Source organism: Acidobacteriota bacterium, assembly GCA_016715115.1.
In the GTDB taxonomy this organism is placed as follows: domain Bacteria; phylum Acidobacteriota; class Blastocatellia; order Pyrinomonadales; family Pyrinomonadaceae; genus JAFDVJ01.
Window position 1 is genome coordinate 1,614,805 of sequence record JADKBM010000016.1, and the last position, 57,671, is coordinate 1,672,475.

The 57,671-nt window shown below is 54.3% G+C and carries 54 protein-coding genes, 1 tRNA gene and 2 pseudogenes (2 of these 57 only partly in view); 44 read left to right on the forward strand and 13 right to left on the reverse strand.

Features of this window, described 5'->3' with window-relative positions:
* The 14 genes from IPN69_24820 to IPN69_24885 form a co-directional block, all read left to right on the forward strand.
* Window positions 1–293 carry the final stretch of a sigma-54-dependent Fis family transcriptional regulator gene (locus IPN69_24820; protein MBK8813935.1) on the forward strand. The gene continues 1,117 nt to the left of window position 1, outside the view, so only the last 293 of its 1,410 coding nucleotides appear in the window; its start codon lies beyond the left edge, outside the window; its stop codon occupies window positions 291–293.
* A gap of 306 nt (window positions 294–599) precedes the next feature.
* The gene (locus IPN69_24825) at window positions 600–4,340 is read left to right on the forward strand and encodes a TonB-dependent receptor (GenBank protein ID MBK8813936.1); all 3,741 of its coding nucleotides are present in this window, start codon (window positions 600–602) and stop codon (window positions 4,338–4,340) included.
* Between the two features lie 127 nt (window positions 4,341–4,467).
* Window positions 4,468–5,580, forward strand: coding sequence for a hypothetical protein (locus tag IPN69_24830; protein ID MBK8813937.1), 1,113 nt, complete (start codon window positions 4,468–4,470; stop codon window positions 5,578–5,580).
* Window positions 5,577–6,614 (forward strand): DUF4129 domain-containing protein, encoded by a 1,038-nt coding sequence (locus IPN69_24835; protein ID MBK8813938.1) that lies wholly within the window; start codon window positions 5,577–5,579, stop codon window positions 6,612–6,614. The genes IPN69_24830 and IPN69_24835 overlap by 4 nt, the downstream gene beginning before the upstream one ends.
* A gap of 106 nt (window positions 6,615–6,720) precedes the next feature.
* Window positions 6,721–8,211: a DUF4350 domain-containing protein gene (locus IPN69_24840; protein MBK8813939.1), complete on the forward strand. Its 1,491-nt coding sequence runs from the start codon at window positions 6,721–6,723 to the stop codon at window positions 8,209–8,211.
* A gap of 59 nt (window positions 8,212–8,270) precedes the next feature.
* Entirely contained in the window at window positions 8,271–9,023 is a 753-nt protein-coding gene (locus IPN69_24845) for a sulfite exporter TauE/SafE family protein (GenBank protein MBK8813940.1), read from the forward strand.
* Window positions 9,024–9,107: 84 nt separating this feature from the next.
* Complete coding sequence (locus IPN69_24850) at window positions 9,108–10,061, forward strand: MoxR family ATPase (protein ID MBK8813941.1); 954 nt, start codon at window positions 9,108–9,110, stop codon at window positions 10,059–10,061.
* A gap of 166 nt (window positions 10,062–10,227) precedes the next feature.
* The gene (locus IPN69_24855; protein ID MBK8813942.1) at window positions 10,228–11,358 is read left to right on the forward strand and encodes a hypothetical protein; all 1,131 of its coding nucleotides are present in this window, start codon (window positions 10,228–10,230) and stop codon (window positions 11,356–11,358) included.
* 90 nt (window positions 11,359–11,448) lie between these two features.
* The gene (locus IPN69_24860; GenBank protein MBK8813943.1) at window positions 11,449–12,561 is read left to right on the forward strand and encodes a hypothetical protein; all 1,113 of its coding nucleotides are present in this window, start codon (window positions 11,449–11,451) and stop codon (window positions 12,559–12,561) included.
* A gap of 18 nt (window positions 12,562–12,579) precedes the next feature.
* Window positions 12,580–13,326: a ceramidase domain-containing protein gene (locus IPN69_24865; protein MBK8813944.1), complete on the forward strand. Its 747-nt coding sequence runs from the start codon at window positions 12,580–12,582 to the stop codon at window positions 13,324–13,326.
* A gap of 117 nt (window positions 13,327–13,443) precedes the next feature.
* Window positions 13,444–14,553 carry a tRNA 2-thiouridine(34) synthase MnmA gene (gene mnmA / locus IPN69_24870; protein ID MBK8813945.1) on the forward strand — a complete coding sequence of 370 codons (1,110 nt, stop codon included), beginning with the start codon at window positions 13,444–13,446 and terminating at the stop codon, window positions 14,551–14,553.
* A 19-nt stretch (window positions 14,554–14,572) separates the two neighbouring features.
* On the forward strand, window positions 14,573–14,761 hold the full coding sequence (locus tag IPN69_24875) for a hypothetical protein (protein MBK8813946.1): 189 nt from the start codon (window positions 14,573–14,575) through the stop codon (window positions 14,759–14,761).
* 97 nt (window positions 14,762–14,858) lie between these two features.
* On the forward strand, window positions 14,859–15,299 hold the full coding sequence (locus tag IPN69_24880) for a nuclear transport factor 2 family protein (protein MBK8813947.1): 441 nt from the start codon (window positions 14,859–14,861) through the stop codon (window positions 15,297–15,299).
* A 6-nt stretch (window positions 15,300–15,305) separates the two neighbouring features.
* Complete coding sequence (locus tag IPN69_24885; protein ID MBK8813948.1) at window positions 15,306–15,872, forward strand: 5-formyltetrahydrofolate cyclo-ligase; 567 nt, start codon at window positions 15,306–15,308, stop codon at window positions 15,870–15,872.
* Window positions 15,873–15,875: 3 nt separating this feature from the next.
* Here IPN69_24885 and mscL read toward each other — a convergent pair whose 3' ends face one another.
* From mscL to IPN69_24910, 5 genes are all read right to left on the reverse strand, one after another.
* The gene (gene mscL, locus IPN69_24890; GenBank protein MBK8813949.1) at window positions 15,876–16,298 is read right to left on the reverse strand and encodes a large conductance mechanosensitive channel protein MscL; all 423 of its coding nucleotides are present in this window, start codon (window positions 16,296–16,298) and stop codon (window positions 15,876–15,878) included.
* A gap of 236 nt (window positions 16,299–16,534) precedes the next feature.
* Complete coding sequence (gene pta / locus IPN69_24895; protein ID MBK8813950.1) at window positions 16,535–17,542, reverse strand: phosphate acetyltransferase; 1,008 nt, start codon at window positions 17,540–17,542, stop codon at window positions 16,535–16,537.
* A gap of 84 nt (window positions 17,543–17,626) precedes the next feature.
* A tRNA-Ser gene (locus IPN69_24900) sits at window positions 17,627–17,711 on the reverse strand.
* A complete protein-coding gene (locus tag IPN69_24905; protein ID MBK8813951.1) occupies window positions 17,677–18,129 on the reverse strand; it encodes a hypothetical protein in 453 nt (150 codons plus the stop codon). Before IPN69_24905 ends, IPN69_24900 begins: the two co-directional genes overlap by 35 nt.
* Before the next feature lie 183 nt (window positions 18,130–18,312).
* Window positions 18,313–18,837: a TlpA family protein disulfide reductase gene (locus IPN69_24910; protein ID MBK8813952.1), complete on the reverse strand. Its 525-nt coding sequence runs from the start codon at window positions 18,835–18,837 to the stop codon at window positions 18,313–18,315.
* Between the two features lie 124 nt (window positions 18,838–18,961).
* Between IPN69_24910 and recF the strand changes: the two genes are divergently transcribed.
* From recF to lon, 13 genes and pseudogenes are all read left to right on the forward strand, one after another.
* On the forward strand, window positions 18,962–20,068 hold the full coding sequence (gene recF, locus IPN69_24915) for a DNA replication and repair protein RecF (protein ID MBK8813953.1): 1,107 nt from the start codon (window positions 18,962–18,964) through the stop codon (window positions 20,066–20,068).
* Window positions 20,065–20,898, forward strand: coding sequence for a HEAT repeat domain-containing protein (locus tag IPN69_24920; GenBank protein ID MBK8813954.1), 834 nt, complete (start codon window positions 20,065–20,067; stop codon window positions 20,896–20,898). Before recF ends, IPN69_24920 begins: the two co-directional genes overlap by 4 nt.
* Window positions 20,899–21,069: 171 nt before the next feature.
* Complete coding sequence (locus IPN69_24925; protein ID MBK8813955.1) at window positions 21,070–21,621, forward strand: thioredoxin domain-containing protein; 552 nt, start codon at window positions 21,070–21,072, stop codon at window positions 21,619–21,621.
* Between the two features lie 390 nt (window positions 21,622–22,011).
* A pseudogene (locus tag IPN69_24930) lies at window positions 22,012–23,223 on the forward strand (DNA gyrase subunit B).
* 234 nt (window positions 23,224–23,457) lie between these two features.
* Window positions 23,458–26,370 (forward strand): annotated as a pseudogene (locus IPN69_24935) (helix-turn-helix domain-containing protein).
* Window positions 26,371–26,430: 60 nt separating this feature from the next.
* Complete coding sequence (locus IPN69_24940; protein MBK8813956.1) at window positions 26,431–27,291, forward strand: hypothetical protein; 861 nt, start codon at window positions 26,431–26,433, stop codon at window positions 27,289–27,291.
* A 160-nt stretch (window positions 27,292–27,451) separates the two neighbouring features.
* A complete protein-coding gene (locus IPN69_24945) occupies window positions 27,452–28,342 on the forward strand; it encodes a hypothetical protein (protein MBK8813957.1) in 891 nt (296 codons plus the stop codon).
* Window positions 28,343–28,669: 327 nt separating this feature from the next.
* Window positions 28,670–29,779: a quinolinate synthase NadA gene (gene nadA, locus IPN69_24950; GenBank protein MBK8813958.1), complete on the forward strand. Its 1,110-nt coding sequence runs from the start codon at window positions 28,670–28,672 to the stop codon at window positions 29,777–29,779.
* Window positions 29,780–30,110: 331 nt separating this feature from the next.
* Window positions 30,111–30,344, forward strand: a complete 234-nt coding sequence (locus tag IPN69_24955) for a ferredoxin (protein MBK8813959.1) — start codon at window positions 30,111–30,113, stop codon at window positions 30,342–30,344.
* 245 nt (window positions 30,345–30,589) lie between these two features.
* Window positions 30,590–31,063, forward strand: coding sequence for a CBS domain-containing protein (locus IPN69_24960; protein ID MBK8813960.1), 474 nt, complete (start codon window positions 30,590–30,592; stop codon window positions 31,061–31,063).
* 120 nt (window positions 31,064–31,183) lie between these two features.
* A complete protein-coding gene (locus tag IPN69_24965) occupies window positions 31,184–31,543 on the forward strand; it encodes an Hsp20/alpha crystallin family protein (GenBank protein MBK8813961.1) in 360 nt (119 codons plus the stop codon).
* Window positions 31,544–31,554: 11 nt separating this feature from the next.
* Window positions 31,555–32,226, forward strand: a complete 672-nt coding sequence (locus tag IPN69_24970) for a Uma2 family endonuclease (GenBank protein ID MBK8813962.1) — start codon at window positions 31,555–31,557, stop codon at window positions 32,224–32,226.
* 5 nt (window positions 32,227–32,231) lie between these two features.
* On the forward strand, window positions 32,232–34,619 hold the full coding sequence (lon, locus tag IPN69_24975; protein ID MBK8813963.1) for an endopeptidase La: 2,388 nt from the start codon (window positions 32,232–32,234) through the stop codon (window positions 34,617–34,619).
* Window positions 34,620–34,730: 111 nt separating this feature from the next.
* Here lon and IPN69_24980 read toward each other — a convergent pair whose 3' ends face one another.
* Complete coding sequence (locus IPN69_24980; GenBank protein ID MBK8813964.1) at window positions 34,731–35,081, reverse strand: hypothetical protein; 351 nt, start codon at window positions 35,079–35,081, stop codon at window positions 34,731–34,733.
* Between the two features lie 70 nt (window positions 35,082–35,151).
* Complete coding sequence (locus IPN69_24985; protein MBK8813965.1) at window positions 35,152–35,679, reverse strand: hypothetical protein; 528 nt, start codon at window positions 35,677–35,679, stop codon at window positions 35,152–35,154.
* Between the two features lie 509 nt (window positions 35,680–36,188).
* Here IPN69_24985 and IPN69_24990 point away from each other — a divergent pair.
* The 6 genes from IPN69_24990 (at window position 36,189) to IPN69_25015 (ending at window position 44,617) form a co-directional block, all read left to right on the forward strand.
* Complete coding sequence (locus tag IPN69_24990; GenBank protein MBK8813966.1) at window positions 36,189–37,235, forward strand: rod shape-determining protein; 1,047 nt, start codon at window positions 36,189–36,191, stop codon at window positions 37,233–37,235.
* Window positions 37,236–37,383: 148 nt separating this feature from the next.
* Window positions 37,384–38,241, forward strand: coding sequence for a rod shape-determining protein MreC (gene mreC / locus IPN69_24995; protein ID MBK8813967.1), 858 nt, complete (start codon window positions 37,384–37,386; stop codon window positions 38,239–38,241).
* Between the two features lie 12 nt (window positions 38,242–38,253).
* The gene (gene mreD / locus IPN69_25000; protein ID MBK8813968.1) at window positions 38,254–38,802 is read left to right on the forward strand and encodes a rod shape-determining protein MreD; all 549 of its coding nucleotides are present in this window, start codon (window positions 38,254–38,256) and stop codon (window positions 38,800–38,802) included.
* 82 nt (window positions 38,803–38,884) lie between these two features.
* On the forward strand, window positions 38,885–40,774 hold the full coding sequence (gene mrdA / locus IPN69_25005) for a penicillin-binding protein 2 (protein MBK8813969.1): 1,890 nt from the start codon (window positions 38,885–38,887) through the stop codon (window positions 40,772–40,774).
* A gap of 72 nt (window positions 40,775–40,846) precedes the next feature.
* Entirely contained in the window at window positions 40,847–41,968 is a 1,122-nt protein-coding gene (locus IPN69_25010) for a rod shape-determining protein RodA (GenBank protein ID MBK8813970.1), read from the forward strand.
* 81 nt (window positions 41,969–42,049) lie between these two features.
* Window positions 42,050–44,617 (forward strand): PBP1A family penicillin-binding protein, encoded by a 2,568-nt coding sequence (locus IPN69_25015; GenBank protein MBK8813971.1) that lies wholly within the window; start codon window positions 42,050–42,052, stop codon window positions 44,615–44,617.
* Window positions 44,618–44,828: 211 nt separating this feature from the next.
* Here the strand turns inward: IPN69_25015 and IPN69_25020 are convergent, their stop codons facing one another.
* The 3 genes from IPN69_25020 to lipB form a co-directional block, all read right to left on the reverse strand.
* The gene (locus IPN69_25020) at window positions 44,829–45,563 is read right to left on the reverse strand and encodes an esterase family protein (GenBank protein ID MBK8813972.1); all 735 of its coding nucleotides are present in this window, start codon (window positions 45,561–45,563) and stop codon (window positions 44,829–44,831) included.
* Between the two features lie 70 nt (window positions 45,564–45,633).
* Complete coding sequence (locus IPN69_25025) at window positions 45,634–46,248, reverse strand: hypothetical protein (GenBank protein ID MBK8813973.1); 615 nt, start codon at window positions 46,246–46,248, stop codon at window positions 45,634–45,636.
* Between the two features lie 216 nt (window positions 46,249–46,464).
* Entirely contained in the window at window positions 46,465–47,139 is a 675-nt protein-coding gene (gene lipB, locus IPN69_25030; GenBank protein MBK8813974.1) for a lipoyl(octanoyl) transferase LipB, read from the reverse strand.
* Between the two features lie 49 nt (window positions 47,140–47,188).
* Between lipB and IPN69_25035 the strand changes: the two genes are divergently transcribed.
* Complete coding sequence (locus IPN69_25035) at window positions 47,189–47,707, forward strand: hypothetical protein (GenBank protein ID MBK8813975.1); 519 nt, start codon at window positions 47,189–47,191, stop codon at window positions 47,705–47,707.
* On the opposite strand, the gene IPN69_25040 is transcribed toward IPN69_25035, so the two are convergent.
* Window positions 47,690–47,986 (reverse strand): hypothetical protein, encoded by a 297-nt coding sequence (locus IPN69_25040; GenBank protein ID MBK8813976.1) that lies wholly within the window; start codon window positions 47,984–47,986, stop codon window positions 47,690–47,692. The two genes, IPN69_25035 and IPN69_25040, sit on opposite strands and share 18 nt — an antisense overlap.
* Window positions 47,987–47,993: 7 nt before the next feature.
* Window positions 47,994–48,659, reverse strand: a complete 666-nt coding sequence (locus IPN69_25045) for a TlpA family protein disulfide reductase (GenBank protein MBK8813977.1) — start codon at window positions 48,657–48,659, stop codon at window positions 47,994–47,996.
* Window positions 48,660–48,781: 122 nt separating this feature from the next.
* On the opposite strand from IPN69_25045, the gene IPN69_25050 reads away from it, so the two are divergent.
* The gene (locus IPN69_25050; GenBank protein MBK8813978.1) at window positions 48,782–49,210 is read left to right on the forward strand and encodes a hypothetical protein; all 429 of its coding nucleotides are present in this window, start codon (window positions 48,782–48,784) and stop codon (window positions 49,208–49,210) included.
* Window positions 49,211–49,428: 218 nt separating this feature from the next.
* Entirely contained in the window at window positions 49,429–50,391 is a 963-nt protein-coding gene (locus IPN69_25055) for an NAD(P)H-quinone oxidoreductase (protein ID MBK8813979.1), read from the forward strand.
* Here the strand turns inward: IPN69_25055 and IPN69_25060 are convergent.
* Window positions 50,388–50,594: a hypothetical protein gene (locus tag IPN69_25060; protein ID MBK8813980.1), complete on the reverse strand. Its 207-nt coding sequence runs from the start codon at window positions 50,592–50,594 to the stop codon at window positions 50,388–50,390. The genes IPN69_25055 and IPN69_25060 overlap by 4 nt on opposite strands.
* Window positions 50,595–50,765: 171 nt before the next feature.
* Between IPN69_25060 and IPN69_25065 the strand changes: the two genes are divergently transcribed.
* The 8 genes from IPN69_25065 to IPN69_25100 all read left to right on the forward strand — a co-directional run.
* Complete coding sequence (locus IPN69_25065; GenBank protein ID MBK8813981.1) at window positions 50,766–51,839, forward strand: SDR family oxidoreductase; 1,074 nt, start codon at window positions 50,766–50,768, stop codon at window positions 51,837–51,839.
* Between the two features lie 73 nt (window positions 51,840–51,912).
* A complete protein-coding gene (locus IPN69_25070; GenBank protein ID MBK8813982.1) occupies window positions 51,913–53,058 on the forward strand; it encodes a VWA domain-containing protein in 1,146 nt (381 codons plus the stop codon).
* 110 nt (window positions 53,059–53,168) lie between these two features.
* A complete protein-coding gene (locus IPN69_25075) occupies window positions 53,169–53,537 on the forward strand; it encodes a hypothetical protein (protein MBK8813983.1) in 369 nt (122 codons plus the stop codon).
* Window positions 53,538–53,940: 403 nt separating this feature from the next.
* Complete coding sequence (locus IPN69_25080) at window positions 53,941–54,357, forward strand: transcriptional repressor (GenBank protein ID MBK8813984.1); 417 nt, start codon at window positions 53,941–53,943, stop codon at window positions 54,355–54,357.
* A 60-nt stretch (window positions 54,358–54,417) separates the two neighbouring features.
* On the forward strand, window positions 54,418–55,005 hold the full coding sequence (locus IPN69_25085) for a peroxiredoxin (GenBank protein MBK8813985.1): 588 nt from the start codon (window positions 54,418–54,420) through the stop codon (window positions 55,003–55,005).
* 96 nt (window positions 55,006–55,101) lie between these two features.
* Entirely contained in the window at window positions 55,102–55,578 is a 477-nt protein-coding gene (locus IPN69_25090; protein MBK8813986.1) for a TlpA family protein disulfide reductase, read from the forward strand.
* Between the two features lie 188 nt (window positions 55,579–55,766).
* Window positions 55,767–56,414 carry a phage portal protein gene (locus IPN69_25095; GenBank protein MBK8813987.1) on the forward strand — a complete coding sequence of 216 codons (648 nt, stop codon included), beginning with the start codon at window positions 55,767–55,769 and terminating at the stop codon, window positions 56,412–56,414.
* 674 nt (window positions 56,415–57,088) lie between these two features.
* Window positions 57,089–57,671, forward strand: partial view of a VCBS repeat-containing protein gene (locus IPN69_25100; GenBank protein ID MBK8813988.1) — the 5' portion only. Its footprint extends 446 nt past the window's final position; 583 of the gene's 1,029 nt are visible here — the first part of the coding sequence; it begins with the start codon at window positions 57,089–57,091; its stop codon lies off the right edge, out of view.

The following is a 57,671-nucleotide window of genomic DNA, read 5'->3' on the forward strand; positions in this document are numbered from 1 at the left end:
CCGTGGTGATCGCGCCGACCGATGAGATCACGATCGAGTGCCTGCGTCCTGAAGTTCGCGACCCGGACCTTGCGTTCGAGATGATGAAGGACACCGAAGGGTTTTCGGCCGATATCGATATCTCGCGCGGCGTGAATTTCTATGACGAGGTAAAGAAATTCGAGATCGATCTGATCCGGCGCGCACTTGAACAAACCGGCGGCCATCAATCACGCGCCGCGCGCCTTCTCGGACTGAATGCGACAACGCTCAATTCGAAGATCAAAACCTACAATATTCAGGCTCGGGCCTGATCATTTTATCTGCGTCGGAAATTCAATTTTTCATATTAAAATCCGAACTTAAAGATGGCTGCCCTTTTGGTCTTGCGGCTAAAACCAGCGTTTTATCGAGCAAACAAGGGGTTTCGGCCAAGTAATACAGTAATCAATTACTTTTTAGTAAAGATTCGCTCCTCGGACCTTCGTTTGGTACGCAGGTTGCATATATTTTAGCGGCTATCAATCTTGAAAGTGATCCGATGACGTCAGATTTCTCTGTAGATCTTGAGTTTTCGACAACGTCAGATTTTTTCTGGAAAATAAAATCAAGGAGTAGGTATGAAAAGGACATTTCTTTTAGTTATCACTTTCCTTACCCTTTCCGTCAGCATGTTCGCGCAGACGGTTACCGGCAGGCTTGTCGGAACCATCTCCGGACCGGACGGCGTCCTTCCGGGCGCGACGGTCGTTGTTACGGATGACAAGACGGGTAAAGAATACACGGTTACGACCGATTCACAGGGCGGATTTGTTGTCCCGCAGTTGAATTCGGGAACTTATACCGTCAAGACCACGGCGAACGGTTTTAAGACCAGCGTCGTCAAGAACGTTATCATCAACGTTGGCACGGACTACGGATTTGCGGCGACACTCGAAGTCGGCGACGTTTCCGCAACGGTTACGGTCACTTCGGGTGAAGATCTAGTTAACTCGACGAACGCCGAGCTTAACCGCACGATCAACGAGCGCCAGATCAAAGAGCTTCCGCTCAACGGACGCAATCCGCTGCAGCTGATTCTTCTTCAGGCCGGAGCCGCGTCGAATCCGAACCAGAATACGACCATCAACGGTTTCCGCACTTCGTCGACCAACATCATCCAGGACGGCGTCAACGTCCAGGACAACTTCATCCGCTCGAACGCGACGGACTTCAGTCCCGGCCGCGCTTCGGTGGGTAACGTCGAGCAGTTCACGATCACGACCCAGGCCGGCGCCGACCGAGGATTCGGCGGTCCGCAGATCGAACTCGTGACCCCGCGCGGTCAGAATTCGTTCCGCGGAGAACTGTTCATCTTCAACCGCAACTCCAAGTTCGCGGCAAACAACTTCTTCAACAACGCTGCCGGCAGTTTGACGGCCACGTCGCCGCGCGTTATCAGCGGCCTCGCGAGCGTCGGCGACCCGGTCGCTCCGCGCCCGTTCCTGAATCGTAACCAGTTCGGCGGCAGCGTCGGCGGACCGATTATCAAGAACAAGCTTTTCTTCTTCGGTTATTACGAAGGACTTCGCCTCCGCACGCAGGTCGCGAAGGTGACGACGACCTTGACGGCCGCCGCGAAACAAGGCCTCCTGACGTACATCGACAATGCCGGTGTGACGCGTCAGGTCAACCTGTTCACCCTTCCGAACACCGGCACCAACCCGCCGGTCGCGATCAACGGCACGGTCACCAGCCGCTTTCTTTCGAGACTGCCGGTCGGGAACACGACGGAAGCGGGCGACGGTCTGAACACCACCGGATATCGCTTCAATCAAAAGTCTGATACCGACCGCGACCAATTCACCGGCCGTATCGACTACCAATTGAACGATGCGAACAACGTCAACGGCGTCTTCGACTACTCGAAGGAAAATAACCTGCGGTCTGACATCGACGGTTCGTTCAACACGATCCCGGCGGTTGTGCAGCCAGCGATCAACAAGCGCGTCGCGCTTTCGTGGACGACCACTCCGTGGGCGACCTTCACGAACCAGATCCGCGGCGGAGTCTTGTTCAGCCGACCGGATTTCATCCGTGAAGAGGCGACCCCGACGCAGTTCGTCGTTCCGACGCTGATCACCAATCCGGAAGTCACGTTCCTGAACCAGGGACGCCAGACGGACAACTACAACCTGTCGAACACGTCGGACTACATCTGGAAGAATCACTCGTTCCGTTTCGGTGTTCAGTTCCAACGCGTCGGCATCAATGCCTATAACGATGCCGGTATCGTTTCTACGTACAACATCGGCACCAACGTCAACACCCCGGCAACGCCGGCGGTCGGAAACGCCGCTTACATCGGCGGTATCAGCGCCACTCAACGCAACACCGGCAACGCGCTCTACGCGCTGCTCGGCGGCATTATTTCGTCCGGCTCGCAGAGCTTCAACGTTGAAACGCAGACCTCGGGCTTCGTCCCGGGAGCGACTCAGCGACGCAAATTCGGTATGGACACGCTCGCCTTCTTCGGACAGGACAGTTGGCGCGTTCAACCGAACTTCACGCTCACGCTCGGACTTCGTTACGAGCGTCACGCCGGCCTCAAAACGAAAAACGGTCTCGCGTTCGAACCGATCATCGCCCCCGGCCGTGATCCGGTCGAAGCGATTCTCGATCCGACAGGCGCTTATCAGTTCGTTGGCGGCAACGCCGGTAAAGAAGGTCTCTTTTTCAAAGATGACAACAACAACTTCGCGCCGGTCGTCAACGCTTCGTATTCGCCGAGCTTCAAGAGCGGCTTCGGCAAATGGCTTTTCGGCGGCGAAGGCAAGAGCGTCTTCCGCGGCGGTTTCCGCTTCAGCTACGTCAACGACGAAGCGGTTCGCGCTCCGGACAACGCGTTGCTCGGCAACCAGGGCCTGAACTTCGGTGCCAGCGCCATCAACACTGCAACCGGCACGACGGCGCTTAACGACCGTCTCGGCGGCACGATCACGGCGGTCATCCCGCCGACGTTCCTCGCGAGCAGAACGTACGCGCAGAACAACACTGCCGCGTTCTCGAACTTCGGAACGGTTTTCGCCATCGATCCCAACATCCAGATCCCGCGCGTCGCCGAATGGAACTTCGGTTACCAGCGTGAATTTGGAAACTACGCTGTCGAAGTTCGTTACGTCGGAAGCTGGAGCGACAACCTGTGGCGTTCGATCGACTACAACCAGATCGACATTCGCGACAATGGCTTTGCCGCTGACTTCAATCGTGCCAGATCAAATCTGTTGATCTGCCGCACGACCGCAGGCTGCACCACCGGCGGAGCCTACAACGCCGCCGTCCCGGGCAGCCAGGTCCTAACCGTCTTCCCGAGTTTGGGAAGCGGCGGTTTGCTGACGAACTCGACGATCACGGCACAGCTCGATGCCGGTACGCCGGCCGATCTGGCGCTCGTGTACGTCCAGAACGCGTTGGCAGGTTCGGTTCGGTTCCTGCCGAACCCGGCCACGGGTGTCGCGAACGTGTTCCAGAACGGAGCGTTTTCGAAGTATCATTCGCTTCAGACGGAAGTTCGGCGTCGGTTCTCGAACGGACTGGAAATGCAGGCGAACTACTCGTTCGGCAAGACCATCACCGACGGACAGGGAACGGCGCAGACCCGTGTCGAAGCTTTCCTTGACAACCGCAATCGGGATCTCGATGTTTCGCGAGCTGACTTCGATCAGACGCACATCCTGAACCTGAACGTGATCTATCAACTGCCGTTCGGCAAAGGCAAGCAGTTCCTGAACAAGGGCGGCTGGCTTGACGTACTCGTCGGCGGCTGGCAGGCAACAAGCATCGTTCGCTGGGCGAGCGGTTCGCCGATCACCATCACGGATGCTCGCGGAACGCTTAATCGTGCGGGTCGTGCGGGTCGCCAGACGGCGCTTACGAGCCTGTCGAAGAGTGAGTTGAAGCAGCTTTTCGGTGTTTTCCGCACCGCGAACGGCATCTTCTTCATCAATCCGACGGCGATCGGCCGCAATGCTGACGGAACGGTCAACACCGCCGGCGGCGGAACCGGTCGCGGCGCTAACGGCTTCGGAACCCCGACGTTTACCGGTCAGGTCTTCTTTAACAACCTGCCGGGTCAGACGAGCGGTCTTGAACGAGCATTCCTGAACGGTCCTTCGACCTTCAACTGGGATGCTTCGCTGGTCAAGAACTTCTCGATCACCGAAACGATGCGTGTACAGATCAGAGCCGAGGCTTTCAACGTTCTGAACAACGTCAACTTCGTCCCGGCGCAGTTCCTCGACATCAACAGCACCAACTTTGGTCGCATTTCGTCGACGACTGCTCCGCGTGTAATGCAGTTTGGCGCGCGCTTCTTGTTCTAATTGACGACCGGCATCAAGAGAGCCAACTTCTCTTGACGCCGGATCACTTCTAGTCCGCCGGGTTTCGATCCGGCGGACTTTTTTGTTTGAAGCAACTTGAAAACGCGATATACTGAGGCCAATCTTAATGAACGGCTCTCTGTTGTCCACTTCCCAACTTTCTCTCAAACCACTCGGCGCGGGTGACCTCATCGACCGGGCGATTCGCCTGTACCGCAAGAACTTTTGGACCTTTCTTTGGATCGCGGCGCCGCCGATTCTCGCCGGAACTTTGATCTCAGTCGTTTGGACGGTGATCGGACGATCGCTTTTCACGCTCGACTCGGTCAACAATCCCGGCGAAACGTTCATTTACTACGTGTTCCTTTGGCTCGGGAATCTCTTCATCTGGATGATCGAGATCATTGCCGCGATGACGGTGATGGGCGGCGCGGCGCGGGTCTTCGTCAGGCATTTGCTGTTCGAGGAACCGATCACTTTTCGCGAGACCTACAAGACGGTGAAAGGCCGCATTCCGGGCTTGATCGCGGCTTCGACGATCATCACGGTCGTTCTTGGAATGTTCGGGTTGTTTCTTTTCTACGTCGCGCTCATTTTGGTCTTTCTGGCGATCGCCGTGACGTTCGCGGCTTTCAGTTTTTCACCTTTTCTGACGACGATCGTCTCGATTGCATTATCGATCGTCCTTATCGGTCTGACGCTTTGGGTCTTTTTTCTTCTCGCGTCGCGCTTCGCATATGTGCCGCAAGTGATGCTCGTTGAAGGCCAGCCGCTGATGTCGGCCATCGGCCGGAGCGCGTCGCTTGCAAGCGGAAACGTCAAACGGCTCGCCGGACTCGTGATCTTTACGCTGCTTGCGATCTACTCGGCGCTGGCGTTGTTGTACGTTCCGCTCGGCTGGTACGCGTGGGTAAACGGCGTCGAGATCTTGCGCTTTGCGGTCGATCCGGACGCGGTTCCGGCGTGGTACGAGATCGCCAATCAGTTCATCTGGCAAGCGAGTATGATCTTGCTTTTGCCGGTCTGGATGATCGGTCTGTGTTTGCTTTACGTTGATGAACGCGTCCGCCACGAAGGCTACGACATTGAATTGATGGCGGCCCGCCGGCTCGGCGAGATCCCGGCGGTTCCGGAGGATTTCGTGAATCCCCTGCAGCCGGCGCTCGCTCACGGCATTGTCACGAATCCGGAATACACGCCGGAAAGGAAATCGTCTTTTACGACTCTCGGTCTGAAATGAAGTTCGTCCTTTCATCGCTGGTCCTTTTGATCGCTGCCGCTTCGGCGTTCGGCGGGACGCTGACCGATTACAGGAACGCGATCGGCGATGCGCGAATCAAGATCGATAAACTTATCGTGATGGCCGAAGATGGCGTGGACGAAGTGTCTCTCCGCGGACATCAAGCCGAAATTCGGGATCTGTTTGCAAAGCCCGAATCCAAACTCAGGCGCATCGACTTTGACGGAACGAGCGTCGAGATCGACAACCGTTGGGTACTCGAAAAACTCGCGCAGATCGAACAGTCTCCGGCGAAGCGGATCGACGTTCTCAACGAGATCGACGAAAGACTCGCCGCGGTCGTTGGGAAGATCGGCGAGCTCGAGAGTTCCGTCGCCGGCGGCAATTCAAAAGACGCCGACAAACAGAAGCTCGCCGAAATCCTCAAGCGCATCGAGTTTCAGAAGCCTGAACCGCCGAAAGAAAGCTGGCTCGACCGCATCCGCAAGGCGATCGATCGCTGGCTCAACGACAATTTTCCGGAAATGCAGGTGCCCGAGGGCGCAAGTGAAGGAATGCGCTCGACGTCCCTCGTGCTGCAGATCCTGCTTTACGCGGTGATCATCGGCGCGGTCGGTTTTATGCTCTACAAGTTCGCGCCGTTTCTCGCCTCGAAGCTGCGCCGGTTCGAACGCGAGGAAAAGGAAGATCGAGTCATCCTCGGCGAACGCATCGCCGGAAATGAGGATGCCGGAACGCTCTTTGGCGAAGCCGAAAGGCTTGCGCGCGAAGGCAATCTGCGCGGCGCCGTCCGCAAAGGCTACGTCGCGCTGCTCTGCGATCTGAGCGATCGGAAGCTGATCGGACTCGCGCGTCACAAAACCAACCGAGACTATCTGCGCGACGTCCGGAAACACGCCCCGCTTCATCAGAATATGAACGGAATGACCAACAGCTTCGAGCGTCACTGGTACGGATTCGAGGAGGTCACGCCGGTCGAATGGGAGGAGTTCCGCAACGGATACAAGCGGACGATAGAAACGGCGAAACAGTAGCGTTGGGCAATGTTCTGAGTTCCGCCCTCAGGCGGTGACAGTCAATCGTCCGAACCTGCGATTCGAAGATCCGGCTGGCCGGCGAAACTCCGGGGCCACGCGAAATATGCGTCAACGACTTTTCATTCTTGTCGGATTGTTCATCCTGATCGCGGTGCTGATCGGGTTGAACGCCGCGTCGTATACGCAAAAAGAGAAGTTGCCCGACAGCGAAATGCTGCCGAATCGTTCGACTTTCAACGGCGGTGCGACCGGATCACGTGCGTTTTTCGATCTTCTCAACGAAACCGGCCGCAAGCCTGTGCGCTGGATCGAGCCGCCGGCTGAGCTGGACAACAGGAGTTCGCCATCGACGTTCGTCGTCATCGGGAGTTTGCGTCAGGAATACAGCGATAAGGAGATCGAGGATCTTCTCCGTTGGGTCTCGCAAGGCCGCCGGTTGGTGATAATTGACCGAAATCCACCCGTTTCGCTGGCGAAGACGACCGCAAATTACGAGATCACGCTTGAGGGTTTCGAAAAGCCGTTCTTTGACACCGATGCTTACAACCAGCCGGAAATGACTCTCGGCACGAAGGCCGCGAAGCCGTCGCAGCCGACCGTATACACGCGCGGCGTTAACGCCATTCAGCCGTCTCGTTTCGCGACCTCGATCGAGGTCAGGCGAATTGATAATCCGGAAGTTCAGGAAATGATGTACGGCCGCGGCAACGCTCCGGTCGATTTTGATCCGACGCCGCCGACTGATGACGAAGAAGACTTCAGCGGAATGCCGACGCCGAAACCGTTGAAGACCGTCAAAGACAAGCTCGGAGCACCGGCCGCAACAACGCCTGATCGGAGCAATCCTCAAAATGAAGACTACTCGGTTCAAACGGAAGATTCGACGACGACCGTCGCGCTGACCGCGCCGGTCGTGCATTTCGCCAATGACCGGAAGAACATCGTCGTCGACGTTCCGTTCGGTTCCGGACGGATAGTTTTTCTCAGTGACCCGTATATCGTTTCAAATGCCGGGATCAGCATCGCCGACAATGCTGCTTTGGCCGTGAATCTGGTCGGATCGGACGGAACGATCGCATTCGACGAGTATCATCAGGGCTACGGGTCGAACCGCAACCGTTTTTTCGAGTTCTTTGACGGTACGCCCGTGATCGCGATGTTCTTGCAGATCGCGCTACTGATCGGTCTTGTGTTCTTTTCCCAAAGCCGGCGTTTCGCGCGGCCAGTTCCTGAGCCCGAACCGAACCGGCTTTCGAAACTGGAGTACGTTTCGGCAATGGCCGAACTCCAGCAACGAACAAACGGTTATGACATTGCCGTCGAGAACATATACACGGATTTCCGGCGTCGCGTCGCGCGCCTTGTCGGCGTCGATAATTTTACGGCTAGCCGGAGGAACCTGGCGCTTCTGATCGTCGAACGCCTGCCGGATGAGAACGCCGACGAAGTTGAATCGGTGATGAAGCGCTGCGAGGATGTGATGCACGGCGACCGCACCGGAAAGAAAGAAGTTTTGAGACTGACCAAGCGCTTGCGCGAAATCGAAGAGAACCTGGGGCTGCAACGGAGGAAAAAGAATGCGGGTGAAAGGTAGCGGCTGGCGGGAGCTTGGGGCGTTCCTCCCGCACAAAGTCGGATACCGTCGTCAACTGAATGAGCACATTTGAGTTAATCACCTTGATCTTGCTCTTTTTCGCGACGAGCATCGTCGGCGTCGTCACGGGCAGCAATTCGCTCGTCACGGTGCCGGTGATGTTTCAGTTCGGCATCGATCCAAGGGTCGCGGTCGCGACGAATATGTTCGGACTGACGTTTATGAGCATCGGCGCGACGATTCCGTTTTTGCGGAGCGGTACGATCGAACGCAAAACCGTGACGCCGCTGATCCTGATCACGGTCGTCGCTTCGGCGATCGGAGCGGCACTTGTTTCGTTGATCGCGCCCGGCGGGCTGAAACTGATCGTTTCGATCGCGATGATCGTGGTCACGGTCTTTACTTTGCTGAACCGGAACGCCGGCGTCAAAAAGTTCGAAGCCTCATCGTCGCGGACCGCGTTGGTCTATGTTCTGACGTTTGCGCTCGGAGTTTATGGCGGTCTCTACAGCGGCGGCTATGTGACGATGCTGACGGCTGTTTTCGTTGGATTATTCGGAATGAAGTTCAGCGAATCGGTCGCCGCGACGAAGGTCATCAACGTCTTTTCATCGGCGATTGCCACCGCCGTTTTTATGTGGCAAGGTTTAGTAGATTACAGGCTCGGACTGATTCTCGGAGCCTCGATGTTCGCCGGCGCGTACATCGGCGCGCACACGGTCACGAAGATGAGCGACGTCTGGCTCAAACGGATCTTCGTCATCGTCGTTCTCGCGCTCGCGCTTAAGACGATTTTGGATTTTGGATTTTAGATTTTGGATTGATCGAGATCCAAGCTTACTTCCCGGCACAACTTTGCCCGGCAAATCCGAAATCCCAAATCCCAAATCCCAAATATGCTGACTTACACACCGCAAACCGTCGCTCATATCCTGAACGAACTCCGCAAGGTCATCGTCGGACAGGATGATCCGATCGAACAGATTCTCGTCGCGCTCCTGGCCGAGGGCCACGCGCTCGTCGAAGGCGTTCCGGGAACCGCGAAAACGCTCACGATCAAGACGCTTGCGCGGATCATCGGCGCACATTTTTCACGCATCCAGTTCACGCCGGACCTGATGCCGTCGGACGTTACCGGCACCAACGTTTTCAATATGCAGACGTCGCAATTCAGCCTGCGACACGGGCCGATCTTCACCGACATTCTGCTGGCCGACGAAATAAACCGCACCCCGCCGAAAACTCAGGCGGCGCTGCTCGAGGCGATGGAGGAACGCCAGGTGACGATCGACGGCGAACGATTCCAGCTTTCTCCTCTGTTTACCGTGCTCGCGACCGAGAATCCGATCGAGTATGAAGGAACATACCCGCTGCCCGAGGCGCAGCTTGATCGATTCCTGCTAAAGATAAACATCGATTATCCGCCGGTCGAGGCCGAACTCGAGATCGTCGCCCGCTGGGATCAGGGTTTCAACTCGCGCCGGCTCGAGGACGTGGATGTCGTGCCGCTTTCGGATGTCGCCGCGATTCAACATTGCCGCGCCGAGGTTCGCGCGATGCGCCTCGAACCCGGCGTGCAGAAATACATTGTCGACATCATCCGCAAGACCCGCAGTCACCCGACGATTCTTTATGGTGCGAGTCCGCGCGCGGCAGTCGCTCTGCTGCTTTGTTCAAAAGCACTGGCGGCGATCCGCGGTCGCGATTTCGTGACTCCGGATGACATTCGCGACGTCTCGGCTCCGGTTTTGCGCCATCGACTCGCGCTTCGCGCCGAAGCCGAACTCGACGGTGCGACGACCGATGCCGTGATCGCGGACATCATCAAAGGCGTTGAAGTTCCGCGATAGCGTTTGATTAGGACAACTGCTGAATTTGCAGTAAATTCTGAGTGTAATTACCTGGGAGCTTGGTTTGCCGGACAAGGAACATCGATGTGTCCGGAACAGATTCTCCAATGCCCCCTGGGCGATCCGAAATCCGAAATACCACGATTCCGAGGATTATAACGTTACGATGAACGATCTTTCGCGCCGTCATTTTCTGAAACAACTCGGAGCGTTGCCGGCTGTTTTTCTTGCGGCACGCGGCACTTTTGCCGGTTTTGAGACTCAGACCGAGACAACGCCGTTCGAGTTTCTCGTCGTCGGAGATTCGCTCGTCTGGGGACAGGGACTTGAGGAAAAGGACAAGTTTTACACGTTGACCAAGAATTGGCTCGAAACCGAGGCTTTCGGCGAACGGGTTCCCGTCAATTTGAAGGTCAAGGCGCACTCGGGAGCAACGTTGACTCCGCACGAAAACGAGCTGAAGGCGTTGCAAGCCGCCGGAAAGGACGAAACCAAATATTACAACTCGGAGATAAACGTTGGTTTTCCGAGCATCAAAACGCAACTCGATCTGGCCGCCAAAGAATACGCGGCGGCGAACACGCCAAACGAATCGATCCGACTGATTATGCTTTCGGGCGGTATAACCGACATTTCAGTCGCCGCTTTGCTTAATCCTTTCGGCGACAACGATCAGTTGCGCCGCGATATCGACAAGTATTGCTCCGGTTCGATGACCGAGGTTCTCGGACACGCGGCGACGCTCTTCCCCAACGCGCTGATCGCTGTAATCGGCTATTATCCGATGATCTCGCCAAAGACGCCGGCGCACGATCTGTTCAATTTCACGCTCGAAGCTTACGGGGTTCCGCGGCCGCTGAAGCCGGTCGTCAATAACCTGCTGACAAAGCAATTCTTCAAGATCATCAAGAAAAAGGCGATCAAGCGTTCGCGGATATGGATGGAACTCTCAGAAGCCAAACTGCGTGACTCCGTCGATAAACTCAACGCGCGGCAAACCGCGGCGCGGGCAGTTTACATCAACTCGCCGATCAATGAAGGAAACACCTTCGGAACCAATGACCTGCTGGTTTTCCGGATGCTCAAGAAAGGCCGTATAGAGGATCCGCAGTATGACGAGCGAAAAGAGTTTTGCGGACCGACTCTCAACGAACTCAAGAAATCCACGGGCCTCAAATATCCGATCCGTTTCTGCGATATGGCCGCCATCGGCCACCCGAATCCAGCCGGTTCGAGACTGTTCTCCGAATCGATCAAATCAGTTCTGGGTCCGCTGGTGAATGCCGGAAGAAAGTAGAAGTTCTTCAATATAGATTAACCTTTCAGCTTTTCTTATCGCTCACATCCTCCCCCGGCAGGGACTACAATCAACTTGGAGGATGTCGTCATGACCGCCTGTTCACGTCGCCTCTTTCTCAAACAGCTCGGAGCCGTCGCGGGTTTCACATTCACCGCCGGATCGATCGCACCGCTCTCGATCTTTGCCCAAAGCAATTCGGAATTCGAGGTCTTGGTCGGTGGCGACTCGTTCATCTGGGGTCAAGGACTACAGGAAAAAGACAAGTTCTACTCGCTGATCCGCGACTGGCTGGCGAACGATGTCTTCGGCGATTCGCAGCGCATCAATCTCACCGTCAAGGCGCACTCGGGCGCGCGCATTCGGTTGCACGACAAGCAGGTCGAAAAAATGAAAAGGGCCGGCCAGCCGACCGACAAGTTCTACTATCCCGAGGCCGATATCTCATTTCCGTCGATCACGACACAGATCGACACCGCATTGCGCGAGTACGCCGATCCGCGCAAAGTGAAACTCGTGATGCTGTCGGGCGGGATCACCGATCTCGTCGTCGGTAACGCGATCAATCCGTTTATGAAGAAGAGCAAATTCCTGCGGCTTGTTCATACTTATTGCCACGAGGAAATGGGGCGGCTCCTCGCGCACGTGACGGATGTTTTTCCCGAAGCGGTCGTTGCCGTATTCGCGTATTTCCCGATCGTTTCAACGAAGAGCGATATGAACAAGATCACGAAATACCTGATGAAGATGGTCAGGTTTCCGCACCAACTCCAATGGCTTTTGACCAACGGATTCAGCAAGCAGTTTATGAAGATCGTCCGCAAAGCGACTTCCGACCGGTCGCGTTTGTGGTTCAACGAATCAAACAAAGAACTGGCGGACGCGGTCGCGAAAACCAATGAACGGCTGGCGCGTCCGCGAGTCGTCTTCGTACCGTCTCCCGTGACGGAAGAGACTTGTTTTGCGACGCCGAACAGTCTCCTGTGGTCGCTCGACAAGGACAATCGGCCCGAGGACGACATATATGCAGAGCGCCTGGTGAAATGTCCGGAAGTCTTCAACGAGATCAAATACAAGCCGTTTGGGCCGCTTTCCGTCCGATTGTGCGAGCTCGCATCGGTCGCCCACGTGAACAAGGCGGGTTCGATCGCGTATGCGGAAGCGGCAAAGCCGATTCTGCGCCCGTTTTTCGCGGCCGGTTAATGTTGTAGAATGCTCGCGATGGAAGAAACGAAACCGCAACAACCTGGTTGGCGCGAGATGGTTCTGATCGCGATCATCGTTTTGTCTTTTGCCGCGATCTTCTTCATCCCGAAATTCGGCCAAGATCCGGCCTATCACGATTTCGCCGATCAACGTCCATTTCTCGGAATCCCGAACTTCCTTGACGTCGCGTCGAATTTAGCGTTTCTGATCGTCGGAATTCTTGGCCTGCGGGCTTGTTTCAGAACCCGCGCCGGGATCGAATGGACCGTTCTGTTCGTCGGCGTCGCTCTTGTCAGTGTCGGATCAGGCTGGTATCACTGGAATCCAAACAATGGGACGCTCGTTTGGGATCGTCTGCCGATGACCATCGGTTTTATGGGACTCTTCGTGGCGCTTCTGTCCGAACACGTCGGCGAGCGACTGCGTATGCTTTTGATACCGGCACTCTTGACTGGCGCGGCAAGCGTTTTTTATTGGTACCATTTCGACGATCTGCGTTTCTACGCCTGGGTCCAGGTCGTTCCGCTACTGACGGTTCCGCTCGTGCTGATCATCTTTCCGGGCCGTTTTTCACATCGCTGGCTGTTGCTGGTTGCGCTGGTTTTCTATGTCGCCGCGAAACTTACCGAAACGTGGGATGATCAGGTCTTCGCCGCGACCGGCTCGATCGTCAGCGGCCACACGATCAAGCACCTTCTATCGGCGATCGGGGTTCTCGCCATCTGGCAGATGATTCGTGAAAGACGAGCATCGCCAATGTAAATGCGTTTCCGGACCGCCGATCTCGCATTTTCGTTTCTCAGCGCGCCCGCGTTCGGTTCGCCCTACGGATTTCGGCTGCGTGCGCAATCCTGATTTCAATTTGTTATCATAAAATCTATGAAGATCGCGGTCGCAATGAGCGGCGGCGTCGATTCGTCGGCGGCCGCCGCGCTGTTGAAGGAACAGGGACACGAACTCGTCGGATTTACGATGCAGCTGTGGAATCAGCGTCGTCAGATCAACACCGACGAGAACGGCGAGCCTTTGCCGTCGCGATGCTGCTCGCTTGACGATGTTTACGACGCGCGGCGCGTGGCCGAAAGCCTCGGGTTTCCGTTCTACGTGCTGAACCTCGAAAAGGACTTCGAGCGCGACGTCGTCGAACCTTTCGTACAGAGTTATCTGAGCGGCCAAACGCCGATCCCCTGCGTCGCCTGCAACTCGCGCCTGAAATTCGCGTCGCTCGACAAGATGGCGCTCAGTCTCGGCTGCGAAAAGGTAGCGACCGGGCATTACGCGCGTGTCGAATACGATGAGGCGGCAAACCGCTACCGATTGTTTCGCGGAAAGAACCACTGGAAAGACCAGAGCTATTTCCTCTGGGAGCTCAATCAGGAACAGCTTTCTCGATCGCTGTTTCCGCTCGGCGAGATGTTGAAATCCGAGGTCCGCGACATCGCTCGGGAATCCAATCTTTATACGGCCGAAAAGCAGGAGTCGCAGGAGATCTGCTTCGTGCCGGACGGCAATTACTCCGGATTTATCGATCGATATCTCGAACACGAAGATCGGCGCGAAGAACTTCCGGCACCCGGCGACATCGTCAACACTCGAGGCGAGAAGATAGGCGAGCACACCGGCATTCACCGTTACACCATCGGTCAGCGTCGCGGACTCGGGATCGCGCACGAGAAACCGCTCTATGTCGTCCAGATCGAGCGTTTGAAGAATCAGATCATCGCCGGCGAAAAAGAAGAACTCGACGCGTACGAATTCATCGCAAAAGGCGTCAACTGGGTTGCGTTCGACACACCGTCGGCAGCAGTTCGCGCGCAGGTGAAGATCCGCTACCGCCACGAACCCGCGTCGGCGACGATTCACGCGCTTCCCGGCGACCGCGCAAGAATTGTTTTCGACGAACCACAGGCGGCGATAACTCCGGGCCAGGCGACGGTCTGGTACGACGGCGAAGAAACGGTCGGCGGCGGATGGATTGAAAAGAACTAGTTAAACGAGGAGAAAACAAATGGCACAAACAAAAAAGCGACCGAGCAAGGCCGCACGCGCGGCACAGAAGATTTTGGAAGACTCGAAGCTTCTCGCGACCTCAAAATCGATCATCGATACAAAGGCGGATCAGGAATTCAAGCCGGCGGAATCGTCGGTCAAAACGAGCGGAGCGATCAAACCGCGTCCGAATAAGAAACGCGGATAGGATTCTGACGGCGTCTTCGCGACCAAATAGGGGCAATGCCTCGCGTGTTTCTTGAATCGCAACAACTTTTTTCGTAATCATACGTAATCAAAACATTATGAAAAAACTGATCGTACTTTTCGTCTTGATTGGAATCGGCGGACTTTCATTTGGCTACAAAGCCTTCGCCGATGAGAAGGAGAAGGTTCGCGTACCGCTGGAGAGTTACATCAAGGGCCACGCGACCGGAAACCCCGATTTCATCCGGGCTGCATTTCATAAGGACGCTCGCATCAACGCCTTTCGCGATGGAAAGCTGCTTAACTTGAGCGCCGAGGAATTCGCAGTTCGTTTCAATGGCAAGGCTGCTGATGACGAAGCGAAACGCAAGCGTTCGATCGATACGATCGAGATCAGCGGAAATTCTGCAATCGCGCGAATCACGCTCGATTATCCGGCTGTGAAATTTACCGATTATATGTCGTTGCTCAAGATCGACGGCGAATGGAAGATCATCAATAAAACGTTCTACGCCGAGCCGAAGGAAGCGGGCAAATAGTTCGGAATGAACAAACGCGAACTTCGGAAGAGTCGACTTTCGAATCTGAAAGCGCTGAACTCGTCCAAACGAAGCAATCTATCCCACCGGATCGCCGGACGTTTCTTCGGTCATTTTCAATTGGACGAGATCAGATACCTTCACCTGTTTTTGTCGATTGAGGCCAAAAACGAGGTTGACACGCGACCCTTGATAGCCAGAATCCGGCGTGAGCACCCACGCATCTCGATCGCCGTTCCGCGCGTCAACGGCGATCGCCTCGATACACTCCTTTACGATTCCGACAGTACGCTGCGGTTGAGCAATTGGAACGTTCCGGAACCAATCGACGATCGATTTGTCGATCCAAGATCGATCGACCTCGTCATCGTTCCGCTACTTGCTTTCGATCTTCGCGGACACCGCGTCGGTTACGGAAAGGGTTTCTATGATCGATTCCTGACAGCTTGCCGCGACGATTGTGTGAAGGTCGGCATCAGTTTTTTTCCACCTGTGGAAAACATCGATGATGTAACTGAAAACGACGTCAGGCTTGATTTCTGCCTGACGCCGTTCGAGCTATTCGAATTCTGACGATTACTTCTTTTCTTTCAGCAGATCGCGGATCTCCGCAAGGAGCGCTTCCTGCGGAGGTTTCGGTGTATCGGCCGCGAGTTTCGCAAAGTAACCCATCGCCCATTTGGCGAGCAGGAACATTACGAATCCGACGATCACGAAATTGAGAACATCGCTGATCAGTTGACCGTATCGAAGCAACGGTTCGCCCTTTTTGACGGCGGCGTCGATCTGCTCGGCGGTAGCTCCGGCCGCGAGCTTGCCGCTGAGGTCAATGAACTTCGTTTTCAAGTCCGTTCCGCCGAAGATCGCGCCGATGACGGGCATAATGATCCCTTCGGTGAATGTCGAGACGATCCTGCCGAACGCCACGCCCATAATGACCGCGATTGCCAGATCGAGAATGTTTCCCCGACCGAGAAAAGCCTTAAATTCCTTCCACATAATCATTTCCTCTCTTTTGATTTCTAATTACGGGGCATGCGAGAAACTTAGAACATCTCGGCCGCAAGGTCAACATCTAAGAGGTTTTGGATGGTCTGTTGGAAAAGTCGACCAAAAACAAAGAAGTTTTTTTCTTGATTTAAGGCCACGAATGGCGAAAATGCTGGCCCCGAAAAACCGCGAAACGACACGAAACAAAAACAGATCGAAGTTCGTGTGATTCGTGATATTCGCTGCTAAACCAACTTCCGAGCCTGTGACTGCACCGCCGTGATCGCAACGGCATCGACGATGTCTTCGGCTTTGCAGCCGCGGGAAAGGTCGTTGCACGGGCGGTCGAGGCCTTGGAGAATCGGGCCGATCGCCGTTCCGCCGGTCAGGCGTTCGGTGAGTTTGTAAGCGATGTTTCCGGAATTAAGGTCTGGAAAGATCAAGACGTTCGCGCGACCGGCGACGGCAGAGCCTTCGGCCTTCGATTCGGCGACCGACGGCACGAGTGCCGCGTCGGCCTGAAGTTCGCCGTCGATCACGAGTTCCGGCATCCGCGCTTTGATCGTCTTTACGGCTTCGAGTATCTTGTCGAGCGATTTATGCTTCGCGCTTCCCTTCGTCGAAAATGAAAGCATCGCAACGCGCGGTTCGACGCCGAGAAGCGCCCGGCACGAATCGGCGGAAGCGACCGCGATCTCGGCAAGTTCCGCTGCGTCCGGGTCGATGACGACGCCGCAGTCGGCGTAGATCATCGCGCCATCCGCACCGAATCTCTTGTCCGGAACGACCATCAAAAAGAACGAAGATACGGTCCGAAATCCAGCGCGGACGCCGATGCATCTGAGCGCGGACGCGACCGTCTGGGCCGTCGTGTTTGTCGCACCCGCGACCGAACCGTCTGCTTTGCCGAGCCGGACGAGCAGATTGCCGTAGTAAAGCGGATCCTTGACGGCGGTTTCAGCCTCCTCGAGCGTCACGCCCTTGGCGCGACGGATCTCGTGATAGAGGTGCGCGATCTTCACACGTTCGTGCGCCTTTCGATGATCGACGATCTCAACCCCGGCGAGATTCGATCCCGTTTCGGCCGCCGTTTCGCGGATCTTTTCTTCGCTTCCGATCAGCGTGATCTTCGCGATCCGTTCGCGAACGCAGATCTCGGCGGCTTTGATTGTTCGCGCGTCCTCGCCTTCCGGCAAGATGATATGCTGAATGTCGGAAGCGGCTTTTGCGCGGATCTTTTCGAGAATCATAATTGCTGAAAAGCCACGCTTCACACGGATCACACGATCGACGCTGTTCGTGTTGTTTCGTGCAACTGCGTGGCTTCGGAAAAAGTGTGGCGGAGAGGACAGGAGTCGAACCTGCATGCCCTCACGGGCGACGGTTTTCAAGACCGCTGCACTACCATTATGCGACCTCTCCAAGTAACCTGGTGGCCTTCAATTCCCAACACGTCCTGTACGTAATGAAGCGCATTGCAAATTCGGCACAGGACATTATATTCACTCAGATCTATTTTGTCATTCATTCTCGCCCGATACAGCTGGCGATTTTGTGTAGTCTTCAGCGCCTGACGCCCGCCGCCATTGATATGGTTTATTTCAAGAATCGGGAACTCGTCACAACCACAATTTACGCACACCGTGCCGCCCAAGCGCTCCATTGCCTTTTCGCGCACTTTTCGATGTTGTTCACGCCATTTTCTACGCTCGTGCTCGATATCGTAGTTTGCACTATTTTTTCTCCGTCTACGCCAAGCTCTCATATATTGGCGCATGAACTCCCGTTGTTTCTCTTTTGGATCATTACGATGACCTTCCTTTTCCTTTTCATCGTTCATTTCTTGAGGCCCCCAGAATGTGATTTAGCGAAGCTTGTGAGTCAATTGGTCGAAACTTCGTTGGATTTAGATTTTAACGCGAACTTCTGGCGAAATGAACATGACGTGACAAATGGACGAAAAAAATCCGCGAGCGAAGTGAAACGGCTTCGCCCGCGGAAAGCATTGAGGAGGTCGGAATTCCTATTCGACTTTAGCCTGGCCCGTGGCCAACAAACGATTGACCTGAGAACTAACCGCGTTGGTCTTGTCCCAACCGCTCGCTTTCAGCTCGATCTCGCCGGTTTGATTGATGACAAAGTACGCCGGGAAGCCCATATTCAAGTTCCCCGCGCGATCGCGGTCGGCATATTTCAGGAGCACGCCGAAACTTCCCGGCATAAGATTGAAATTGAAGGGGCGATTTTTGACAAAACTCTCGACGAGCGTCGGATTGTCGGTCGTCAACCCAAGAAAGACAACGTCCTTTTCCTTGTAGTTTGCGGCGATCTGATTGAGTTTCGGAATCTCCGAAACGCAGATCGCGCATTTCGTCGACCAGAAAGTCATCACCACGACTTTGCCTCGCAGCGCTTCAAGTTCTACCGTCTGCCCGTCCAGGGTTGCGCCGCTGAAGTTCTCCGCCAACGGTTTGTTCTGCTGTGCAAAGATCCCCGCCGCCGCGGCCAGGATCAGACAAGAAACTTGTAAACTTCGGGTGAATTTCATTGCGACTATCGTGTTTGATATATGTTGAACATTGTTCAACTCTATTATTTATAAACTTCTAATCAAACACGATTCCTGAAAACGGGAAATAATCTTCATCCGTCGTTTATGTTAAGATTTGCCTATGTTGCTTGAATCGCTCGAAGCGCAGAACTTCCGCAACCTCAACGGGCGGATCGAATGCGGGAAGGGACTTAACATCATCTTCGGCGAAAACGGTCAAGGCAAAACGAACTGGCTCGAGGCTATTTACTTGCTGGCAACGGCCAAATCGTTCAGAACTCAAAAACTTACGGAATCGATCTGCTTCGGCGAAGAACTCGCCATCGTTCGGGGGGTCGTCAAGAAGAGTGCCGAAATCCGCCACAATTTGCAAGTCGCGCTTCAGGGAAACGCAAAGATCCTCTCCGTTAACGGCAAGAAAGAGACGATCCAACGCTATCTCGGCGAATTGCACGCAGTCGTCTTCAACTCCGACGAACTCGAGATCGTCCGCGGAACGCCCGAGGCACGCCGCAAGTTTCTGGACGGCGGAATCGTCTCGATCTTCCCGCCGTTCGTCCAGACCCTGACCGATTACAACCGCGTCATTCGCCAGAAGAACTCGCTGCTTCAAACCGCTCAGGACCGAGGCTACCCAGTTGAGAAGACCGGCGAGCTTCTCGAACCGTGGAACGAGCAGCTCGTCGCCCTCGCGACCCGCATCCACAAGGCGCGCGTGCGGTTTGTCGAACGGCTCAACGCCGTGCTCGAGAAAAAGCTGTTCGGCCGCGAGGAGATCTCGATCCGTTACGCATCGTCGCTTGAAGGCAAAGGCGATCTCAGCGATTACGCCGCGCTCATCGATGAACGCCTGAAACTCCGCGTTCAGGCCGAACTCGCGAGCGGCCACGCTCTCGTCGGCACCCACCGCGACGATCTTGAGGTCACGTTCGACGGACTCGATCTTCGGAAATTCGGTTCGAGCGGCCAGCAGCGAAGCGCGCTTTTGATCCTGCTTATCGCCACCGTTTCGGTTTATTTCGAACAAAATCAGGAATATCCGTTGTTCCTGCTCGACGATATCGACGCCGAACTCGACTATGGCCGGATCGGTCAATTGCTCGAATTCCTGAACGACAAAACACAGACTTTCGTGACGACGTCCAAAGACAGTTTTGTCGATCGATTCGGCGCGGGTTCGAAGGTTTTTCAAGTATCAGGAGGCGTTGCCAAGGATTTCCAAAGATGAATCTTTTCGAAATGTCGACAGCGGAACTTATCGAAAGCGCGCGATCGGAAGAAGATTTTGACGTTCGCTGGTCATACGTTGCACAACTTCATAACCGAGGAAATAGTGAGGTTTTCGACGCGGCGCGACGACTTATCGAAAGCTTCGATCCAAACGCGATCGAGTTGGCGGCGGACATTCTGGGACAACTTGGAGGTGAAGAAAAGCCGTATTGTGCTGAATCGGTTCAATTGTTGATCAAGGTCCTGGATTCGACATTAAGGGTCGCGCAGGCGGAGGATGAAATACTGGCCATGTCGGCAGCCCTAAATGCGTTAGGCCGAATGAATACGGCTGAATCGCGAGAGAAAGTCCTCGAATTCGTTAAACACCCAAGTGAAATCGTTCGCTTTAACGTAACCCATGGGCTTCTCTGCATTGACGATGACGAAGAAATCAAAGCACTTATAGAATTATCAGCTGATCCTGACGTCGACGTCCGAAATTGGGCGACGTTCGGCCTCGGTTCGATGACCGCGTTGGACAGTTCAGCGATTCGTGACGCTCTCTTTGCACGAATCAGTGAGCTTGGGAGCGAGACGCACGATGAAACTCGCGGCGAAGCGCTCGTCGGCCTTGCGCTCCGCCGCGACCCACGGGTCCTCGAGCCCCTCATCGAAGAATTACGAAGCGGCGAGGTCGGTACTCTAGCGATTGAAGCTGCGGCGGAACTTGGGGATCCGCGAATATGTGCGCCGTTGCGTTCGATCGAAACATGGTGGGACATAGATCGAGAATTGCTGCATACTGCCTTGGAGAATTGTTGTTCCCTGTCGTCGGAATGCGATTGATCGATTGCCCGCCTTTCTAGCTCGATCGGTGGTAAAATCAGAACTATGTTCCGGTTGAGAATTTTCGCATTTTGCATAATCCTGATGGGCTTGTTCTTCATTTCGGCTTCGGGTCAAGATGAAGTGCGGGGCGCCTTTCCGGAACGTCGGAAAGGCGGATCAAACCCGGAAGTGACGGTTGAGGTCTTTATCGATCTTCAGTGTCCGTCGTGCGCAACGTTTTTCACTTCGGAGTTGCTAACCGGAATTGAGCGGAGATTCGGTCAGCGAGTTGCCGTAATCTACCGAAATTGGCCATTGATGCAAATTCACCGAGATGCATTTCTTGCGGCCTGTGCCGTCGAGGCAGCTGGGCTCCAAGGAAAGTTCTGGGAGATGATTCAAGTTTTGCTTGGTCGCCAATCGGAATGGGTGCGGAGACGGAACTTAAGAAAAAGGGATGTTTTACCGATGTCAATGCTGGACCCGAAGCCAGAGTACAATGCGATGGTAGTCGAGAGATTTGTACTATATGCAAAGGACCTCGGGCTGGATGCGGATATGTTCCGGGACGATCTCAAAGGAAATTTCGTCAAGAACCGAGTAACCGCTGATGTTAGACGCGCGACCGAGCTCAGAATCTATTCGACGCCCACGGTGATAGTTAACGGAGAGATTCTGAGTTTTGAAGATCATCAGAATCTACCGGATTTCATCGAAAGGAAGTTGAAGAAACAAAGATAGCACCCGCGTACGACTTCGTGCCAATTTCAAAAAACCCCAAGCGGCTCGTAGCTCAGTTCGAAAGCGATCGCATCGGTCAATTGCTCGAATTCCTGAACGACAAAACGCAGACTTTCGTGACCACTTCCAAGGACAGTTTTATCGATCGGTTCGGCTCCGGCGCGAGCATTTTTGAGATCGAGAACGGGACCCCGAAAACTCGCTGACGATCAGATATTTATTGCCTTTTCCCGTTTTTTTTATTGACTCAAAAATGGTAAAATACCGTTTTTCGTTACTCAACCTTAATACTGACCAAGAGGTACAAACTTGACTACACCAAAATCAGAATACGGAGCTGATTCAATCACAGTTTTAGAAGGCCGCGACGCCGTCCGAAAGCGTCCGGCGATGTACATCGGCTCGACCAGCGAGATCGGGCTCCATCACCTTGTTTACGAGGTCGTCGATAACTCGGTCGACGAAGCGCTTGCCGGATATTGCGATACGATCGACGTTACCATTCACATCGACAATTCGATCACGGTCATCGATAACGGCCGCGGAATTCCGACGGACATTCACACGCAGGAAGGCCGGTCGGCGGCGGAGGTCGTCCTGACGATTCTTCACGCCGGAGGAAAGTTCGACTCAAACTCGTACAAAGTCTCCGGCGGACTTCACGGCGTCGGCGTCAGCTGCGTCAACTTTCTTTCCGAATGGCTGAAGCTCGAGATCTGGCGCGACGGCAAGACTCACGAGCAGGAATACAAGGTCGGAATTCCCGTGGCGCCGCTCGCAGAAACCGGAAAAACGTCGCGCCGGGGCACGAAGATCACGTTCCGACCCGACGGCGATATTTTCGAGACCACCGAATACAGCTTCGACAAGCTCTCCGAGCGCCTTCGCGAAAAGGCGTTCCTGAACAAGGGCATCCGCATCCACATCAAAGACGAGCGCGAAGTCCCAGAGAAGACCCACGAATTCTATTACAAGGGCGGAATCGCCGAATTCGTGAAGCATTTGAACAAGAACAAATCGCCGCTCCACGATGAACCGCTTTATTTTGAAATGATCTCGGACGAATTGTCGGTCGAGGTCTCGATGCAATACAACGACAGCTACGACGAAAAGATCTTCTCGTTCGCGAACAACATCAACACGGTCGACGGCGGAACGCATCTTTCCGGATTCCGCGGCGCGATCACTCGAACCATCAACGCCTACGCCGAGAGTTCGGGCCTGCTCAAGAATTCGAAAACAACGCTTTCCGGAGACGATGTCCGCGAAGGACTGGTCGCGGTGATCTCGGTCAAGATCCCGCAGCCGCAGTTCGAAGGACAGACGAAAGGCAAGCTCAACTCGCCGGTAAAAGGGCCGGTCGAGTCGTTCCTCAATGAAAAGCTCGGCGAGTTCTTCGAACAGAATCCGGTCGTTGCCAAAAAGATCGTCGGCAAAGCCGTCGATGCCGCCCGCGCCCGCGAAGCCGCGCGCAAGGCCCGCGAGATCGTCCGCAAATCCGCGCTCGGCACCTCGACGCTTCCCGGAAAACTCGCCGATTGTCAGGAAAAGGATCCTGCGCTTTCAGAGATTTACCTCGTCGAAGGCGACAGTGCCGGCGGTTGTTTTTCCGGCGACACGAAAGTGGCGCTTGTTGACGGGCGAAGGCTCAGTTTCCTCGAGTTGATCGAGGAACAAGAGTCGGGCAAACAGAACTACTGCTACACAATTCGCTCGAACGGAACCGTCGGCGTCGAAACTATCACGAATGTTAGACGAACGAAACAAAACGCCGAAGTTGTTAAGGTCACGCTTGATAACGGGGAGGAATTGATTTGTACGCCGGATCACAAATTCATGTTGCGCGATGGTACGTACAAGGAAGCATTAGAGTTATCGCCGGACGATTCACTTATGCCGCTTTATCGGCGTTTATCTGACACTAGTGAGAAGGGGATAACAATCAACGGATACGAAATGGTTTGGGATCCTCGGTCGAATTCGTGGTTTTTCACCCATCTGCTGTCTGATTGGTACAACAGATGGAAGGGCGTCTATCGAAAATCCGACGGCGAACATTGTCATCATGTCGATTTCAACAAATCAAATAACAACCCGAATAACTTGATTCGTTTATCAAAAGACGACCACCTTGAACTGCATCGGCGAAACGTTAAGGTAACGCTCCACCGTCCGGAAGTCATCGAGAAGTGCCGCGAACTGAAAACAACGCCTGGTTTTCGTTTGAAAATGAGTGAGCGGATGAAACAACCGGAAACCCGGGAAGTTTTGGCGAGACAGGCGCGAGAACAGTGGGCGGATGAATCATACAAACAATTCATGGCGGATAAATGGCGAGAGTTTTATTTGTCCGATGGAGAGTATCGGAAAGCGAACGCTGAACAGCTGAATCGCGCCCAGAAGGAGTATTGGTCAACGAAAGCAAATCGTGAAGCGCAGTCGACCAGAACCCGTGAGTTTTTCGAATTGAATCCTGAGCGAAAACAATGGCTGTCTGAACTTGCAAATGAGCAATGGAAAGATGAAAGCTTGCGCGATTGGAGAAGAGCCGAAACCTCTAAACAATGGACCGGAGAATTTCGGCAACGCAGAAAGGAAGCGCTCAACAGAACTTATTTCAACAAAACGATTGCTTTACTGAAACAGGTTGAAATTGACGCTGGAGTACTTGATGTAGCTGAATTTCAAAATCGCCGTCTTGCAATTCGAGACAAGTCAGTGTTGCGATTCGACAAGTTCTGTCAGCGATATTTTGACGGAGATGTCGCTCGCGCTCTGGAAGCTGTTTCCAATTACAATCATCGTGTTCTGAAGGTCGAGAAATTGAACGAAACGATTGACGTCTACGACCTCGAGGTGCCTATAACTCACAATTTTGCCCTTGCATCCGGTGTTTTCGTTCATAATTCGGCCAAACAAGGCCGCGACCGCAAAAACCAGGCCGTTTTGCCGCTCAAGGGAAAGATCCTGAACGTCGAAAAGGCGCGTTTCGACAAGATGCTCGGGCACGGAGAAATCAAGGCGCTGATCACGGCGCTCGGCACAGGAATCGGCAAAGAAGATTTCGATGTCGGAAAGCTTCGTTATCATAAAATTTGCTTGATGAGTGTTGCTTCGGACGAGCCGACAATCGTTCTGAACGAACGCGGCGAGACCGAATTCGTGAGGATCGGCGAATTTATCGACCGGTGCATCGATGGTACGCGCGACGCGGAAAACTATCAGGTTGCGGCGTTCGATCTTGAGACGAAAGATCTGGCGTTCCGTCCGCTAAAAGCTGTGATCCGCCACAAGCTCGACGAAGATCTCATCAAGATTCGAACCCGGTACAACCGAAGTGTGAAAGTTACGCGCGGACATAGTGTCTTTGTTTATGAAAACGGAGAAACAGTATTGAAGGCCGGCAACAAGATCGAGGTTGGTGATTACGTCGTCGCCACCAAGAAATTGCCGCGGCCGGTTTTCGAAGTGAATGAGATCGATTTGGTCGATCTGTTTTATGCATCGGGTCAAACCCAAAATCTGTATCTTGAAGGCGAATCAGTCCGCGATGTCGCCAAGAATCGGGTTTTGTCAAACGTTTTAAGGCCGGAACTCTGGAGCGAGCCGAGAATCGAACTCAGCGCGAACGAGTGGACCCGATTGTCACAGAGGCGTCAGGCGCTCGGCATATCGCAAAAACAGGTTGCGGAAATGACGGGAGTCAAACAGCCGATCACGATTTCGCATTGGGAACGCGCCATTAATCGCCCGATCCAGAGCCACTTCGAAAATTATCTCGAGGCGATCCGGTGGACCGACAAACTCGAATTTGACGTAGTTCCTTCGAGGTTGGAGTCATTTGCCGGCCACACGACCGTAACGAAGAACGCCAAGTGGCGCAAGATCAGCGATTACAAGTGCTTCAGCGAGTTTTCGAAAAATGAGATCAGGCAGTTGGACGACCACGTCAGGATTGTTCCCAAGGCCCACTCGAACAAGTCCTTCGGTCGATTTTTGCCGGTTACCAAGGAGTTTGCCTGGTTTCTCGGATGGTTCATCGCCGAAGGGACTCTGAGCAAGAATCAGGTAAGCCTCAATATCGGCTCTAAAGATCTAGCTTTTGTTGACGAGCTAACCGAATCGATCAGAGCCGTTTTTGGAGAAACTCCGCGTCTTTTCCAAAAAGGACACTCCATCAAGTTGTACTTTCAAAGCGTTCTCGCTTCGAAACTCCTCAAATCGCTGGGCGTTGCGGCGCGCGCTCACAAAAAACGTTTGCCCGACCTTGCCTTCAACCTATCCGAGGAATTGCAGCTTGTCTTGCTCGAGGGGTATTTTTTGGGCGACGGGACACTCTCCGGGAACCGCGTTTCAATGACTACGAACTCTGCGGACTTAAAGGACGGAATTCTGTACCTCCTAGGTCAGCTTGGACTATTCGGTTCGGTTAGTGATCTGCCCGCCGGTTCCAATGATTTTATCCAAACGAAACACGATTACTTCACGATCAACATCGGAGGAAAGTCTCAGCTCGAGAAATCCCGGGCAGTCTGGAAGCGACACGCCAACGCCGCGCGAGCCGACAGCCATATCGCAAAGCCGGCGCGAAAATCCTCCGATTTGATCGAAATCAGTGAGGACTTGATCGCCTTGAGAGTGCTGGAGACAAAGTCAGTTCCCAACGATGGCGAATATGTTTACGACTTTTCGGTTCGGGATGATGAGAACTTCGTGGCCGGCGTCGGCGGCTTGCTTTGTCACAACACTGACGCTGACGTTGACGGGTCGCATATCAGAACGCTTTTGCTCACGTTTTTCTACCGGCAAATGCCGGAACTCGTCGAAAAAGGACATATCTACATCGCCCAGCCGCCGTTGTACAAGGTCAAGAAAGGCAAGAAGGAAGAGTACATCAAGGACGAACCGCAGATGTTCCGGTATTTGATGCGAGTGGCGACCACCGACGTCCAGATCTCCGCCAACGGCAGGCCCGTCGAGGGGCGTGAACTCTCTAAGGCGCTCGAACAAACCGTCGAATTTCAAAACTATTCGGGCCGTTTCGTTCGCCGAATCGGCAACGATATGAAGCTCCTGAACGCGATTCTCGATGCTTTCGCCGGCCGTGACGGGATTTTGCTCCGCCAGAACATACGCCTGCGGAAGATTTTTCAGTCGGAAGAATTGATCGCTGAGATCGAAGGCAAGATCGCCGCCGCCGGGTATCGCACGGAACTGCTTTCGGACGAGGAACACGGGCTCGGGGAAATTCAAGTGACGATGCCGAACGGCACGAAGGTTGTCTTTGACTGGAACCTTGCGAGTTATGTCGAATTCCAAAAATCGATCGAATTCAAACGCGCGCTTGAACTGAACTTCTGCGGACCGTTCGTGCTCGGCGAAAACGGCAAGTCGGAGACGATCGAAACCCGCGAAGAATTGCTGGAAAAGGTTATGGCGCTCGCGAAAAAGGACCTTAACATCCAGCGCTACAAAGGTTTGGGCGAAATGAACCCGGAACAGCTTTGGGAAACGACGATGGATCCCGAAAAACGAACGTTGCTTCAGGTCCGTATCGAGGACGCGATCGAAACCGATGAGATCTTTACGATCCTGATGGGCGATCAGGTCGAGCCGCGCCGGCGTTTCATCGAACAGAACGCGCTCGATGTGAAAAACCTCGATGTTTAGGATTTCGACCTTCCGAATTATTGGGCTATCTGAGAACGCGCGGTTCAAGATAGCCCTTCCCTTTTTCAATTCCGTTGTCGTTAGCATCGGAACTCTATGTTAAGCTACCGACGTTTGGTTCTGCATTCCAGGTCAAATTCTTCAGGAGAAACGATTGAAAATGAGAATACTTCGGATACCTATGCCGTTTCAGATCTTGCTGATGCTTTCGGTGCTGACCTTCGGAGGCGCCTACTTGTTGCTTGGCCAGCAAGCTCCGTCAGAGGAGTCTGATTGGCCCTGGAAGGTCGTTACCGAGAGCAAGGTCTTCCTGAACGGCGCGCCTGTCGGAAAACTGAGCAACCTGTTGCCCCTGACAAAGAAGATCGGCGCTGTAGTCGGTCAAGGCCGGCGAATCGGCAAGTTCGATCAGTACGAATACCCGCAAGTATTGATCGTCGCCGATCCGGATACCTCTATCGCCCGAATCGCACAATTGGCCGATTCAATAGTTGAGGCGACAGGCGAACCGATTCTCGTCAAGAGATCATCGTTGGACAATCCATCGACCGGTCCGAAACCGAACCCTCTTGCGTTGGTCGTGACGACCGAAAACATTGACGCAAACAAAGCCAAGCGATTGGGGAATTTGCCGGATTCGGAACTCGGTTCGGTCGGCCATCGTGTCAATATCTTTCGCAAAAACAGTCCAGAAGAGCTGCGTCTCGCTCGAACCTACGAGTCCAGCATCGAGATCGGCAGTGATGGAAAGTACTTTCTGAATGAGCCGACAGCTAAACTCGAAGTCCGGTCGTCGACCAACGTCGGTTCAAGACTACTCACCAATACCGTTCAAATGCCGCCGGTCGCACCGCTGAAACAGCGAATTCTGCCTCGTGCTGAACTGCCGTCTGCCATCGCCAAACTGGTCAGCACTGCCAATTCGGAAAGTCAGGAGATCTTCATCATTGCCAGCGAGAAGGCAAGATACGACAGCCTCCTGCAGATTCTGGAAGGAATCGATACCGAGGCGAGGATCGTCGTTATGGTCCGCCTGATCGAAGCAAAGTGACGCGCCGAAAGCGCCTGGTTTTTCGCCATCCGACTTGCCGGAGGCCGTCTGAATTTGATCTTCAAACGGCCTTTCTTAATGGGGCTCTGCCGCAAAGTAAGGTAAATAGATCAGCATCGCCTGCCAGGCGCGTTTTTCAAACTCCCGATTCTCGAATTTCTGGAATCTTGGATTTCTCGGAATCCCAAATGACAAATCCGAAATCCCAAATAGTGATCGCTTTCAACGGCTGACCGCCGCCAACGCCCATCCAATCGCTTGATAAAGCACTTTCAACGTGTAATTATTTTTCCAAATCGAATTCCACAATTCGCATCTTACAAACTTATGTCAGCCGTAATTGAAGCACTACGACCGTTGGAAGAATATCTTGTGATGAACGACTTCGAGCTGGACGAACGAATCATCGCGGCGAAGCGCGAACTCGGTTCACGGGTCGTCATTCTCGGTCATCACTATCAGCGCGACGACGTCGTTCGATACGCCGATCTGACTGGCGATTCTTACCAATTGTCCGTAATGGCATCAAAAACTGACGCCGAATTCATCGTCTTCTGCGGCGTCCATTTTATGGCCGAATCGGCCGATATTCTCGGAAAGCCGGCGCAGCGCGTGATCCTGCCCGACCTCGGCGCGGGATGTTCGATGGCCGATATGGCGACGATCGATCAGGTCGAAGACGCTTGGGAACAACTCCGCGAGATCGGCGTTTTGAATTCGAAGGTCGCGCCGATCACATATATGAACTCGTCGGCCGCGATCAAGGCGTTTTGTGGACGCAACGAAGGCGTCGTCTGCACATCGTCGAACGCCGTTCCGCTTTTCGACATCTATCTGAAGGAATTCGACAAAATGTTCTTCTTCCCGGATCAGCATCTCGGACGGAACACCGGCAAGAAATTCGGAATCCCGCTCGACAAGATGGCGCTATGGGACCCGCATAAGGAACTCGGCGGCAACACCGAGGAGCAACTCCGCGAGGCGAAGCTCATCCTCTGGCGCGGACACTGTTCCGTACACGGAAGATTCAAGCCTTGGCACGTTGATCAGATTCGCGCCGAGGTTCCGGGCGTCAAGGTTCTCGTCCATCCGGAATGCGTGCACGAAGTAGTCGACAAAAGCGATCTAAACGGATCGACTTCGTACATCATCAAAACGGTCGAGGAATCACCCGCAGGTTCGAAATGGGCGATCGGAACGGAAGTCAATCTCGTTAGCCGGCTTGCGGACCGATTCCCCGACAAAGAGGTCCATCTGCTCGCGCCGGACCTCTGTATGTGCGCTACGATGTATCGGATCTCGCCGCAAAGCCTCGCGTGGTCGCTCGAGAATCTGATCGGCGGAAACGTCGTCAACGAGATCGTCGTCGATGACGAAACAAAACATTTCGCGAACATCGCGCTGGAGCGGATGATCGAGATGACGGAACGACGGTGAGAAGTGAGAAGTGAGAAGTGAGAACTGAGATGTGAAAAGTGAGAAGTGAGAACTGAGATGTGAGAAGTGAGATGTGAGAACTGGGAACTGAGATGTGAGAAGTCAGAACTGAGATGTGAGGACTGAAAAGGTAATTGTTGACCGCGGACTGCAGAACGTCGATCTCGGAAATGGACGGCTTACGGCTCACGGCTCACTGCTTACCGCTCACTGCTCACCGCTCACCGCTCACCGCTCACCGCTCACCGCTCACCGCTCACTGCTCACCGCTCACTGCTCACTGCTTACCGCTCACCGCTCACCGCTCACTGCTCACTGCTCACTTTAGACAATGGCTGAAATTAAAGACAAACTTCCCGAAAACGCGCGTGGAGCCTTTTACGTCGACTCGCAGTGTATCGATTGCGATGTCTGTCGCGACACCTCGCCGAAGAACTTCGCTCGCAATGACGAGAACGGCTATTCGTTCGTCATCAAACAGCCCGGGACAAAAGAAGAGATCGAACTCTGCGAAGAAGCCCGCGACGCCTGCCCCGTCGAAGCTATCGGCGATGACGGAAGTTGAAATAAGGATCGCGACTCGGAACCGATAGCGGTAGCGACCGAGAAATCACGGCGCGTTCAAGTTCCGAATACGCGTCCATTTTGCGAAGAACATGTTCATAAACAGCCAGCCCGGATGAACCGCCGGCGAAGTCCGCGATTCGATTCCCCGTCCGGGTGTTCCTGTCGCGACCCGCCGTTTTTCAAACCCGTGGAACACCGAAGTTTCTGCTTGCTTTATGCGCGAAACTCAAACAAAATAGCCCTATGAACGAAACCGATTCCGAACCAAAATCGCGCGTTCGCTGCAGCGAGATTATGACGAAAAGCGTTTCGACAGTGACGCCTGAAATGTCGCTTTACGAAGTCGCGAAACGTATGAAAGATGGTGATATCGGCGTCTTGCCGGTGATCGAGGGCGAAACCGGAAAACTGGTCGGTATCATTACCGACCGCGACATCGTCGTGCGTGTCGTCGCCGAGGGAAAACTGGTTCGCGAGACGCTTGTCGGCGAAGTTATGTCGCGCGATGTGTACACCGCCAAACCGGATGATTACGCCTTCGAAGCGATTCGCACGATGGGCGAAAAGCAGGTCCGTCGCATACCGATCGTCGATGACGCACGGATCTTGCACGGAATCGTCTCGATCGCTGACATTGCACTCGAGATGGAAGACGAAATCGAGATCGCCGAAACCCTTGAAGAAATCTCGAGCGGCAAAGCGTTTTGGAGCAAATGAACCGATTTTGGACTTCGGATTTCGGATTTCGGATTGCCAATCGTCCGAAACAAGAATCCTGGCTCGGCGGACAGAAGCCGCGGAAATTCCGAAATCACAAATCCCCATTCCCGAATCGAAATGGCTAAATCGATAAATCGATACTTTCAGTTTCTCGGCTCATCGAAAGAGGTCCGGACTTCCGGGCGGCTCTGGTATCCGGCTGCGGATGTTTATCAAACTCCGGACGGCTGGCTCGTTAAGGTCGAACTCGCCGGGGTTTCCGCGGAGGATCTTGAGATCGAGATCGAAGGCAACACACTCTACATCGCCGGCACGCGTCGCGACACATTTTGCGGCAAAGGCATCCATTACCAGCAAATGGAGATCACCTACAGCCGATTCGAAAAAAACCTCAATTTCCCCGCTTCGATCGAAGGCGCGAAGATCGAACACAACTTCGAGAACGGGCTTCTGATGATCTATTTGAAGAAGAAGTAAGGAGACATCGAATGCCTGAATTATTGGAAACAACTCATAGTTCGGTTACCCGGGGAATCGTTCGTCCGCCTGAAGACGTTTATTATCCTGACCAACGAGAAGACGATATGGGCGAAACAAGTGCTCACTATTTGTTGATTGCCGAACTGATGCAGATGCTCCGGATGCACCTCAAATCGCGTTCCGACGTTTTCCTCACGGCAAATATGAATGTTTATTTTGTCGAGGGTGACCCGCACAAGTGGGTCGCTCCCGATATCTTAATCGCGTTCGGAGTTCCGAATCGAGACCGCAATGTTTACAAATGTTGGGCCGAAGGCGTTTTTCCGCAGGTGGTCATTGAGGTCGCTTCCGAACGTACGTGGAAGTCCGATTTGAACGATAAACTCAAGTTGTACGAGAAATTAGGCGTTGAAGAGTATTACGTTTTGGATGGCGAATCAGGCAGACACACGGGCGTTCCAATTACCTTCTTGCGTCGGAAGGAAGAATTGCTGACCCCGATGGACGCATCCGATGGAACCGCGTTTTCTGATCTGCTGGGGCTTCGCATAGTCTTTTCCGAAGGACGATTTCGTTTGTTTGAGCCTGAATCGAATTGCTTTTTACGTACGCTTGATGACGCGGAGGCCGAACTCGACCGTCTCAAAAAGGAGATTGAAGAACTAAGATCGCGGAAGTAAATTGTATGGACCCGGAAAATCAAAACACGCAGCCACTTGGCGAACCGGCGAAACCGCAGCGATTCGAGATCCCGATCTTGCCGCTGCAGAATACGACCCTTTTTCCCGATACCGTTGTGCCGCTCGCGGTCGGCCGCGAACGCTCGACAAAGGCGGTCGAAGCATCTCTCGGCACCGAAGAAAAGTTGATCGCGTGCGTCACCGTCCGCGTCCCCGATGTCCAGGGCAGCGATGCGAAGCCGGCCGATCTTTACACGGTCGGCACGATCGTCAACATTAAGCGGATGATGCGCACCGACGATGTTTTGCAGTTGATAGTGCAGGGCGTCGAGCGCTTCAAGATCCTTAATTGGGTTCACGAAGAACCGTTTCTGCGGGCGCAGGTCGAGGTCCTGGAGGATCTTAAGATCGTCGATGACGAGTCGATCGAGGCTTTGAAACGAAATATTCAGGGAATGATCCAAGAGGCGCTGGCGATGCTCCCGAACGTTCCGCCGGAAGTCCGAATGGCCGTGATGTCGCAGACCAATCCGGTCCAGCTCGCCTATTTCCTCGCTTCGGTTCTCGACCTCGGGGTCGAAACCGAGCAGAAGATGATCGAGGCGAGCACGACCGACGAACTTCTCACGTTGACGCACGCGGCGCTCGCGCGCGAACTCGAGATAATGCAGATCCGATCGAAGATCGCAAACGAAGCGCAGGGTGAAATGGACAAAGCGCAACGAGATTATGTTCTGCGTCAGCAGCTGAAAGCCATCCAAAAAGAACTCGGTGACGATGAAACCGGCGAAAAAGCCGAAGCCGCTCAACTCCGCGAACGGCTCGAGACGGCCGATCTGCCCGACGAGATCCGGAAAGAGGCCGAGCGTGAACTGCGCCGAATGGAACAACTCCCGCAGGCCGCACCGGACTACCACGTCATCCGAACCTATCTCGAGTACATACTCGAACTTCCGTGGAAGAAATCGAGCGAGGAAAAACTCGACCTCAACGAGGCGAAGAAGATACTCGACGAAGATCACTACGGACTCGAAGACATCAAGGAACGCATTCTCGAATCGCTCGCCGTCGTCAAACTCCGGCCCGATTCGAAAAGTCCGATCATCCTCTTCGTCGGTCCGCCGGGAGTCGGAAAAACGAGTCTCGGCCGGTCGATCGCCCGCGCGATGGGCCGCGAGTTCGACCGCATATCGCTCGGCGGCGTGCGCGATGAATCGGAGCTTCGCGGACATCGGCGGACGTATGTCGGCTCGATGCCGGGACGCATCATACAGACGCTGCGGCGCGTCGGCGTCAACAATCCGGTGCTGATGCTCGACGAGATCGACAAGATGGGGAACGATTTTCGCGGCGATCCGGCGTCGGCGCTGCTCGAGATCCTCGATCCGGCGCAGAATCACACTTTCCGTGATCACTATTTGGATCTTCCGTTCGATCTTTCGAAGGTCTTCTTTATCGCGACCGCGAACCAACTTGCGCCGATTCCGATGCCGCTTCGGGACCGGATGGAGATCATCGGTCTTTCCGGATATTCAGACGCCGAGAAGCTGAATATCGCGAAGCAGTATCTCATCCCGCGGCAGGTTACCGAAAACGGGCTGACTCCCGAGCAGATCGAGATTTCCGACGATGCCGTCAACTTGATAACGATGCGCTACACGCGCGAAGCGGGCGTCCGACAGTTGGAGCGAACCGTCGGGAATCTGTCACGCAAGGTGGCGTTGAAGGTCGCTCAAGGGCATCTCGGTAAGGTTCTGATCACGGCCAACGAGGTCAAGGGCTATCTCGGCGCGCCGCGGTTCTACCCTGAAGAAGCGCGCAAGGATCTGTCGCCGGGAGTGGCGACCGGAATGGCCTGGACCGAAATGGGCGGCGAGGTACTGTTTATCGAAGCGACCGCGCTGCCGGGCGGCGGCGGGCTGACACTGACAGGGCAGCTCGGTGAAGTTATGAAGGAATCGGCGATGGCCGCGCGTTCGTATCTTTGGTCGCACGCCGCCGAACTCGGGATCGATCCGGCAAAGCTCAAAGAAGGCGGCTTGCATATCCACGTTCCGGCCGGTGCCATCCCGAAAGACGGTCCGAGTGCGGGTGTCACGATGGCCGCCGCGATGGCTTCGCTCTACACCGGACGAAAGGTCCGAAGCGACACGGCGATGACCGGCGAGATCACGCTCTCGGGACTCGTTTTTCCGGTCGGCGGGATAAAGGAAAAAGTGCTCGCCGCGCACCGCGCCGGGATCCGAAGGATCATCCTTCCGGCCCGCAACGAAGCCGACACCGAAGAGATCCCCGAAGACGTCAGGAAGGAACTCGAGATCATACCGGCCGTTAAGATCGGAGATGTGCTCCAGGCCGCCCTTGAACCGGTGCCGGAGGATCAGCATAACTGATCTTCGCGCCGGCTGTGTCAGCGGCGTGGTGAATTTAAGCCGTGCTTCGAAAAGGGCCGCGCGTCGCGTCAGCATTCCACCGAGCGAATTCCTCTTCATTGTTCAAGGAGCTTATCGAATCGAAACCGTCATCGTAAAACCGATCGCTTGGTTCGTCGGGTTGGAAAGCCCGAACTCATTGTCGCCCGAATAGGTTTCAAAGCTCGAACTCCCGGATTCGCCTTTTGGAGCTTCTTCGCTGAAGATCTTCAGATTTCGGTTGTTTACCGAAACACGCGCCGTTTGTCCGCTACGGGCGCCAACGACGAACGTTCGGTTAGACCTCGCCGGAATCGTGCCGGAAATGGTCGCCGAACTGCGGCCTTTCGCAAATCGAATACGAGTTTGCGCAAAAAGCTCAACACTCGTCATCAATGAAATCGTCGTCAGTAAGACAAAATGAACAAGAAGTTTCCTTAACATATGTTTTTCTCCTTAATGGCGGCGAAATGCCGCTTAATCAACTTTCCGCAAACTCAAATTCGAGACGTTTTCACATCCTTCCTGGAATAAACCTCGGCTGGAACGGAACGTGCCGCGGGCGACTGGCGATTCGGTCTTCATACTGTTTCAACAACCTTTCGCCTTCCTTTTTTATGTTTCTGTCGAGCCACATTTTGTACAGAAATGCCATAACGGCCAGTCCGACGACAGCCAATAATACAGGCACCGCAACGCTGATCACCTCGCAGATCGCGGCGACGGACATTCCGCCTGCGGCAACCGCGCGAGCGGCGTTGAGAATCGGCGTCACCTCAGAAATAAGGGCCGGTGAAGCACCCGCCGCCGCTAACGAACTCGCCACCTGAGAGGGGTTCAGGCTCTGGAGAATCGGAACGATATTCTCTTGGATCAGTGCCTCGGCCCGTTGAAGGAAAACCTGACCTTGCTGCAACAAACCTTCATTCACGTTGCCTTTCCCGTCCTGACTTCGATACGCCATTTCGAGAAAACGTCCGGCCTGTCTCTGCAATCCTTCAATTTGTCGGATAACTTCCGTCAATTCAAATACTTCTTCCATTTTCATTACCTCGTTCTGCGATTGATGCTTGTAACTTCCAATGAGATAAGCGTAGAAAATTGAAAAACTCAGCCAAAATAATCCCGCCCCAGGAAAGGCCGTTGATCGCGGCGAAGGGCAAGCGCGTAATCGAGTTTTCACGAAAGTTGCTGCGACCCAAAGTCATAAGCACGTGAGTCCTTTTTGAATCAGGTTGATTTCAGGTCTTTTTGCGACGTACTCGGAAGCAATGGAAAGAGGCCGTCGAAATTGCTTCAAAAAGAGCCGCATCGTCGGTCGAATGTTCGCCGGATGATGCTTATCGTTCGTTTTTTTGTCAGTTCTGAAAAAAATGTTCTTTTTGCAGTGTTTTCGTTGGAAAATTGATGTGATTTCGGTGTACGCTATTAAGTTAATGTTTGGGTCGAAAGTCTTCTCTTTATCATTAGTTCCCCTGGTTTTTTAGAGAGTGAACTCTTCATTTTCAAACGCGCATTTGGGTCACAATTTTTTGGAATTCGTAGTAAAAAATGGCATTTAAATCACTATTCAGTTTATTTTCAAGCGATCTCGCGATCGATCTCGGAACCGCGAATACGCTCGTCTATGCGAAGGGGCGCGGGATCGTCGTTTCGGAACCCTCGATAGTCGCGATCAATAAAGTCACTAACCAGGTAGAAGCGGTCGGCCGCGATGCGAAGGAGATGCTCGGCCGCACACCCGGAAACATCGTCGCGATCCGTCCGATGAAAGACGGCGTGATCGCCAACTTCGAGGTCACGGAGAAGATGCTCCAGCATTTCATCCGCAAGGCCCATAACGGCAAATCGTGGGTCCGCCCCCGCGTCGTCATCGGCATTCCGTCAGAGATCACGCAGGTCGAACGCCGAGCCGTCGAAGATTCGGCCTATCGCGCCAAGGCCTCTGAAGTCTATCTCGTCGAAGAAGCGATGGCCGCCGCGATCGGCGCCGGGCTTCCGATCACCGAACCGCACGGCAATATGGTCGTCGATATCGGCGGTGGAACGACCGATATTGCCGTCATTTCGCTCTCGGGAATCGTTTACTCGCGCGCCGTTCGCATCGCCGGGAACGAAATGGACGAGGCGATCACGCAGTATATCAAGCGCAAATACAATCTGCTGATCGGCGAACGCACCTCCGAAGCGATCAAGATCGCGCTCGGCAGCGCGTTCCCCCTCGACGAACCGCTCTCGATGGAAGTTCGCGGCCGTAATTTGATCGAGGGAATCCCCAAAACCATCACCATCACCGACGAAGAGATCCGCGAGGCGCTCTCGGATGCGGTCTCGACGATCATCAACGCCGTGCGCGTCGCGCTCGAGCGTACGCCGCCGGAACTTTCGGCGGACATTGTCGAACGCGGCATCGTCCTGACGGGCGGCGGCGCGCTGCTCAAGAATCTCGACAAACGACTGATGATCGAGACCGGACTCCCGGTCGTCCTTGCGGACGATCCGCTTTCGTCCGTCGTGCTCGGAACCGGCAAGATGTTATCGGATTTCGAACTCCTGAAACGCGTCAAATGGGACAATTCATTGATGACGGGAAGCTAAAAGAGAAAGCAGTTAGCCGTGAGCGGTGAGCAGTGAAGTGCGAGCCGCGAACTGCTCGCTGCAAACTGCCGACCGATTACTGCTAGCTGCGAACTGATCAATGGTTGAGCGAAGTCAAAAGGAAGTTTGGAGACTGACGCCATGGCTGATGATTGCCCTTTTGTTGGGCAATTTCGTGCTTATGGCGTACGACGCGCGGACATCGTCGGACGAGCGTGTGATCCGGGTCTGGATGCTCGCCATCGCCAATTTTGTACAGTCTCCGGTGACCACCGTTTCGGCTTCGGTCACAAACTACTTCCAATCGATCTCGACCCTGCGTTCGGCCCAGACCGAAAATGACACGCTCAAACAGCGCGTTCAGGAACTTGAGGTCCAGGTTCAGAGAAGCGAGGAACTATCGAAAGAAAACGATCGCCTCAAGGGCCTTCTCGACCTGAAGTCCGAATCCAAGTACAAGATCCTTCCGGCGCAGATCATCGGCCGCGATCCCTCGGCCTGGTTCGACCATTCGGTGATCAACCGCGGCAGCCTCGATGGCGTCAAGCTGAATATGCCGATCGTCAACAACGGTGGTTTGATCGGGCGCGTCGTCGCGGTCAGTCCGTTGACCGCGCGGATCAACCTTGTAACCAAAGACAAGTCGGGTCTCGGCGGCGTCATCGGCGAACTCGGAACGTCGAACGCGATCGGCGTCGTCAGCGGCAACGGCCAGCGTGAACTTCTTGAAATGGGTTATGTTCCGGGAACGATCGAGGTGCAGGTCGGCGAGATCGTTTACACGACAGGTCAGGACGGGATCTATCCGCCCGGTTTGAAGCTGGGCGAAGTCGTTGAAGTGCGTCCCGGTTCGGCCACCGTGCCGCAACAGATCTTTATCCGGCCCTCGGCGAGGTTGTACTCGATGGAAGAGGTCGCGGTTCTGCTTTATGAACCGCCGCAAAGGCCCGAATACGAAAAGACGCTGCCGAACGCGGCCGCCGAGGACAAGAAAAGGAAACCGTAAGCGTTCAGAATAATGGAGCAAGTTAAGATAATCATCGCCTTGATAATCGCCATTGCCCTGCAATGGACGCTTCGGAACGTCGCCGAACCGCTTACCTTCATCGACTTTCCGCTGATCATCGTGGTCTATGCAGCGCTTCAGCGAAACGCGTTCAATGCGCTGATCTTCGGAGCGCTTTCGGGCATCGCCGTCGATGCTCTCAGCGGCGGACTTCTGGGTGCCAACGGCTTCTCGAAAACCCTTGTCGCATATGTCGTCTCCGAGCTCGCCCGGCGCGTCTATCTGGACAACCTTTTGCTTCAGATTCCCGTCATAGCCGGTGCTTGTTTGCTTGACGACCTGGTCTATTATGGGCTCCACCGTGTGCTGGGTCAGGAGCCGACCGCGCCGGTAACTGTAACGATCGTTAATACGCTGATCGGAACGACGATCGCGGGAACGTTCGTGTATCTGTTGATGCGCGGTCTTTCGACCGATAAGATCCGGCGGCAAAAGCGCGAGTTGTTTGCTCCGCGCCGCCAGACCCGGCGCCGAAACCCAATCCGGCTCGGAAGAAGATGATATTGATTTCGGATTGGTGATTCCGGATTTCGGATTTTCAGTACCGAGATCGTCAATCACAAATCCAAAATCCCAAATCGAGATGAAGATCTACGATCACACGCAAAACTTAAGCATCAGAGTCGGCACGATCCAGATCATTGCGTTCGTGCTGCTGACGATACTCGGCGCGCGGCTTTATTACCTTCAGGTCGTGAAGGGCGAGTATTACGATGAAAAGGCCGAGAACCAGCGCATACGCCTGATTCCGATACCGGCACCGCGCGGGGCGATCTTCGACCGCAACGGCAAGATCCTTGTCGATTCGCGTCCGACCTATAACGTCACTCTCTCGAACGAACCGATCAAGAAGATCGACGTGACCGATCGCATCGACGATTATGCGCGCGGGCTGAACGTCGATCGGCAATACGTTGTCGAGCGTCTCAATTTGATCAAGAAACAAAACGACTTCGAGACGATGGTTCTCAAGGAAAATGCGACCATCGCGGACATAACCTGGGTCGAGGCGCACTCGCTCGAGTACCCGGAACTTCGCATCGAACTGCAGCCGCAACGCGTTTATCCGCTCAAGGAGACTCTCTCGCACGTGCTCGGATACGTCGGTGAGATCAGTCCGAAGCAGCTTGAAAAACCCGAATATCGCGAGAAGGGTTTCCGGCCCGGCACGATCATCGGCAAAGGCGGACTCGAACAGTATTACGACGATTTTCTGCGTGGAAAAGACGGTTATCGAAAAGTAATCGTCGATAGCCGCGGTCGCGTCCAGTCTGAGATCGAGACGATCCCGCCGCAGGCCGGACAGGATCTTATCACCACCATCGATCTCGATCTCCAGATTACGGCGGAGGAGAAACTGGCAGCGACGCCGACGAAACGTGGGACCATCATCGCTCTCGACCCGAACAACGGCGAACTCTTCGCGATGGCTTCGCTGCCGGCGTTCGATCCAAATGTTTTCGTTCAGGGCAGCGCGACGCCTGAGGGCCGAAAACAGATCGCCGCGTACTGGCAGGATGAAAAGCGGCCTCTTTACAATCGCGCGATCCAGGGCCGCTATCCGGCTGGATCAACCTGGAAGATCCCCGAATCGGTCGCCGGACTGCAGCAAGGCGCGATCACCGTCGCACATTCGAACTTGGTGTGCGGCGGCGGCATCACCATCGGAAACAAGTTCACCCGTTGTATGGGAAGCCACGGTTCGCCGCCTCTTGCCTTTGCGATCACCAAATCCTGTGACGGCTATTACTATCGGCTCGGTCTGAAATTGGGGATCGAGGGACTGATCAAAATGGTCGAGACTTTTGATTACGACAAGCGTTCAGGAGTTGATCTGCCGAACGAGAAGATCAGTCAGACGCCCAAGAGCTGGCGGGCGGCGATCGAGAAACGCGAGGGAAAATGGAGCGATATTCGAACGGTTTACGCCTCGATCGGACAGGACACCGTGGTCGTTACCCCGATCTCTATGCTGCGTGCGATCTCAAGCATCGGCGTCCAGGGGCGAATGTATGAACCGCACTTCCTGAAGGAGTTCAAGCCGATCGGCGCGATCGGCAACGAGGACGAACGCGGCTACATTCCGGAACGCCCCGGATTCGGCTTTCAGCATCCTGATCCGAAGTTGATTGAAATGACGAAGGAGCAGGAAGATCTCGTGGTCAAGGGTATGTGGGGCGTAGTCAACGGCGGCGGTACGGCAGCGGCGATCCGTATTCCGGGTTTCGAGATCGCCGGCAAGACCGGGACGGCGCAGGTCGCGTCGCTCGGCAAGGACGTCGGAGGAAACAAGGACCACGCGTGGTTTATTAGTTTCGCACCGGCTTACAAGCCGGAGATCGCCGTTTTGGCGCTGATCGAGAACGTCGGTTTCGGCGGAAGTTTCGCGGCACCGGCGGCGAAAGGGATTTACGAATCGTATCTTGCTAAGCGCGGCGGTGCGACGCCGACGCCGGAGGATGTGAAGAAGTAGCTTCGGGGTTTCGCCTATTCGGCAATTCGCCCGCGGTTGGCCGACCGAAGACGCACTCCTGCCAACGAAGTTATGGTTGCGATAATAGAAAAAAGAAGTTTGCGGGATTTTGACCTGCTGACGTCGGTGCTGGCGGTCGCGATCGTCTGTTTCGGCGTTTGGCAGATCTACAACGCGCAGCCGGAAATGAACCTTTGGTCAAAACAGATCATCGGACTCGGGATCGCTTTGGTCGCCTTCTTTTTCGTCGGATTTAGCGATTACCGAAGAATCATCGATGCCGCCCCTGTCTTTTATGGGATCGGGCTGTTCCTTTTGCTCTTGGTTTTGATTCCCGGACTCGGGGTCAAGATCAACGGCCAGACGGCCTGGCTCAGGCTTCCCGTGATCGGCCAGTTTCAGCCTTCGGAGTTCGTCAAGATCCCGGTCGTGCTGATGCTCGCGAAGTATTTCGGAGCGCGAAAATCCGGCAGTCTCAAGTTCAAGGAATTCCTGATCGGGTGCGCGATACTCGCGGCGCCGGTCGCGCTGATCCTGCTCGAACCGGACGCCGGACAGGCGATGACCTATTTTCCTTTGCTCGCCGTTGTCTTGTTCTTGTCCGGCATAAAGGTGCGCTATGTCGTGATCACGATCGTCGCCGCCGTCGTACTCGCTCCCGCGGCATACTGGGCAGGCGTCAAAACCGGGAAGATAAAGGGTTATCAGCAGGAGCGCATCAATGTCATCCTCGATCCGGAGAGCGCCGATCCGCGCGGTTACGCATATCACACGATCCAATCGATGATCACCGTCGGCAAGGGTGGTCTGACGGGAATCAAAGGCGAGACCGAAACATCACAGGCGAAGCTGAAATTTCTGCCCGAACCGCATTCCGATTTTATTTTCGCGGTAACCGCGGAGAACACCGGATTCGTCGGGTGCATTTCGTTATTGCTGGCGTATATGATTTTGCTGTCCCGACTCGTGTCGGGCGCGCGCGAAGCGCCTGACCGTTCCGGTATGCTCGTGATTATGGCGATCGCCGGCGGAATGACGTTTCAGATTTTTATGAATATCGGGATGGTTCTCGGATTTCTGCCGGTGATCGGCGTTCCGCTCCCGCTGATGAGCGCCGGACTTTCGGCGATCCTTTCGACTTTTATCGCGATCGGCTTTGTGATCAGCGTAAAAATGCGTAGATTCGTTAACTAGATTTAAGTTGATTTGCGAATTTCGATTTGCGATTGAATGATCAAAATCCCAAATCCGAAATCGGCAGTCCCAAATAGTTCTATGGCAAGAGAAAAGAAAATCGTTGAGAACGAGATCAAATCGGTCGAAACAAAACGACGCGGCTTCTGGAGGTTTTTCTGGTTTCCGGCGGCAGTAATCCTGGCGCTGGCGGCGGGCGGTTTGACCGGCATTCTCACGTCGTATTACCTGAATAACTCGCGTTATTCGGTCGAAGTCTCCGCGCTCGCGACGTATCGACCGCCGCAGGTGACGACGATCTATGCCGATGACGGTGAAACGGTTCTCGCCGAGTTCGCGATCGAAAAACGCATCCCGATCAAGGAGTCGGATATTCCTCAGAACGTCGAGGACGCGCTCATCGCGATCGAAGATTACCGCTTTTACAATCACATCGGAATCGACCCGTACCGCATCGGCGGCGCGATCATCAAAAACGTCACGTCGGGAAAGACCGAAGGCGCGTCGACGATCACGCAACAGCTCGCGAAGAATCTCTTTCTTTACAAGGATCAGACCTATACCCGCAAGATCAACGAATGGATGGTCGCGCTTCAGATCGAGCGCTTTTACACAAAGCGCCAGATCCTCGAGATGTATATGAACTACGTCTTTCTGGGCGCCGGTTCTTATGGGTTTGAGGCAGGTTCGCGAACCTATTTCGGCAAATCGCTCAAGGAACTGAGCCTTGAGGAAGCGGCGTTGCTGGCGGCTATCCCGAAGTCTCCCGAGTATTCACCGACCCGAAATTCCGCCAAGGCCAAAGAACGGCGCAACATCGTGCTTGATCAGATGATCAAGTATTTTCCGGAGCGTTACACTCAAGCCCAGATCGATGCCGCCAAAGCGAAAGATGTCGAGTTGGCGCCGACTGCGTATTACCAGAATCAACCGAAATCGACGGCCTGGGACTATCCGATCGAAGAAGTACGGAAGTATCTCGAAGAAAAGTACACGACGCGCGTCGCGCAGGGCGGCTTAAAGGTCTACACGACCATCAACGTCGAAGCTCAGAAGCTTGCGACCAAAGCGGTTCGCGAGGGACTGCGACGTTACGATCGGGGCCGCGGATGGAGATCGGAGTACGTCAACATTTTGGTTGACGAAAACGACGCCCCGCTGACCGACGAAAAGGAAATCGAACGTAAACTGACAAACTACAAACATCCGGACTGGTTCGGCGATGAGTTCGATGAGGGTGAGTACATCAAAGGACTTATTACAAAGATCGACCGAACACGCGATGAGGCGACGGTCCGCTTCGGAAAATATACGGCGACCGTCACTCGCTCCGAAATGGGTCGCGCCGGCAAAGGACCGAATGCGGAGTTCAAGCCCGGATATCTTGCAGAGTTTGAAGTCAAAGCGGTCGATAACGCGAAAAAATCGCTCAAGGTCGAACTAAACCAGATTCCGGAAGTTCAGGCGGCAATCGTGTCGCTCAACTCAAAAACCGGGGAAATAGTCGCTCTCGTCGGTGGCTACGACTTTCAGTCCAGCAAGTTCAACAACGCGACGCAGGGACTGCGTCAAACCGGTTCGGCTTACAAGCCTTTCATTTACACGGCGGCGGTTGAAAACGGAATGACGCCGGATTCGACCGTCAGCGGGGCTCCGATAAAACGCGGCGGTTGGTCGCCCGGAAACTATGACGGATCAAAGAGCCATCCGAACGTTCCGATGAAGATCGCGCTCGCAAAATCGTACAACATTGCGGCGGTCCACCTTCTCGACCAGGTCGGCATCCAGACCGGGGCGCAGATGGTACGCCGGTTCGGCATCACCAACCCGATGGCTCCGAGTTTGCCGTCCGCCCTCGGCGCATCCGAGGCGTCGCTGCTCGAAATGGTTTCGGCGTATTCGGCTTTCCCGAACAAAGGAATTCGGGTTCAACCGCATTTGATCCGAAAGGTATACAGCCGTGACGGAAGCTTGCTCGAAGAATGGGACAACAAGTCGTTCAAAGTGACCAGCGAATACGTTGCGCTGACGATGGTCGATATGATGCGCGGCGTGACGCGTGGCGGCGGAACCGCGCCGGGCGCCAACGCGTCGGGGCATCAGTTGGCGGGAAAAACCGGCACGGTCAACGATCAAACGGACGTTTGGTTCATCGGCTACACGCCGACATACGTTACCGGGGTGTGGATGGGAAACCCTGAACGAAAAGAGAATCTCGGTGCCGGAATGACGGGCGGACATGGTGCGTTGCCTTACTTTAACGCGTTTATGATCCCGTTTATGAAGGACAAGAAACGCGATTCTTTCCCGAATGTTCCGCCGATGCCTTCCGAGATCAAGCGCGAAGCGGAGCGTCTGAAACGAGACCAACAGGAAATGCTTGAACGCGCAGATATGGACGGCAAGAAACTCGGAGCGACAACCAGCACGAAACTCGGGAAGACGGGCGACGAAACGACCACATCGACGACCGATGGTTCAACGACGACCACCAAACCCGCGAACGGCGGCGAACCGAGCGGCAACGATCGTCCGCCCCGCCCCGTGAACACGCCTCGAGTCGAATCGCCGCGCCCAAGTCAGCCGACCCCGCGGCCCGACGTCCCCGAAGGCTCAAAACGTAAAGGCAAGAAAGGCGACGGGAAGTAGAAGGGAAAAGGCAAAAGGCAAAAGGCAAAAAAGGCGAAAGGGAAAAAGGCGAAAGGCAAAAGGCAAAAGGAAAAAGGGAAAGCAACGAATTGCCGGACAAGCCGATAGTGCTTTTTTCGTTGCCTTTTGCCTTTCGCCTTTTCCCTTTTTCCCTTTGCCTTTTGCCTTTCGCCTTTTTCCCTTTTCCCTATGCCTTTTGCCTTTTTTCCCTTTATCCGACAAAGCGGCCGAGGAAGTGCGGCAGCATCTTGCGCCACCAGACCCAATCGTGGGCGACATCGTGACCCCAGACCTCGAGAAGATGCGGAATTCCTTTTGAGGACAAGATGCGCGAAAGATCGCGGCTGCGGTCGGGGGCTTCGTAATTCCCCTGTCCGGTCACGATAACTATCGAATCAGCTTGCCGGAGGCGCGGCAGATGGTAGTTGTCGTTCAGGTTCTTCAAATACATCATCGGGTTGTTGAAGTAAACGTTGTCGTCGTAATACTTCTCCAGATAATTGTGGATGTCATAACTTCCGCTCATCGCGATCGTACCGCGGTAAAGATCGGAATGTTTGAAATAAGTGTTCGCCGCGAGATATGCGCCGAGGCTTGCTCCGGTCGTCAGAGGACGCGCGTCCGGGCCGCATTCGTTGCGGATCAGCGGCAGAACCTCTTCGGTCAGATACCGGTCGTAACGCGAGAGCATCTCGACCTTCCAACCTGGATGCGATTCGCGATTGAGGAGACTGTACTTGTTGACCGAATTGATCGAGTAGGCGCGGATCAGACCGTTGTCGATAAAATACTTGATCGCGTCGATCAGATAAAATCGTTCGTATTCAAGATAGTCCGCCGCGGCCGTCGGGAACATCAAAAGCGGTTGTCCCGCGTGCCCGTACGACACGAGCGGCATATCCATTCCAAGATTGTGGCTGAACCACGAAGTTGTTTCACGTCTCATTAAGATTGCTCCAATAGTTATTTACGTTACGAGTTCAAAACGTCGAGATTAAAAGAAAAACGCGTCAAACTCAAGGAGAACGCTTCGATGACTTGTTTGCCGCGAGCAACTCGGAGGCGACTCGCCCAAGTTCGCGGTCCTCCTTGAACGCCTCGAACTTTGCAAAAGTCCCGGCTGTTGTTCCAGGTTCAAGCATTACGTCTGCCCCTGCGATCATCCGCGTGACGGCGCTTCGGACATACTTCGGCTGCTTGGAAAAGTATCTCAGGAACGGTTCCGTAGAGTTCCGCGCTTCTTCGACAAAGAATTTCGTCAGCGACTCCGCCACGAGTCCCTTGGAATCGGGCGCGGCTTCGAAAAGAACCGGCAGCAATTCCTTAATTCCGCTTTTGACGAGCGCAGCCAGCAATTCGAGCGCCCGGAATTTCAGCGCTCCATCCTTTGATCTGGCAGCGCGAAGCAGATACTCCTGATTTGCTTCGGCGTCAACTTTAAGCGTGACCAGAAAATACGCGGCTTTCAAACGCAATAGCTCGTCTGCGCGTTCCCCGCCGAAATTCATATCGCCTTCGCGGATGCCCTGTTCCTTGATCTCTCTGACGACCTCGGCGACGCGCTCAGTCGGCAGCTTTTTGAGTTCTTTCAGGTTTTCGTCGCCCTCGCCGAGGCCGCTTTCGATAAACATCTCGCGTATCGCAAAATCGGACGGGTCCGCTTGTTCTTCGAGGTTGTTGATCGATCGATCCGAGATAGCATCGTTAACGGACGAGCAGGACACGCCGATCGCGATCGCAAAAGCGACTAAAAGAACAAGAATTGGGCGCATATTTTGATTCATTCCGAGAACTGTATCCGTAAGCCGACGGCGTTTAAGCCCAAGCGCGGCCCTAATCGCTTCGCCCTACACTATTTTGCTTGTCATCGTTGGCGAGGTCAGCGAGTCGAATTCAAAAACCTGACAAAAATGCTCGACGATCCGATCCTCGACCTCCGGGAGCGCAACCTCGCGCCCCAACAGTCTCTCCATCGAAGTCACCGGCTCGCCCTCGCAGGCGATTATCCAGTTGAAGTAGCTGAGATCGGTATTCACATTCAGCGCGAAACCGTGCGTCGTAACCCAGCGTTTGAGATGGACGCCGATCGCCGCGACCTTGCCCTCTTTCGTGTGGACGCCCGTCAATCCTTCGATCCGAAAGCCCTCAATGCCATAATCGGCGAGCGTCCGAAGCAGCACTTCTTCGAGGTTTCGGACATACAAGTGAACGTCTTCGTTCAACGAGCTGAGATTGATGATCGGATATCCGACAAGCTGACCGAGACCGTGATACGTTACTTTGCCGCCGCGGTTGATCTCGAAAACCTCGGCACCGATCACCTTCAAGATCTCTGGGCTTGCGAGCACCCCGTTTTCTTTCGCGCGGCGGCCGATCGTAAAAACGTGTGGATGCTCAAGCAAGAGAAGATAATCCCGCGAACGGTCGGCGATGACCTTCGACTCAAGCTCTCGCTGCAATTCGAGCGCCTCCGCGTAAGCGAATCGACCAAGACGGCGAACCTCTAAAACCCTTTTCGGCATCTTTCTTATGATAGAATTTTGGGAGCAAAAACTCTATCCGGTTAAGAATATGAAAATTAAGACTTTGTTCGCAGTTTTGTGCGTCGTCTCGGCGCTGACGATTTCCGTTTCGGCCCAAAGAAAAAAAACGACGCCGACGCCGACCAAGAAACCGGCCGTTACGGTGACGAACGCGCTTGAGATAAAACAGAGTGCGGAAAAGGTCGCGACGCAGCTGAAGAATGTCACCAGTTTCATATACAAGCTCGGCGGCATCGCGACCGGACTCGAAGACGCTGAAAAGGAAGCCCGGGCAGGCAAGCTTTCAAAGGCGGCGGTCGACAGAAACAACGATTTCAAGCAGGCAGTCGTGATCAGCATCCGCAACCTCAAGGCCGGCCTCGCCGCACTCGAGATCGAATTCCGCACAAAGAATTCGATCAAACCGTATCTTGCTCAGATCAACGGCGTCACCGATCTCGCGACACAGTCGGAGGATCTCGCGTCGGCCGGACAGTTTACGAATTCGGGGAGAAGTCTCATCTTGGTCATTGAGAAACTCGCCGACACGCTAGTCGCGATGCCATAGGGAATTTCGGAGTTGGGATTTCGGATTTGGGATTTGGGATTTCGGATTTGGGATTTGGGATTTGGGATTTGGGATTTGGGATTTGGAATATTTGGAATCTGGAATCCGGAATCCGGCATCTGGAATCTGGAATCTGGAATCTGGAATCTGGAATCCGGAAATTGGAATCCGGAATCTGGAATCTGGAATCTGGAATCTGGAATCTGGAATCTGGAATCTGGAATCAGTCTTGTCCCAAACGTTTGATTGCAAGCCCGGATCGGCCGGAAACGATAGCATAAATCAACTACATCACCGGCTTCTTCAAAACGGTCGCGTTCGGATCGCAGACTTCGGCAGGTTTCTTTGTCGCCGCTTCGTTCGTCTTTTCCACTTTCGGCATACCTAGTTTTTCACGTATGAACGCTTCAGCTTCGGTTTCGATCAGTTCGCCGGCGGCCACCTTGAGTTTTCTCGCGATCGTGTCGCCGTCCTTGATCAGATCCGCGGGAATCAGAAAGACGTTGAAGGGCGAGCCCCAGTTGCGATTGTCGCCGACCTTTTTGCGGTATTCGTAATGCGTGGTCTTCATCTTCGATTCGCGCGAGTCCGATTCGTAAACGACCGGAAATGTCAGCTTTTTGAAAGCGATGTCGCCTTTGACCGCTTCGACCGTATCGTATTCGCCAACGCCGATGACCTCGAAACCGTCCGCTTTGTATTTTTCGTAGAGGCGCTGGACGATCGGGGCTTCGAATCGCCAATTGCCGCACCACGGAGCGAAATAGACGACGAGGACCAGCTTTTTCCCGGCGACGAACTTACGCAGATCGATCTCGCCGCCGCCGTCGATCTTCTTGAACGTCCAGTTTTTGTATTCGAATTCCTTCTCGACGATCGGCGTCTGTTCGCCCTGCGCGTGCGCGAAAACGGAAGTCATCAGAACAATTGCGGTAAAAAGAAAAGTTTTCATCGGTCGGAACTCCATTTACAAAAGACTAATCGGTCAGATGCCGAAAAACAAGTGTTTTATGCCCGTCTTCTCGACGTTTTCCTGTGTCGTTGTTTTGGTCTATAATTTTTGGGGTCAAAGTTATGAGCAATCAATCAAGTGTTTCCGATATTTTCCGCCGCGCACTGGAGATCAGAAAGTCGAATCCGGATGGATCGATCAAAGACCTAAAGGCGCGTATCGTCAGCGAATTCAGCGGCCAGCCGTTCCCTTCGCCGGCCTTCTTGACGATTCCCGAACTCGACAACATCGCGCCGGAAGAAGACTGGACTGCGGGGTTGCCGGTGGTTCTGCGCGGAATCCAGACCGAGGACTGGAACGAGGTCGCGCACGGCATAATCATCAGCCTCGAACAGGTCGAGAATTATCCGAAGCAGTCCGGCCGCGAAGACGATCCGTCGAAGGACTGGCGCAACCGACACAAAGGCATCGAAGAAGCGAACGCGAAAAATATGTCGAAGTGGATGCCGGAAGACCTGATGAATCTGGCGAAGCGTTCGGCGAAACAGTAAGTAAGAGTCACGCGTTTACGCGTGATTCCCGTAAGAGTTACGCGTTTACGCGTGATCGCCCCACAGTCGCAAGCCAATTCAGCGCTCGTATGGCCGCGTTGAATCACGCGTAAACGCGTAACTCTTACGGCGCGTAAACGCGTAACTCTTACGGCGCGTAAACGCGTAACTCTTACGGCGCGTAAACGCGTAACTCTTACGGTACCTCGGACTAAGAAGTGAAGGCAGTATTCATCAACGAATTTGGCGGCGCCGAAAATCTTGAGTTTCGTGTTGTCGACGATCCCTCGCCGCCGGCAGCCGGCAAAGTCCTGGTTTCGGTTAAGGCTGCGGCATTGAATCGGGCGGACCTGCTCCAGCGGCAGGGATTTTATCCGGCGCCGGCGGGTTATCCCGAACGAATTCCGGGACTTGAATTCGCCGGCGTCATCGCCGAAATCGGGGCCGACGTGACGGACTTCAAAGCCGGTGACCGCGTCTTCGGCATCACCGCCGGCGGCGCCCAAGCGGAATTTCTGTTGATCGATCAGACGCATCTCGCGAAAATCCCGGCAAATTTGAACTTGGTTGAAGCGGCAGCCGTTCCCGAAGCGTTTATCACAGCGCACGATGCGGTCTTCACGCAGGCCAAATTGCAGCCGGGCGAGACTCTGCTGATTCACGCCGTCGGTTCCGGAGTCGGACTGGCCGCGCTTCAGCTGGCAAAGGCGCGCAACGCAACCGTTTTCGGGACCTCGCGAACGCCGGAAAAACTTGAAAGGTGCCGGGAATTCGGACTGGACGGCGCGTTTTCGACCGCGGATTTTGCCGAAAACCTGCGTGGCAAAGCCAACGTCATTCTCGACCTGGTCGGCGCCGGCGTTTTTGCCCGAAACCTCGAATGTCTCGCATTGAAAGGGCGTTTGATCTTGGTCGGACTCGTCGGCGGGCGAAAAACGGAATTCGATCTCGGACTCGCGTTGACCAAGCGACTGACTATCATCGGAACGGTTTTGCGGTCTCGATCAGCCGCGGAAAAGGCCGCCGCGACGTCAGAATTCATCGAAAAGGTCGCCCCGCTGCTCGTTGCCGGAACCGTCAGGCCGAACCTCGACCGTGTCTTCCCTGCGGAAGAGGTTTCGGACGCGCACCGGTATCTTGAATCAAATCAAAGCTTTGGAAAGGTCGTTCTGGAGTTCTAGGCGGGCTTTAGCCGATCGGCGACCGCGTTGGAAACGATGCAGAGTCCGGCGACTTTCCGGGCTTTGAGTTCGGCTAATTTCTGCTCAGCTTCGGGATAGGTGAGATCCCGGGCCGCACACTGCTCAAACGTGATCACGGCCCATATTTGTTCGCGAAGTTCGTTCACCGGTTCGTTCTCTGTCTGTTCTGCCTTATTCTTCATCTCCGCCTTCATCTTAACCACCTTTTGGATAAAAATCCCAATCAGTCCTGAAATCCGATAAACCGCATCGAAAATATGATTGCCGAAATTGTGAAAACGTTGCTCACGGGTGTGCGCGTTACTCGTGCGGGTGCTTCAAAATGAATGGCGATTCAGTTATACTTAAACATAATGAGTTTCGCGGAAACGATATTTATGACGGGATTCCCCGGTTTCATCGCCGGAAGACTCGTTGAGCGTCTTGCAACGCCTGAAACGCAGTTTTTTCTGCTTGTTCAGCCGGCCTTCGTTGACAAGGCAAAACAGGATGTCGACCGCATCGCCTCGAAAATGGGCGTCGCGCTTGAGAACTTCGTTCTTTTTGAAGGCGACATCACGGCCGAGAACCTGGGAATCTCCGGCGAAGATCTCGAAATCGTCCAGAGGGAAACGACGGATGTCTTTCATCTCGCGGCGATCTACGATCTTGCGGTCAAGAAAGAACCGGCGTTTCGAGTGAACGTCGACGGCACGAAGCACGTCAACGACCTTGTGCGCTCGCTTCCTAATCTTCGCCGGTATAACTACATTTCTACGTGCTACGTTGCAGGCAAGCGACGCGGAGAGATCCTTGAATCCGAACTTGCTCACGATGCCGGATTCAGAAACTACTACGAAGAAACCAAATACCTTGCCGAACTCGAAGTCGAAAGTTTGAAAGAAGAACTTCCGGTGACTGTTTTTCGGCCATCGGTCGTCGTCGGAGACTCAAAGACCGGTGAGACCGCCAAGTACGACGGGATCTATTACGTCATCTTCTACTACAAAAAGGCGGCGTCGTTGCTGCGGTTCGTGAATGTCGGTAACAAGAACGTCAGACTCAACCTTGTGCCGGTAGATTTCGTTGTCGAGGGAATCGCGGCGCTGTCCAAGGATCCGAAGGCGATCGGGAAGACGATCGCGCTTGCCGATCCGAATCCGCTATCGACCGCTGGGATCTGCGACTCGATCGCCGAAGCGCTGACCGGAAAGAAGACGGTTATGACACCGCCCGCATCGTTGATCGAATGGTCGCTCAATCTCAGCATTTCGCCGGCGATCACCGGACTTCCCCATTACGGCGTGCCGTATTTCTTTCTTGAGCAAACATACGATACGCGCGAGTCCGAAGCGTTGCTCGCCGCCCACGGCGTGCGTTGCCCCGGTTTTGGAGAGTACGCCCGCAACCTCGTCAAGTTCACCGACGAGCATCCGAAACTCGACTAGGCCCGGCGATCGTGCAAATTTTCCGGCGTCGAGCGCATCATAACCACAGACGTTACTGAGATTCCCGAGGTCGATGCTTTTGCAAATTCCAAAACTGGCGATTCTATTGATTGCGCTTGCGGTGTCTTTCGCTTCGAGCGCAGGTGCGCAGTCGGGTCGATTCGTGGAGCGTCCGACACCGACGCCGACGCCCGTTGCGACGCCGACACCGCCGGACGACCAAAACCTGCGTGTTGAAACTGAAGAGATCAAGGTCAACATTTCTGCGTTTGACGAACGCGGCCGATTTTACGCCGGAGTCGGGAACGACGACGTCGTGATCAGCGAAGACAACGTCCTTCATCAGCCGACCAGCATTCGCCGAATGCCGGCTAGCGTTTTGATTCTGCTCGACACCGGTGGCGAGGACCGCGTCGCCAAAGACTACAAAACGACGCGCAACACCGCCAAAATGTTGATCGAGAATCTTGCGCCCGACGATTCGGTGGCCCTGCTCGAAGTCAACGACGCGGCGCGGATAATCGCCGAATGGACAAACGACAAGAAGCAACTTTATACGGTACTCGATAAGGAACTCAAATTCGGCAAACAGTCGAAATTCGTCGAAGCGCTGCAACTCGCGGTCGATTTTTTCCAGAAGTCGGGGTCGGAAAACTGCCACCTCGTTTTGATAACGGACGGCCTCGACAGTTCAACCACCGACGCCGAGCGCAACGCCGCCATCCTTCGTGTCCTGACGACCGACATCAACGTTCACGTCTTCAGTTACACCCGCCTCGAACTCGATGTCGTCAAGGAACGCAAGAGTTCAATGGTCCGCCGCGGCGGCGCGCCGCGAACCCAGCTGCCGCCGGGGGCAGACATCCCTGTCAACGGAACGACAAAAACTTACCCGACGGTGACGATCAACACCGACCGCGAGATGATGAAAAAGATCAAACAGCGCGGCGAGCAGCTCGAAAAGAGCGAAAAGGCTCTGAACGAGCTTTCGGAAAACACGAACGGAATTTTCTTTTTGCCGGTCTCGATCGACGAAATGCTCTCCAAAACCGCATACCTTGCTCGCAACATCGACGCGCAATATGTGGTCACATACACGCCAAAACGTCCGCTCGCCCAGGCTGGCGCCGGAGAGGTCCGCGTCATCACCATCACGTCGAAGCGAAGCGGTCTTGAAATCCTCGGACGCCGCAAGTTGGCTATCATCAAAAATCCCTGAAGCGTTTCCCTACCCAAACGGGTGGCGATTTAACTGATTTTCTCAGGTAATATCGACGGTATTGCGTAATCAATAAGCGTAATCGACTAATAACCAAGGAGATATTTTCAATGAGATCAATCGTTAAACTGATGCTTGTCAGTGTTTTTGCGCTTTCTCTTGCATTTGGGTTTTCAGCGTGCGGTGGAACGGCGACAACGGATAAGAAGCCGACCGACACCAAACCCGCGGATGTCGCTGCGACCGACTCGGTCGGCGTTCCGGAATGCGACGAATACATCAAGAAGTACGAAATGTGCTTGAACAACAAGGTGCCTGAAGCGGCGCGTGCGAGTTTGAAGACATCGTTCGAGACGACCCGCAAAGCTTGGAAAGACGCTGCCGCTACGCCGCAAGGAAAGAGCGCGCTTGCGACCGGCTGCAAAACCGCCCTTGAAACCGCGAAGAGCTCGATGACGGCCTACGGCTGCGAGTGGTAATCGATCCTACCCCCGACTTCGAAACGGCCGTGTGGTCGAAAGATGAATGCTCACTGCAGTCCTGATATGTCCGCCGTCGGCGGCCGTTTCGAATCCCGATTCAACCCTTAATAATATTGAACAGAATCGCGTAGCCGGTCTTCGCGCCAACGTGGCTTCGATAGCCGCGGTTGGGATTTCTCGGAATTCGCCTCTACTGCGCAATTCGGGTTCACGCGTTCAGCGTTAGAGGCAACTATTTTCCATCACGAACCTGATCCTTGCTCCGGACCGACCCAAACATTCCCTCGCGTCGGCCGTTCCTGACCGACCATTTGCAGACCAGCAAAAATTTCCATTGAATCCGAATTTCAATAAGACAACTTGACAGCTCTTAGAATTAGAATTATTCTAAATCTAACTTTTGATCGAAATGATTATGGTAATGAACATCCAAGAGTTAGGTTTGACCAAACAACGCGAAGTTGTTTTGCAGGTTATTCGCGACGCTGACGAGCATTTGACGGCGAACGATGTTTTCGAGCGTTCGAAGGGGCTTTTGCCGACGATCAGTTTCGCGACTGTTTACAACTCGCTGCGGTTTTTGAAGGACGCGGGGCATATCGCGGAAATACAGTTTGGAAACGGCGCAAGCCGGTTCGACAAAAAGATCACGAGGCACGATCACGCGATCTGCAACAAATGCGGAAAGCTCGTCGACCTCGATCTCGATTTTCCATCGGACCTTGTCCGGACTGCGGCGGAGGCTTCGCATTTCAAGCCGGAATCTTTGGAGTTCACGCTCCGCGGGATTTGTCCCGACTGCGTTCTTGCTTCATAGATCATTTCCGACGAAAAGTTAGCAAAAAGATAATTAGAACAATAGGGAGATAAAGAAATTATGTCATCAGCAACTGGTACTGCAACGGAAAATGTAAATGAAGTGGCGTTTGCCAAAGTCGGAAAGCCGGCGCCGGATTTCAATCTGCCGTCGACGAAGAACCTCGAAACGTTGAAGGAAAACGTCAAGCTTTCGGATTACAAGGGGAAATGGTTGATCCTGATGTTTTATCCGCTTGATTTCACCTTCGTGTGTCCGACCGAACTGACGGCGTTCTCGGATCGCCTCGATGAGATCAACGGCGTCGGCGCCGAAGTCATCGGCATCTCGACGGACTCGGTCCACTCGCACCGCGCCTGGATCAAGACGCCGCGCGACCAGAACGGTATCGAGGGACTTCGTTATCCGCTCGCATCGGACGTCGCCGGCCGCCTCGCCGCGAAGTACAACATTCTCGTCGAAGAAGCGAATATCGCGCTTCGCGGACTGTTCATCATCAATCCGGACGGCGTTCTTCAGTATTCGGTCGTTCACGATCTGAACATCGGACGCTCGGTCGACGAAACGCTCCGCGTTCTGCAGGGTCTTCAGACGGGCGGACTGTGCGCCGCCAACTGGTCGCCGGGACAAGCGAATTTGAAAGTCTGATTGTTGAGGTGATTTGGGATTGGCGATTTGGGATTTCGGATTTCTTTCGACCGGAGAAATCCGAAATCACAAATCCCAAATCCGAAAACAAAAGTTATGCCAATGAGAATCGGAGACGCGCTGCCGAATTTTGAGGGCGCGACGGATTGGATCGGCGGAACGCAAAGCGATGCCGAAATTCTTGTGAACGGACAGCCGACGCTGGTTTACTTCTGGGCGACGAGCTGCGGCATCTGCAAGGAAAATATGCCGAAGCTCAAAGAATTGAAAGCCAAGTACGCGGACAATGGCCTGCGCGCCGTCGCGATCCATATGCCGCGTTACGAAGCCGACACGAATTTGGAAACCGTAAAATCAACGATCGCCGAACATTCGATCGACGATATCTGCGCGGTCGATAATCTGCACAAGTTGAAGGATGTTTTCCAGAACGAGCAAGGGTGGGTTCCGGTCTATTATCTCTTCGACTCCGAAGGAAAACTCAAGTCCCGCGCCGCGGGCGAGTTCGGAGTCGGAGTGCTGACCGGTGCGCTTGAGAAGATGTTCCCAAGCGCGCGGGAAGCCGGAGCTTAGGATCAAGCCGAATGAAACGCAGTTTCGCCCCGAAACCTGATTCAGGTTCCGGGGCGAACGCCGTTTATGTGTCTAACGGATGGCATCTGCGATGGCCATTAACCGAGGGCACGATTCGCTCGCTATTTCGAACGGAAAGCGATTTGAGATGAGTGTCCGGAGGTTGTCGACTTGGTAATTCGCCCCTTTTGCAGCAGGTAAGCGAAAAACTCATCTCGCTCGGCGAAGGCGTGACGCAGAAACAGGTCGACGACTTCAAATATCAGATCAATCAGGTCAAGGACAAACTCGCCGTGCTCGGCGGAACCAAGGATCCGCGCGTTCTCAATCTTTCGGGCACGGCGGACGAACTGAAGATCCTTGACGGATGCGAGTGGTTTGTCCGGCAGGTCGCGGCCGTCTTCAATATGTCGACCGCGAAACTGAAACTGGCGGTCGACACCTCGCGCGCGAATACCGAGTCGATGATGAACGACGATCTTGAGTCGCTCGAAGGAGACCTTGTTCGGATCATCGAAGCCGAGAACGCGGCGTTTCTCGATCGCTATTCGTATCTCGGCGAAGTCAATATCGAGTTCTCGTACCCGATCATGCACCGCAAGGACGAAAAGCAGCAGGCGCTGATCGCCAAGCAGCAGACCGGAAACCAACCCTGGGCGTCGATCAACGAAGCCCGTACCCGCACGGGAGAGAAACCGCTCGACACAAACAAGTTCCCGTTCGCCGACGAACCTATCATCAACACGAAGGACGGTCCGCTTCCGATGAGCATCTGGCAAACCCGCGTTTCAGCCGAAGACAATCAGCCGGACCAAACATCCGTCGCATCCGACTGAGTATGGCGGCAAAATTACGATGACGCAAGAAAGTTGTTGACACGCGGAACCGGCTTGTGATAGTTTTCACTTAATTCAGACTGAAACAGAATCGTCGTCGGGAAACGACGGTTCGCCGGATTCGAAACAGTTGTTGCCGAATCCGAAAAGAAGATCCAAAGGCGCATAGCGCGAAGGATCGGTCACTTTGCGAGGTGTTTGGTGTTCAGTCGCTCCTACAACCCATTGAAGTATTGCGAACCTTCCACGGTTTCAGCCATCGGCCCGCAAGCCAGTCACAACGAGTTTCAGAAAAGCGGCAGGACGCCAATCGCGTCGGGCCGCTTTTTTCATTGATCTTTGCAATACATGAAATAGAAAATCCCGGACGGTAGCGCTAACTACCGTCCGGGATTTCAGGTTTATCAGTGAAACGGAACGTCCCAAAGATGCACCACTACAACCCGCATTTTAGGACATTCCGTTTCCCGAATCAAATAGTCAAGACCAACAGAAAGTTGGTGAACGGATGATTGACCTTTCGCAAACACCGCGTCGATCTCTCCGATCCCCCGTTGGTCACACATCACACGGTGACGATTATGAAAAAGAAACATATTTCCCGGCGAAATACCTGTCGCACAAACGGCCGAGGCCCGACCGGTTCGGACAAACCGAAAACAAGCCAAATCGAGATGCGAAACGCAAAGCGGGCATTGATCGTACTTGCCTTGCTGGTCGTTTCGACATTCGGCATCGGCTCGATCGCGACATGGCGCAGTGCGCGATCCGTCACGGCGGCGATGCCGACCGGCACGCCCCCCTCGATGCCCGCAAACAGACCGGCCCGCGAATACGTTTATGCCGGGAGCGCGCTTCTTTCGACCGTTGAACCGTTTTACGAAGCGCCGTCCGACCTCGCTGTCTGGCGACCGTCCAGCGGCACCTGGTATATCCTCAATTCCGTCTCGCAACAGACAACGTCCCAACAGTGGGGAGTCTCTACCGACAAGGAGGCGCCGGGCGATTACGACGGAGACGGCAAGACGGATTTTTGCGTCTTTCGCGGATCGACCGGCACCTGGTACATCATCTACAGCTCAAACGGAGCAAGCGCCTATCCCGCCTACGGAACCAACGGCGACCTTCCCGCAATCGGCGATTATGACGGTGACGGCAAATCGGATATCGCGGTCTGGCGTCCTTCGAATCAGACATGGTATGTCCTGAAATCCTCAAACGGCGCCTCGATCTCGCAGCAGTTTGGAACCGCAAACG

Coding starts and splice junctions, on each gene's coding strand:
- IPN69_24825 (MBK8813936.1), top strand. CDS start 600: ATGAAAAGGACATTTCTTTTAGTTATCACTTTCCTTACCCTTTCCGTC.
- IPN69_24830 (MBK8813937.1), top strand. CDS start 4,468: ATGAACGGCTCTCTGTTGTCCACTTCCCAACTTTCTCTCAAACCACTC.
- IPN69_24835 (MBK8813938.1), top strand. CDS start 5,577: ATGAAGTTCGTCCTTTCATCGCTGGTCCTTTTGATCGCTGCCGCTTCG.
- IPN69_24840 (MBK8813939.1), top strand. CDS start 6,721: ATGCGTCAACGACTTTTCATTCTTGTCGGATTGTTCATCCTGATCGCG.
- IPN69_24845 (MBK8813940.1), top strand. CDS start 8,271: ATGAGCACATTTGAGTTAATCACCTTGATCTTGCTCTTTTTCGCGACG.
- IPN69_24850 (MBK8813941.1), top strand. CDS start 9,108: ATGCTGACTTACACACCGCAAACCGTCGCTCATATCCTGAACGAACTC.
- IPN69_24855 (MBK8813942.1), top strand. CDS start 10,228: ATGAACGATCTTTCGCGCCGTCATTTTCTGAAACAACTCGGAGCGTTG.
- IPN69_24860 (MBK8813943.1), top strand. CDS start 11,449: ATGACCGCCTGTTCACGTCGCCTCTTTCTCAAACAGCTCGGAGCCGTC.
- IPN69_24865 (MBK8813944.1), top strand. CDS start 12,580: ATGGAAGAAACGAAACCGCAACAACCTGGTTGGCGCGAGATGGTTCTG.
- mnmA (MBK8813945.1), top strand. CDS start 13,444: ATGAAGATCGCGGTCGCAATGAGCGGCGGCGTCGATTCGTCGGCGGCC.
- IPN69_24875 (MBK8813946.1), top strand. CDS start 14,573: ATGGCACAAACAAAAAAGCGACCGAGCAAGGCCGCACGCGCGGCACAG.
- IPN69_24880 (MBK8813947.1), top strand. CDS start 14,859: ATGAAAAAACTGATCGTACTTTTCGTCTTGATTGGAATCGGCGGACTT.
- IPN69_24885 (MBK8813948.1), top strand. CDS start 15,306: ATGAACAAACGCGAACTTCGGAAGAGTCGACTTTCGAATCTGAAAGCG.
- mscL (MBK8813949.1), bottom strand. CDS start 16,298: ATGTGGAAGGAATTTAAGGCTTTTCTCGGTCGGGGAAACATTCTCGAT.
- IPN69_24905 (MBK8813951.1), bottom strand. CDS start 18,129: ATGAACGATGAAAAGGAAAAGGAAGGTCATCGTAATGATCCAAAAGAG.
- IPN69_24910 (MBK8813952.1), bottom strand. CDS start 18,837: ATGAAATTCACCCGAAGTTTACAAGTTTCTTGTCTGATCCTGGCCGCG.
- recF (MBK8813953.1), top strand. CDS start 18,962: ATGTTGCTTGAATCGCTCGAAGCGCAGAACTTCCGCAACCTCAACGGG.
- IPN69_24920 (MBK8813954.1), top strand. CDS start 20,065: ATGAATCTTTTCGAAATGTCGACAGCGGAACTTATCGAAAGCGCGCGA.
- IPN69_24940 (MBK8813956.1), top strand. CDS start 26,431: ATGCCGGAACTCGTCGAAAAAGGACATATCTACATCGCCCAGCCGCCG.
- IPN69_24945 (MBK8813957.1), top strand. CDS start 27,452: ATGAGAATACTTCGGATACCTATGCCGTTTCAGATCTTGCTGATGCTT.
- nadA (MBK8813958.1), top strand. CDS start 28,670: ATGTCAGCCGTAATTGAAGCACTACGACCGTTGGAAGAATATCTTGTG.
- IPN69_24955 (MBK8813959.1), top strand. CDS start 30,111: ATGGCTGAAATTAAAGACAAACTTCCCGAAAACGCGCGTGGAGCCTTT.
- IPN69_24960 (MBK8813960.1), top strand. CDS start 30,590: ATGAACGAAACCGATTCCGAACCAAAATCGCGCGTTCGCTGCAGCGAG.
- IPN69_24965 (MBK8813961.1), top strand. CDS start 31,184: ATGGCTAAATCGATAAATCGATACTTTCAGTTTCTCGGCTCATCGAAA.
- IPN69_24970 (MBK8813962.1), top strand. CDS start 31,555: ATGCCTGAATTATTGGAAACAACTCATAGTTCGGTTACCCGGGGAATC.
- lon (MBK8813963.1), top strand. CDS start 32,232: ATGGACCCGGAAAATCAAAACACGCAGCCACTTGGCGAACCGGCGAAA.
- IPN69_24980 (MBK8813964.1), bottom strand. CDS start 35,081: ATGTTAAGGAAACTTCTTGTTCATTTTGTCTTACTGACGACGATTTCA.
- IPN69_24985 (MBK8813965.1), bottom strand. CDS start 35,679: ATGGAAGAAGTATTTGAATTGACGGAAGTTATCCGACAAATTGAAGGA.
- IPN69_24990 (MBK8813966.1), top strand. CDS start 36,189: ATGGCATTTAAATCACTATTCAGTTTATTTTCAAGCGATCTCGCGATC.
- mreC (MBK8813967.1), top strand. CDS start 37,384: ATGATTGCCCTTTTGTTGGGCAATTTCGTGCTTATGGCGTACGACGCG.
- mreD (MBK8813968.1), top strand. CDS start 38,254: ATGGAGCAAGTTAAGATAATCATCGCCTTGATAATCGCCATTGCCCTG.
- mrdA (MBK8813969.1), top strand. CDS start 38,885: ATGAAGATCTACGATCACACGCAAAACTTAAGCATCAGAGTCGGCACG.
- IPN69_25010 (MBK8813970.1), top strand. CDS start 40,847: ATGGTTGCGATAATAGAAAAAAGAAGTTTGCGGGATTTTGACCTGCTG.
- IPN69_25015 (MBK8813971.1), top strand. CDS start 42,050: ATGGCAAGAGAAAAGAAAATCGTTGAGAACGAGATCAAATCGGTCGAA.
- IPN69_25020 (MBK8813972.1), bottom strand. CDS start 45,563: ATGAGACGTGAAACAACTTCGTGGTTCAGCCACAATCTTGGAATGGAT.
- IPN69_25025 (MBK8813973.1), bottom strand. CDS start 46,248: ATGTTTATCGAAAGCGGCCTCGGCGAGGGCGACGAAAACCTGAAAGAA.
- lipB (MBK8813974.1), bottom strand. CDS start 47,139: ATGCCGAAAAGGGTTTTAGAGGTTCGCCGTCTTGGTCGATTCGCTTAC.
- IPN69_25035 (MBK8813975.1), top strand. CDS start 47,189: ATGAAAATTAAGACTTTGTTCGCAGTTTTGTGCGTCGTCTCGGCGCTG.
- IPN69_25040 (MBK8813976.1), bottom strand. CDS start 47,986: ATGCTATCGTTTCCGGCCGATCCGGGCTTGCAATCAAACGTTTGGGAC.
- IPN69_25045 (MBK8813977.1), bottom strand. CDS start 48,659: ATGAAAACTTTTCTTTTTACCGCAATTGTTCTGATGACTTCCGTTTTC.
- IPN69_25050 (MBK8813978.1), top strand. CDS start 48,782: ATGAGCAATCAATCAAGTGTTTCCGATATTTTCCGCCGCGCACTGGAG.
- IPN69_25060 (MBK8813980.1), bottom strand. CDS start 50,594: ATGAAGAATAAGGCAGAACAGACAGAGAACGAACCGGTGAACGAACTT.
- IPN69_25065 (MBK8813981.1), top strand. CDS start 50,766: ATGAGTTTCGCGGAAACGATATTTATGACGGGATTCCCCGGTTTCATC.
- IPN69_25070 (MBK8813982.1), top strand. CDS start 51,913: ATGCTTTTGCAAATTCCAAAACTGGCGATTCTATTGATTGCGCTTGCG.
- IPN69_25075 (MBK8813983.1), top strand. CDS start 53,169: ATGAGATCAATCGTTAAACTGATGCTTGTCAGTGTTTTTGCGCTTTCT.
- IPN69_25085 (MBK8813985.1), top strand. CDS start 54,418: ATGTCATCAGCAACTGGTACTGCAACGGAAAATGTAAATGAAGTGGCG.
- IPN69_25090 (MBK8813986.1), top strand. CDS start 55,102: ATGCCAATGAGAATCGGAGACGCGCTGCCGAATTTTGAGGGCGCGACG.